This is a genomic window from Aquimarina sp. U1-2 (assembly GCF_017897595.1).
Lineage (GTDB): Bacteria > Bacteroidota > Bacteroidia > Flavobacteriales > Flavobacteriaceae > Aquimarina.
In genome coordinates, this window is the sequence record NZ_JAGKIK010000005.1 from 173015 (window position 1) to 230685 (window position 57671).

The window sequence follows — 57671 nt, forward strand, 5'->3', positions numbered from 1 at the left end:
AAATATTAGGACAAGGTAGTCCCATATAGCTTAATTGAGATCCATCGGTACCCCCACGAATAGGTTTAATTTTTAGAGTGATACCAAGAGATTTCATAGCTTCTTCTGCTATATCTACAATATGCATTACCGGCTCTATTTTTTCTTGCATATTATAATATTGATCGTGAATTTTGATTGTAGTTACCTCATTTTTATGTTTTTTATTTATGGTCGTTGATACTTTTTTAATGACCTCTTTTCGCGCTTCAAACTGCTCTTTATCGTGATCTCTTATTATGTAATGTAGTTCGGTTTTCTCAACTCCTCCATGCATAGTGTGTAAATGAAAAAAACCTTCTCGACCGCTTGTATGCTCAGGTGTTTCTGTTTTAGGTAACGAATTGATAAAATCTTGCGCTATATAGATGCTATTGATCATTTTTCCCTTGGCATATCCTGGATGAACTATTTTTCCCTTTACGGTAACAATTGCTTCGGCAGCGTTAAAATTTTCATATTCCAATTCACCGATCTCACTACCATCCATAGTGTATGCCCAATCTGCTCCAAATTTTTCAACATCAAATTTATGAGCACCTCTTCCGATTTCTTCGTCTGGTGTAAATCCAATACGTATTTTTCCGTGTTTGATTTCAGGGTGTTGTATCAAATACTCCATAGCCGTAATGATTTCGGTAATCCCAGCTTTATCATCAGCGCCCAATAGTGTAGTACCATCGGTAGTAATAAGCGTCTGGCCTACATACTGTTTAAGGTCGTTAAAATAATCTGGCGACAGTACAATATTCTCTTCTTTATTTAAAATAATGTCCTTGCCATCGTACGTGTCTATAATTTGAGGTTGTATTCCTTTTCCGGTAAAATCTGGACTCGTATCAAAATGGGAAATAAATCCGATGGTAGGTGTTTCTTTATTGATGTTTGAAGGTAGTGTTGCCATGATGTAGGCATTTTTATCAATAGTTACATCGTGAAGACCTATGTTTTTTAATTCTTGTACTAGTAGATTGGCAAGATCCCACTGTTTGGCTGTACTTGGGGTAGTAGTACTTGTGGGATCACTTTCGGTATCGATGACTACGTAGCTTAAGAATCTTTTGATGATGTTTTTTTTAGAAATCATGGTGATAATATGTTTACTATTCTGAAGAAATCAAAATTACGCTTTTATTAGAAGCCTTTATAACTTATTTTTACCCGAGTAAATCCCAGTTCATGTATAGACTTTTGATTCGCCCGCTACTATTTCAGTTTGATCCCGAAAAAGTACATCACTTTACCTTTAAAATGATCAAAATCCTTTTTAAAATCCCGCTTGTTCCTTCTGTATTTAAAAAGATATACAGGACTAACGACCCTAGGTTGCAAAGAGAAGTTTTTGGACTCACATTTAAAAACCCTGTAGGGCTTGCTGCCGGTTTTGATAAAGATGCCAAATTATATAATGAATTGGATGATTTTGGATTTGGTTTTATTGAGATAGGAACAGTAACTCCAAAAGCTCAGGATGGAAATTCTAAAAAACGGTTATTTCGGCTTAAAAAAGATAAAGCGATTATCAATCGAATGGGATTTAATAATGAAGGTGTAGGCAGCGCGGTGAAGCGATTAAAAAGGAATAAAGGAGTTTTAATTGGTGGTAATATCGGAAAAAACAAAGTGACATCAAACGAGAATGCGGTCGATGATTACAAAATATGTTTTGCAGCGCTCTTTGATTATGTGGATTATTTTGTAGTAAATGTTAGTTCACCCAATACTCCTAATTTGCGAGAGCTTCAGGATAAAGAACCGCTGACCGAGCTTTTAAACACATTACAATCAGAAAATAAGAAGAAATCCTCTAAAAAACCTATTTTACTAAAAATTGCTCCCGACTTAACCAACGATCAACTTCTGGACATTATTGATATCGTAAAGGATACCCAGATTTCTGGAGTTATTGCCACAAACACCACGATCTCACGCAAAGGATTAAGATCAAATATAACGCTGGCAAATGAAAAGGGAGGACTTAGTGGTAAGCCTTTGACAAAAAGATCAACCGAGGTTATTCGGTTTTTATCAGAAAAAAGTAACCAAGCTTTTCCAATTATTGGTGTGGGTGGTATTCATTCTGCCGAGGATGCACTTGAAAAATTAGCAGCAGGAGCAAGTCTGGTACAGTTATATACTGGTTTTATTTATGAAGGCCCCCAATTAATCAAAGATATCAATAAGGCGCTTCTACAAAATTAAATATAATGGATATAGATTACGGAACGTTATATGCCTTTGCCATATCTTCTACAATACTTGCTATTTCCCCTGGTCCTGATAATATTTACGTGCTTACTCAAAGCATAGTTCACGGAAAAAAATATGGTTTGGCTGTAGTAGCTGGTTTAATGACCGGATGCTTTTTCCATACTACATTAGTGGCATTTGGAGTATCAGCCATTATAAAACAGAGTGACACATTATTTTTTGCAATTAAACTTTTTGGAGCCCTATATGTTTTGTATTTGGCCTACAAAGTGCTTAAAAGTGATCATAGATTGCAATTAAGTGAGACTAGTACTCAAAAAAAGAGTTTAGGGCAATTGTATAAGCAAGGCTTGCTTATGAATGTATTAAACCCAAAAGTTTCGATCTTCTTTTTAGCTTTTTTTCCTGGATTTTTATTTAGTCAAACCTTAACAAATGTTGTTCAGTTTTATATTCTGGGTTTATTATTTGTGATCACAGGAGTTATGGTGTTTGGATCTATTGCTATTGCCGCCGGAACGATATCTAACTATTTGAAAAGAAATATGAAAGCTGGTTATTTCCTAAAATGGTTACAAATAGTTGTGTTTGTTGGAATTTCGATAGTCATTCTATTTTCAGATAGATAGCGATAGTAACGTGAATTTGAGAGCTATCAGGTGTAACTTAGGATTACACGATATTTCATTCTCAAAATGTTAAACGATAAGCTAGAACATGTTCTGATGGGTGTATACTTCTTTTAACTTACGTACATTCAAATATATTATTATGCTGTTTTATTATCATCTTTTACGTAGTTAATTTTTTTCTTCAGTCTCATATTTAGAAACTCAATAAACAAAGAAAAAGCAATGGCAAAATATAAATATCCTTTGGGGATAGCGCCAATCTCTTGCCCAAATATAACGGTGTGAGAAAGATGCGCTGCTTCTGTAATCAACATAAAGCCGATAAGTATTAAAAAAGATAATGCTAATAATTGCATCGAGGGGTGTTTGTTGATAAATTCGCGAATAGCATTTGCAAAGATCAGCATGATTAAAATGGATATTACGACTGCGATGATCATAATAATCAGAGCATCGTTTGGTTTTTCGCCTAAACCATTAGTCATTCCAATAGCGGTAAGAATCGAATCGATAGAGAAAATGAAATCAATCAGCAAAATTTGAAGTAGTGCTTTTGAAAATGAGGTAATTTTTTTTTGGCTCAGTTTTGTTTCACCATGTTTAGGAATGTCTACTTTTTCATGAATTTCTGAGGTGCTTTTATACAGCAAGAACAAACCGCCAAAAAATAAAATTAAACTTTGCCAACTTAACCCTACGGTAATCCAGGAGTTGTCGATTGTATAAAAAGGTTCTTGCAGTGCAATTAAATACGAAACCCCTATTAATAACAAGATCCTTTGAATCATGGCAAGAGCAAGACCCCAGTTTGTAGCTTTTTTCTGGTCTTTAGCAGGTAGTTTACTTGCGGCAATAGAAATAAAGACAATATTATCTATCCCTAATACTATTTCTAGAAAAGTAAGTGTGATTAAAGCTACCCAGGCATCTGTACTGGCAAATATTTCAAACATAATGGTGTCTTTACGATAAGTTCATTTACAAAAATATGAAAGTTGCCAAATCTTATATAGAACTGGTTTAAACTTTTTTAATGAGTAATTTTAAAGCGAAAGAGGTAATATACTTAGGTAACGTAATTTTTATATGTATAACGGTACTATGGAAGTCAAAAAAAATAGTAACTAAAAAAAGAAGCATCAAAAGAGAATTTATGATATTCCTTTTAATGCTTCATAACGGAGATTTATAAAAGTACTCTGTTATAATTTTTCTATTTCTTTCTTTAGCTCTTCTTTTGTTTTTCCCGTTTTTTCTTGAAGTCTACCCAGCATTTCGTCGAATTTACCTTCAGTGTACGAGGTGTCATCATCGGTTACTTTTCCGTATTTTTGCTTAAATTGACCTTTTACTTGTTTCCATTTTCCTTCTAATTGATCATTATTCATACCGAGTTTTTTTTGATTTATATAAATTTACCTTAAAGTGCAGTTTTATAGTAACGCATATCAATAAAATCTTTCTTCATTCAGAAAAGTTCTGGGTCAAAAAGAAGTTAATGAACGTTATGCATTCTAAAAAATAATTTTACATTTATACATTAAATTCAATTTTGACCTGAAACTTTACTATCAAGGTAAGAGTTTGTAAGGTCTAGTTGATTTTCTGAATGAAATTAGGTTTGCCCTTTGTCTTCTTGTTTGATGAATTAAAATGACTAACGAAGTAAAAATTATTGAATGTCCAAGGGATGCCATGCAGGGTATTAAAGCGTTTATTCCTACTCGAGAAAAAGTGCAATACATTCAATCCTTATTACGGTGTGGTTTCGATACCATTGATTTTGGAAGCTTTGTCTCTCCAAAGGCCATACCGCAAATGGTAGATACTGCAGAAGTATTGGCACAATTAGACCTGAGTCAGACTCAAAGTAAATTGCTAGCGATTATTGCCAATGTACGTGGTGCCCAAGATGCAACTCAACATGAGGTGATTGATTATTTGGGATATCCTTTCTCAATTTCAGAAAACTTTCAAATGCGTAATACGCATAAAACCATACAAGAGTCGGTAGAAATATTAGAAGAAATTCTAAATATTGCAGATAAGGCCAATAAAAAAGTAGTGGCGTATCTATCTATGGGATTTGGTAATCCCTATGGTGATCCCTGGGATGTTAGCATTGTAGGTAAATGGACAGAGAAATTAAGTAAATTAGGTGTTAAAATTCTTTCGCTCTCTGATACTGTTGGTACTTCGACCCCCCAGATCATCGATTATCTATTTTCAAATCTTATCCCAAACTATCCTGAAATAGAGTTTGGAGCACATTTACATACAACTCCTACGACCTGGCACGAAAAAGTAGACGCCGCTTATAAAGCAGGTTGTAGAAGATTTGACGGAGCCATTCAAGGGTTTGGTGGTTGCCCGATGGCAAAAGATGAGTTGACTGGAAATATGCCCACAGAACGTATGATTTCTTATTTTACAACGGCAAAAGCAGAAACGAATATACGAACGTTAAGTTTTGAATCTTCATATAACGAGGCTAGTAAAATTTTTGATAAGTATCATTAAATTTAGAAACGATACAAGCCGAATATTTTAAACTCGTTTATTGTCATATCTATTTCGATTTAACATGTTCTACCAAAAATAATCTTGTTTTTTACTTCTTAATTTAACTATGAAATGGCTAGATTGTAGTTAGGGATATGATTTATTTAGATCTATTAAAAATAAATTGGTCAAATTCATTTTGATCAATATATTTGCAGCGCTAATTAATTAAAATAAGTCTAAATAAAAAAAGCTATGAAAATCAGTAAGTTATTTACATTAGTTTGTTTGCTGGGAATACTAATTTTTGGGTCATGTTCTGACGATGATGACGGATCACAAAACTCAGGATCAAATGTTCCCGCTATTACCGAAATCATAACCGGAGATGATTTCTCTAGAGCTGATAATGGAGATTACAATAATAGTTATATCACTAATTATACCACTTTATTTACCAGAGATGGTAACGCTACGGTAAGTTTTAGTGGGCAAACCACTCGTTTACAGCAAGCAGTAGAAATAGGAGGTAATTTAAAATCTCAGGTTGCTGTTGCTGATATTCAATTAAAATTTGAAGGTCAGGATGGAGAAAGTGCTGGATTTACTGATGCTAGTTTAAATGGAACGACCAAGGTTTTACGACCTAAAACATCTTCTTCAGTCGGTTTATTTGGTGGGTCTAATAATTCTGGTCAGGCAAAAACTAATGTTGAAGCTTTTGATGCTTACATTTCAGGACATCAAAATGTATTGGATAATTGGGCAACAACAGCAACTTCTGGTCAAGCAGGTACTTTCGAAGACAGCGATGGTGCTACCAGATATGTAGATGCCAAAGGGCGTGAGTTAGATCAATTATTTACTAAATCTTTAGCAGGTGCTTTAGCATACGATCAAGCGGTAAATCATTATTTTAACCGTTTAGATAACGAAAACGGTGACGACGCCAATGGTACCAAAGATTACCGTGCATTAAACGATGCAGGCACCGTAGCAGAAGGAAAAAGTTATACTACAATGGAGCACCATTGGGATGAAGCCTTTGGCTATATTTATGGCAATACAGCTAGCCAGAACTTAATCTATAAGTATATTGATAACGTAGATGGTTTATCCAAATTCGCAGGTACCGAAAAAGAAATCTTCGAAGCTTTTGTGACAGGAAGAATTGCAATAACAGAGAAAGATTATGCAGTAAGAGATGCTCAAATCAGGATTTTACGAGAAAAGTTAGGATTAATCATTGCAGTGCGCGCTGTTCACTATCTAAGTGGTGGAGCAAAAATTCTTGATGATGTTGCTCAACCAGGTAGTACTGGAAAAAGAGAAGACGCTTTTCATGATTTATGCGAAGGATATGGTTTCATAAATAGTTTACGTTATGTAGTAAATGCAACTGGTACGAGATACTTTACTGATGTTGATGTTGATGGTTTCTTAGCGATTCTAGATGCGGGGAATGGATTATGGGATGTAACTTCAAGTCAATTACGAGATATGGCCGATGCTATTGCTTCAAAAAGCGTTGGGAGATTGTCCTGGACACTAGATGATGTAAATCCGTAAACATAACTTAAAAAAATGTATGAAATGAGTCTGTCATACATATAACAAGTATAATAGGCAAGAGGGATATCAAAAGCGTTATCCCCTTGCTTATTTAGCTCAAAAAATTTAACAAAAAAGAATAGCTATGAAAAAGATAGGATACTTACTTTCTATGGTAACTGTTTTGTATGTTGTTTCTTGTTCGAGTGATGATTCATCATCATCGGGTGGAGGAGAAGATAGTGACAGTTTTAATAGAGTTAGTTTAACAACAAGCTGGGTGAATAATTTGTTACTACCAGCCACCAACGACTTTAAAAGTAAACTAGAAACATTAAATAGTTCGGTAGTCTCTTTTACCGATGCACCTGATGTTTCTAAACTAAATAAAGTTAGAACAGATGTATTCGAGGCCTACAAAGTATGGCAACATGTAGAAATGTTTTTCTATAAAACAGGATATTCATTAGATATGAATACGTATCCTACTGATGTTACCGGAATAACAAATAACATAAATAGTACTAGTCCAGTAGATTTAAATAGAACAACATTAAACCCAACACAGGGATTGCCGGCTATGGATTATTTGGTAAATGGCTTGGCGCCAACTGATGATGATATCGTTGCCAGATATGCAGAAGCCAATTACAAAGATTATCTGAAGCTGTTATCAGAAAGAATGGTTACTTTAACTACAACTGCTTTAAATGAATTCGAAGCTACAAAAGACACCAAAATAAACCGGGTAGACAATACCCTTAGTTCTTATTTCAGCATACAGGTAAACGATTTTGTACAATATACTGAAAAATCTTTTAGAGAAGCAAAAATTGCTACACCTTCTGGTACAAGAAATAGAGATATATTCCCGACGATTTCTGTATCTCCAAGTCCTACTTTTGTAGAATCTGTATATAGTCCAGAAAATTCGAAGATTTTATATTTAGAAGCGTATGATGCTATTCAGGATTTTTATTATGGGCGAAGTTATTCAAATAACAGTAACACTGTAGGGTTACAAGAATATCTGCAAACTTTGGGAGCTACTATATTAATCGATGGTAACGAAATCCTTTTAGATGAGTATATCGTTGATTTACTCGCTAATATTGATGCTGCTAATGCTAACATAACAGATAATTTTTATCTACAAACACAAGATTACAATCCTGATTTTGATGCCGTATTCGACGCCATTCAAGAATTTGTAGTTGCTGTTAAATCAAACGCTATTAACGCATTTAATCTTACCATTGATTTTGTAGATAGTGATGGAGATTAAGCAGGCTATTACTACATATCTAAATAGAACATCAAGAGCGGCTACACTAGCCGCTTTTCGTATTTTATTTGGAGTACTAATGCTAATTAGCCTAATTAGATTTTTAATGAAAGGTTGGGTGTATAAATTTTACATCGAACCAAAATTTCATTTTAAATATTATGGATTTTCATGGGTAGAGACCTGGGGAGAATATACGTATATTTTATTTTTTATAGCAATTTTAGCATGTATAGGGATTATTCTCGGATATAAATATAGGCTGGCTATAATTTTATTTTTCTTATCGTTTACATACATAGAATTAATCGATAAAACGACGTATTTAAACCACTATTATTTCATCAGCATTTTAAGTTTTTTACTATGCTTTTTACCGCTTAATGCCACCTTTTCTCTTGATGCATATTATAAAAATAGAACATATAACTATGTTCCCAGATGGACGGTAGATGCTATTAAAGTTTTAATTGGAGTTGTTTATTTTTACGCAGGTTTGGCTAAATTAAATTCAGATTGGTTATTGCGAGCGCAACCGTTAAAGATTTGGCTTTCTTCTAAAATCGATTTTCCCGTTATCGGAAAGTTTATGAATGATGCCTGGTTTCATTATGTAATGAGTTGGGGTGGAGCAGTTTATGATCTTACTATTCCTTTTTTACTAGTATTTCGAAAAACGAGACCTTTTGCTTTTATTTTAGTCGTGATTTTTCATGTATGTACAAGAGTGCTTTTTCCTATAGGCGTGTTCCCTTACGTAATGATTTGCGTTACTCTCGTTTTCTTTAGTGGAGAATGGCATGAGAAATTCTTATCCAAAATAAAAAATATACTAAAGCTTACGTCGCGAATTAATACTACAAGAGATGTATATTTGCCAAAATTTCCTAGAAAAATTTTCCTTGTGGTTTGTATATTCTTAGGAATTCAACTAGTAATGCCTTTTCGCTATTTGCTATATCCCGGAGAGTTGTTTTGGACAGAAGAAGGATATCGTTTCTCTTGGAGGGTTATGCTAATAGAAAAAGCGGGGTACACCACATTCAGAATTCTGAAATATGATACAGGACATAGTTTTACAGTTGATAATACACATTTTTTGAATGCTTTTCAAAGTAAACAAATGTCTACGCAACCCGATTTTATAGTTGAGTATGCACATTTTTTAGGGGATCATTATAAAAAAGAATTAAAAAACGAAAATATAGGGGTTTTTGTAGAAGGATATATTTCTTTAAACGGAAGAATAAGTAAAGCATACATAGACCCAAGGATTGATTTGTTAAAAGTTAAAGACGGATTCGAGCATAAAACATGGATCCTACCATTTGAAGATGAAATTAAAGGGTTATAGTTTTCTTATATTTTTTTTAGTGTCGATATGTGCACATGCTTTTCAAAGTACTAGTGTAATAGTTCTAGATGCAGATACGAAGCAACCGATTCAAGGTGTACAAGTGTATACCAAATCAGGGAAGTTAGTTGGAGAAACCAATCAAAGAGGAAGTTTGAGTTTGTCAACTTTAAATCAAGATACAAATCATTCATTAGTGTTTTTTGATTATAATTATAAAACATATGAAATAGACATTAATCTCAAAGACACTAGTAATTTTACTGTTGAAATGTCGCCACTTAGCAATGTATTATCAGAGGTTGTATTAAACTACAAGAAAAAACAAGCTTTTGGGTTACAAACATTAAAACCAGTAGAAGGAACACATATTTATGCAGGAAAGAAATCTGAAGTCATATTGTTAGATCAGGATTTAACCAACAAAGCCACCAATAATGCACGACAAATATATGCAAAGGTGGCAGGATTAAATATTTATGATAATGGTGACGGAGGTTTACAATTAAATATTGGAGGGCGGGGATTGGATCCGAACCGTACGGCAAATTTCAATACACGTCAAAATGATTATGATATTAGCGCTGATGTTTTAGGATATCCAGAAAGCTACTATACCCCACCTGCAGAGGGTTTAGAACAAATTCAGGTGATACGTGGTGCCGCATCGTTACAATATGGAACGCAATTTGGAGGTTTGATCAATTTTGTAATTAAGAAACCAAATGCGAATAAGCCTCTCGAAATTATTTCCAGAAGCTCATTAGGAAGTTTCGATTTATTTACAAATTTCACAAGTATTGGTGGTACTTCAAACAAGTTAAGTTATTACGCATACCACAACTACAAAAAAGGAGATAGTTTTAGACCTAACTCTGGTTTTGAATCAGAAAATGCATATGCACATGTAGGGTATGAATTTAATGAGCAAACCAAAATCGAAGCCGAGATAACACATTTAAACTATTTAGCACAACAAGCAGGAGGATTATCAGACGTTCAATTTTTACAAGATCCCTATCAAAGTAACCGAACAAGAAACTGGTTTGCTGTAGATTGGAATTTATTTAGTTTGAAGTTAAATCATAAATTTTCAGAAAATGTGAACGGTACATTAAACCTTTTTGCCCTTGATGCCTCAAGAAAAGCTATTGGTTTTAGAGGAACTGAATCAACAGTAACTGGTGATGGAAATGTAAATATTATTGAAGAACCAGATGTATTTGGCCCTGATGAAATAGATGAATTTGGAAATTTTGATTTTGAAAGAGATTTGTTAATCGGAACGTTTAAAAATTTTGGTGCAGAAGCTAGAGTTATTACAGAGTACACTATTAAAAATCAATCATCAGTACTACTTCTCGGTGCAAAATTTTATAAAGCTGATAATACTTCTCAACAAGGTGCAGGAAGTAAGGGAACCGATGCTGATTTTACCTTTAGAACAGAGGATTTCCCTTTTTATCCTAACCAAAATAGCTTTAAATACCCTAACGTAAACGTAGCTGTATTCGGTGAAAACATTTTCAACCTAACAGATCATTTTTCGGTAACGCCAGGTTTCAGGTTCGAATATATAAGAACAGAGTCTGTAGGAGAGTTTTTGGTTAGACAAAATTTACAAGGAAGTAATCCTGCTATAATTTTTACTCCTGATAATGAGGTGAGAGAACGAAATTTGCTATTATTTGGTGTAGGGTTAAGTTATAAACCGAAATCCTATTTTGAATCTTATTTTAACTTTTCTCAAAATTATCGATCTGTTACATTTTCAGATATTAGAACAGTAAACCCTTCATTTTCTATTGATAGAGATATTGGAGATGAAACAGGATATTCCATAGATTTAGGGGTAAGGGGAAGTTTTAAACAAATGATTTCTTATGATGTAAACGTATTTTCATTACTTTATGATAATAGAATAGGACAGGCCTATAGAAGTGAACCTCCATTCAGAGGGCAATGGGTTAGAGGTAATATAGGAAAGGCCACAATTATAGGTTTAGAATCATTAATACAATGGAATCTTAAAGAAACATTTTTTAAGGCAAATGATAACTTGAAATTAGACGTCTTTTCTAATCTTGCCCTGACAACGTCTGAATACACAAGTGGTATAGGTGAAAGCATTGACGGGAATGAGGTAGAGTTTATTCCAGAGGTGAATTTTAAAGCAGGAATGTCTTTTGGGTATAAGAATTTTTTGACCGCTGTACAATATACGTATTTATCAGAACAATTTACTGATGCAACAAATTCTCCATATGATCCTGAAAATGCAGATAGAGTAGACGGCGCTATTCCATCTTATGATATATTAGATGTATCGGCCTCGTATACATTTTCAAAACATATAAAGCTTGAAGTTGGAGTTAACAACGTGTTAGATAAAAATTACTTTACCAGAAGGGCTACGGGTTATCCGGGGCCCGGGATCATTCCTTCTGCTCCTAGAAATTGGTATACTACACTTCAATTTAAATTATAAAAGCAAAAAATTAACCTTTGTTTAATCGAAGAATTAACTTTTGTTCAATGGCGAGTGCAGGTTAAATTCAATAATTTTGTTAAAAATTTGCATTATGAAAGACTTCAATGGATATGATGAAATGATGGCAACCTATTATAATGGTATGTCGAGCTATGCATTACCGCTTTTATCATGGGAATTTTATGGGGAACATCACACGGCGCTAGAAGTCTACAAAGAAGATATTAGTACACTTAAGAAATTAACGCAAAACTGGGAATTTCAAAAAGATTGTTATAAAGAGTTGATAGAAGAACAATCGGTAATTGTAATTACAAATCCAAATCTCACTATTGTCTATGCTTCTAAGAATATAGAAAAGTTAAATGGATATACACCTGATGAGGTTATAGGTAATTCTCCAAAAATGTTTCAAGGGGCGCATACTTGTAGCAAAACTTCTGCGCAAGTTAGATCGGCTATCAATAACGGAGTTCCTTTTGAAGTTTCCATTTTAAATTATAGAAAAGATGATACTCCCTACACTTGCAGTATCAAAGGATTTCCTGTTCACGACAAAAAGGGAAAGCTAGTAAATTATATTGCTTTCGAGAAAGCAGCTTAATTTTTTGAATACAGTACATTATTTTTAATTGCTTACCTGTAGTTTTTTAAATTACTCTTAAATAGTTGTGTTTACTTCTATAGAACCTTAGAAATTCCTTACTTTAGATATCGAAACGGGTGCACATTTTTTTGCAAATTAAAAAATGCAATCATCTTCAAGAGTTAATAAAAATAATATGATATCAGAAATCGAAAAATTACTTAATGATCAAGTACAATACGAGGCAAAAGCCTCAACACAGTATCTCTCTATGGCCAGTTGGGCAGATATTAGAGGATATAGCGGAGTAGCAGATTTTTTTTACACACAGTCTGAAGAAGAGCGTGTACATATGATGAAGTTAGTCAAGTTCATAAATGAGCGTAACGGCGTTGCAGTAATTCCTGCTATAGAAAAACCAAGAGATGATTTTGAGTCGTTAATGGAGCTTTTTAAAACATTTTTAGAAAGTGAAGAATTTGTGACTGCAAAAATAAATAATATCATATACGAGTGTTTGCAATTCAAGGACTATAACGTTCATAATTTTATGCAATGGTATGTGGCAGAACAACTTGAAGAAGAGGCGATTGCAAGAACTTTATTAGATAAGTTAAAAATTATCGGAGACGATAAATCAGGTCACTATTTATTTGATCGGGATATTAATAGCCTTTCATCTACTGAAGGCGATAACTAACAATATTTCTAATTTTATAAAAAGATCTACAAGGTTGATGTCGAAAGATTTTTTGTATTTTTACACTTTATTTAGATTTAATAAAAATTGAAAATGTGCAAAATTTAAATACTACCACGCTATATCACTCTTGTATAACCGCTACTTGTGAACTTTTCTGCGGCAATAAGAAGAAGAAATGTTGCAAAAAATACAAGAAAAAAGGTAAATCCAATTGCAAACGCTGTCCGAAACTTTAATCTGTAGAGGTTTGTAGATAAATACGTAGGGGTTTCAATTATAAAATATTGTTTTCAACGAATGCCTCGTAGGCATGCCACGAGGGAGTTTACTTCAGCATATAAATCAACCTACCATCCATATGATCTGCCCGTCGCCCATAAGCAATCATAGATGCACCTATTGTCCATTTTTTTGCTATGCGATACCAAAAGGAATAACGTTGGTAAAGCCAATTGGGTTGTATGGTTTTTGGGCGCGTAAGATAAACACCAAACTGCTGTAAAAAATAAAAATCACCTACCAAAAAGTGATGCCCAATCGTCACAGCAGATGAAAACGAAGATTCGTCTAACGATTGTTGTTGTACTTGTTTTTGGTCAGACCAATCATACCATAGTTCTGCTCCCAGATTGAATCCATTAATAGCAGAAAGAGGTTTTAGTCCGCCACCAAACACTCCTATTAAAGGATGATTGGTAGATTCGGCTTCTCGATCGGCAGATCGAAGGCTTGCAAATGAACCCAGATAATAACTCCAATCTCGACTATATTGTTTTAACTCTTGTGGCTTGGGTTTTAAAGGTGTGTAGTCTATTATCTTGTCAAAACCAATAGATACCATAGGGAAATTCATTCCTTTATTGGGTTGTTTCTGACCACCGTTAGAAATGTGATTATAATTTGCCGATAGATTGATAGCATACCTATCATTAATATGATAATTAAGGTTCAATGATAGACCTAGTAAAAAACTTAAATTTGTACTAAATAAAACGTTATCCGGATTAGTTTCCTGATCAAAAACAGTGTCTAAATATGAAGCCCCAATGGTGCCTCGTAACGAAAGTTTTAAAGGTCCTTTATAGGTAAAATAGGGTTCTACAAAATAAGACAAGTTATATGCGTTTCCTAGAATATCAGGATTGGCAAAATTAAAATAGGAAAGGGCAAAACCCGATCTACCATAACAAAAACAAGTTTTCCAGGCCTTATCGCTGGTTTTTAATTTGCTTATTTCAATTTGAAATCCATAAGGGTTGGTTTGGGATATAGGTTTTAGATCGGGAGTATGTGCAATAATAAAACCATAGTAAGATTTAATGCCGTAGTATTTGGCAGCGGTTTGACTGTGCGCTACATAGCAAACATTTAAGAATATAAAAAATCCTATGATTTGGAATATTGAACTCATTTGAGATGGTTATCTGGAGGCAAAAAAATTGACTCCTGTGAATGAAAAAAACTATGTATCAATACCACAGTTTTAGCTGTAAAATTTAAAAATGAAAGCATTAGGGTGCAAAATGCACTTTTGTAGTTCAGAACAAAAACTTCAAACGAGTTCATAGGGCATAGATTAAACTTACGTTTTAAATATATTGAAAATAAGCACGCGCGATAGTGGAAAAAAGGAATTTAACAACATCAAATAGACGCTGTTTGTGATATTTAATATGAGAAAAGTCTTTAGCTTATATTCAGATACCTTCACATGAAGTGTAGGTTTTGTTATAGCGTTAAAAAAGGAACACAACAAACCTATTGGCCAACCTTTATAATAAGTCTTTACCTATACTTTATTTGCCTAACTCGACTGATTATATTCATTAAAAAAAGAAAAGGCATCCACTAATATTCTTTAAAAAGACGTATATTTGCACGCAATTAAATTTTAATTGCTATGACTGCACATGAATCCAAAATCGTAGGAGAAGGTCTTACCTATGACGATGTTCTTTTAGTTCCTGCATTTTCTGAGGTGCTACCAAGAGAAGTAAATATACAAACAAAATTCACAAAAAATATTACGCTCAATGTTCCTATTGTTTCGGCTGCGATGGACACTGTTACCGAAAGCCGAATGGCTATTGCTATGGCGCAGGAAGGCGGCATTGGTGTGCTGCATAAAAATATGACCATAGAAGAGCAGGCTATTAAAGTTCGTAAGGTGAAACGTGCAGAAAGCGGAATGATTATCGACCCTGTAACATTGCCAAAGGATGCCAAAGTTATTGATGCTAAGAACAATATGCGGGAGCATAGCATTGGTGGAATTCCCATAGTCGATGATCATCATAAATTAATTGGTATTGTCACAAACCGTGACTTACGTTTTGAAAAAAATGATGAGCGTGCCATCTCAGAGGTGATGACTAGTGAAAATTTAGTAACTGTTGGTGAGGGCACATCATTACAACAGGCAGAAGTCATCTTACAAAATAATAAAATTGAAAAACTACCTGTTGTCGACAAAGAAAATACCCTGGTTGGCTTAATTACATTTAGAGATATTACCAAGCTTACGTTAAAACCTATGGCAAACAAAGACAAATTAGGTAGGTTGAGAGTAGCTGCTGCCATTGGGGTAACAGGTGATGCTGTAGAACGAGCTGAAGCCCTTGTAAAATCAGGTGTAGATGCAGTCGTTATTGACACCGCCCACGGTCATACCAAAGGAGTGGTAACAGTTTTAAAAGAAGTGAAATCAAAGTTTCCTGATCTCGAAGTGATAGTAGGTAATATCGCTACAGGCGCCGCTGCACAATATTTGGTAGAAGCCGGTGCCGATGCCGTAAAAGTAGGAATTGGTCCCGGGTCTATTTGTACTACTAGAGTAGTTGCGGGCGTAGGATTTCCACAGTTTTCTGCCGTTTTAGAAGTGGCGAATGCAATAAAAGGATCGGGAGTTCCTGTTATAGCCGATGGGGGTATTCGATATACAGGTGATATACCCAAAGCAATCGCTGCGGGAGCTGATACGGTCATGTTAGGATCGCTTCTTGCCGGTACCAAAGAGTCTCCGGGAGAAACCGTAATATATGAAGGAAGAAAATATAAAACCTATCGCGGGATGGGCTCTGTTGAAGCTATGAAAAAAGGTTCTAAAGATCGATATTTTCAGGATGTAGAAGATGATATCAAAAAATTAGTTCCCGAAGGTATTGTGGGTCGAGTAGCCTATAAAGGGGATTTGATTGAAAGTATACATCAATTTATCGGGGGGTTACGTGCCGGTATGGGGTACTGCGGAGCGAAAGATGTGCAAACACTTAAAGAAACAGGTCGTTTTGTAAAAATAACAGCGAGTGGGATTCATGAAAGTCATCCTCACGATGTCACCATTACCAAAGAAGCGCCCAATTATAGTAGAAGATAATATAGCGATCATAATTTATGCTGCTTCCACTAGGGGTGATATTCCGTAGCCCGGCAAGTGGTAAACAACTAGTAAGCAAAGACCAAAAAAAGCGTGTTCTGACCAGAACACGCTTTTATATTTTGATGCAAATACCGGCTTATTTTTCTTCCTTCAGCGTAATCCCTAATTTAGCAATTACCTTTCTGGTTAGATCATATTGTGGATCGATATAGGCTAATCCACTAGTAGTTATTGTAAAAACCTGGGTATACTTTTCAGCTTTGGCTATTTCTTCTAAGGCATCCCCAATTTTATCATACAGCGGTTGTAGCAGTTTATTTTGTTCTAATTGCACCAATTGTGACCCATTCTGGCGAAATTTTGCAATGTCATTTTCCAGCGTTATGATTTCTTCTTGCTTCGTTTTTTTCATAGGCTCTGTAAATGACGCTACTTTTTCTTGATACTCTTTTACTTTGGCTTGGTACTCGTCTACTTTAACTTTTAGGTCTGCCTCCATTTTACTGTTATAGGCCTTAAGATCTTCTTGTACTTTGGTTAACTCTGGCATTTTAGAGAGCACAAAATCTGTATCTATCGTTCCTGTTTTAGATTGTGCCTGTACTTGGAAACTCGTTACACATGCCAAGAGTAGTATTACTAACTTTTTCATCGAAATTTGTTTACTATTTTTAATTTCTGCAAATATATAGAACTGGTTTAAACTTTTTACGTTTAAGTGAAATTACCTACTCTTCAAACAATTGACCGCGATGTGGTTTTAATGCATCTCTTACAGATTTCATTTCAGATTCTAGTACAACCAGATACGCTGTGCTATGCATTTCATTATAATCTTTGCAACCTGTAATCTTGCAAGATAAATGTTTGGTCATTATGTATTCTTTGAGGTGAATTTCATGATGCCGTGCTGTTTTTTGAGCAACAGGACCTCTAAAATCCCATATAAGTTTTAGTTTTCGTTCCATAACATATTGTAGTTATATGAGTTTTGATGTAAGAAAATTTACGTTAGTCAAAATGATTTTTGACAAAACTTGTATTAGAAAAAGTAAATTTTTAAGCAAAAGCCTAATTTCGATACAATTTTTCTCCGCTTTACTATGAAAAATCACGCAATCTGACGGCTTTTAGAACTAAATATTTGAACTGGTTTAAACTTTTTTGATTTAAGCAGGACCGACCGATAGGGAGGTGCCAGATGGTGCGATTGCGAAAGGTTTTGTGCTTGTATGAAGTAATTTTTTACTTGCATAGCAGCGCTACGAAAGTCAAAAATTATAAAATAGAAGTGCAAAACAGCATTTTTTTAGCAAATTGAAAAAAGTTTAAATCAGTTCTTTATATTGGATTCACAGTAATCCACAAAACTCGTGTTTTTAAACCACTTCGTTACTAAATATTTAAAAAAAGTTTGGGGGTCATACTAAGAAAAGCGTTTATATCGTTACCCTTATAGCTTGCAAAGCATCGTAATATTATTATTTTTGTCTGGTTTAAGACTTCATCACAAACACATTATGCATAAAAGATCAGTACTACTTTTTTTAGGAAGTATTTTATTTGGATTATCTCTAGCACAAGAAAAAAAAGAAATTTTACTTTCTATAGACGGGGATCCTGTATACGTTTCAGAATTTAATAGAATTTATCGTAAAAATATCGATTTGGTTAAAGATGATGCTCAAAAAGATGTAGATGAATACCTCAATTTGTTCATCAACTACAAATTAAAATTAAAAGAAGCCGAAGCGCTGGGGCTCGATCAAAAAGAAACATATATTCGTGAATTACAAGGATATCAAAAGCAATTGGCGTCAAATTATCTTACCGATACCAAAACATCTGAGGCTTTGATTAAAGAGGCTTATGAACGATCTCTAGAAAGAGTAAAAGCAAGTCATGTATTGATAATGGTAAAACCTAACGCCTCGGCCAAAGACACGATGAGGGCCTATCAAAAGATTTTGGCCATAAAAGATGAATTAGCGTCTGGTCAAAAGTTCGAAGAGGTTGCAAAAAAGTATAGCGAAGATCCTTCTGTGGTTAAAAATGAAGGTAATTTAGGATGGTTTTCGGTGTTTAGAATGGTATATCCATTTGAAAATACAGCATATCAAACAAAAGTTGGCGAAATCAGTACTCCTTTCAGAACTCAGTTTGGATATCATATTCTTCAAGTTCAGGATCGAGAAAAAAAACTGGGAGAGGTTACTGTCGCTCATATTATGGTTGCTATTAATGATAACAGAACTTCAGAAGAGGCCAAAATCAGGCTTCAACAAATTAAACAACAAATAGCACAAGGCGCTTCGTTTTCATCATTGGCCAAAACCTACAGCGATGACCCCAGTACCGCTATCGAAGGAGGAAAAATTAGGCGATTCGCACAAGGTGCACTTAATTCTGAAAAGTTTGAAAAAGCCGCTTTTGCCCTTCAACAAAAAGGAGAACTCTCACCGCTAGTTAAAACCAGGTACGGTTGGCATATTATTAAATTGATAGAAAGGCATCCTGTTAAAACCTATCAAGAACTAAAGAATGATCTAACAACTAAAGTTAAGAGAGATAGTCGTTCAAAACTGGTAACTCGGTCGTTTATCCATATGCTTAAAGACAAATACGGGATTGCAAAAAACGAAGAAGCTATTGCGTACTTTAAGAATATACTTCCGGATTCCATTTTTTATAAACCCTGGAAAATTCCGGCAGATAAACAATTAGAAAAAGAACTGTTTACCATTAAAAAGGAGGTGGTTCTATATAGGGATTTTGCAGAATTCATCCTTCAAAAGAAAATTCGAGAAGCTACACCGCAAGACATATCCATATTTGTCGAAGATATGTATCAACAGTTTGAATCTTCTACTTTACTTTCATATTACGAATCACATCTTGAAGAAGACAATGCCGATTTTGCCAATATTATTAACGAATATCGCGAAGGGTTGTTACTTTTTGATCTTATGGAGTCCAAAATATGGAATGCTGCTACTACAGATTCGTTGGCACTTCAAAAGTTTTATGAAGAAAACAAAGATAATTATAAGCAAAAAGAAAGGTACACGGTCTTAAAAGCTTCTTCGTCTAAGCCTGAGGTTATTGATACTGTTCGACAATTATTAGAAAATAATACACCGCTAGAAGAGATCAAGAAGAAAGTAAATAAGGGTGACGGGGTATTGGTTATTTTTTCTGAAGATAGTTTAGAAAAAGGAGCGAATGGCTTACCTAAAGGGTTTTCTGACCAAAATTCGAATATGATGATTACCGAAGAAGATAATCTTATTACTTTGATTATGATAAAAGAAACAGTACCTTCCCGAACTAAAACTTTCAAAGAAACCAAAGGGGAAGTGATCAATGATTTTCAAGAAAGTATAGAAAATCGTTGGCTTGATCAGCTTAGAGTAAAGTATGCTGTAAAAATCAATAATAAGGTTTTAAAAAAGGTAAAAAAAGAGTTGGTTCATTAGATGAGGTATAGTGTAATTATAGCATTAGCTATCGCGATCGTATCCTGTAAAAAATTTGGGGATCAATTAAAAAAGGAAAGGATTGCAAGAGTAAATCAGTCCTATTTATATAAGGAAGATATTCAGGATTTGGTACCAGATGCTATGTCTGCTGAAGACAGTATTACTATAGTTCAAAATTATATCAATACCTGGGCCACAAGGCAATTATTTATAGATCAGGCAAAAAGAAACCTTTCTGAAGAAGAGCTCAGGGAATTTGATGAGTTGGTAGAAAAATATCAAAGTACGCTGTATATCAATGCTTATCAAAATGCTGTGATCAACAAATCTATAGATATGGAGATTACGCAAGAAGATTTGGAATCGTATTATACTCAAAATATTGAAAATTTTAATCTCAATGAAGAATTAGTACAATTACGTTACTTACATTTGCCACCAAATTATAGCAATATTGTTGCAACACAGCGACGATTGAATCGTTTTAATGAAGAAGATATCGACGAGCTTACTTTAAAACAGGAAGCGTATAGGGCATATTCATTTAATGACTCTACCTGGGTCAAGCTGGATCAGGTGTTGCGTAAAATTCCGATCTTGAGAAAACAAGATAGGTCAAAGCTTTTAAAAAGTGGGAAATATATGCAACTTAGAGATTCAACCGGGGTATTTATGGTGAAAATCAAGGATGTCCTGAAACGTAAAGAGCAAGCACCTTTAGCCTACATAAAACCAACGATTAGGCAAATTATTTTAAATAAACGAAAGTTAGAACTGATAAAAAAAATTGAAAAAGATATTACCAAGGATGCAGTTGAGAACAAACAATTTGAAGTTTATGATTAGAACGAGCCTATATATCATCATATTGGGATTAGGTGAAATGGCAGGACTTTCGGCTCAAGAAATTATAGCAGAAGCCGAACCAGATTCGCTTGTGACGAATGATACCATTGCTGTACGTAAAGATTCGCTTTCTGTTTTCGAAGAACCTGTTACAACACAGTTTCAGCGTAAAAAAATTGACGGAGTCGCCGCAGTTATAGGCGAAAATGTCATATTAGACAGTGATATCGACATCGCATACAGGCAACTCATTAGTGAAGGGGTTTCAGCTTCAGATGTAAGTCGTTGCGAACTCGCAGGTAGTTTATTTGAGAATAAGTTATATGCCCATCATGCCGTACAAGATAGTATCGTAGTACGGGATGCAGAGGTAAATTCGATGGTAGATCAGCAATTAAACTACATGACTCAAGAAATCGGCACCATCGATAAAGTATTGCGATTTTACAAGAAAGATAATATTGAAGATTTTAAAAAGGAATTGTTTGAAATCAATAAATCAAATAGATTGTCTGAACAAATGAGAACCAAAATTATCGAAGGGATAGAAATCACTCCAGAAGAAGTTCGAGAGTTTTTTAATGATATTCCAGAAGATGAACGGCCTTTGTTTGGTACCGAGATTGAATTGGCGCAAATTGTGATAGAACCAGAAATTACTAAAGAGGAAGAACAAAAAGTAATCGATAGGTTAAATGGATTTAGAGAGGATATTGTAGAACGCGGAAGTAGCTTTGCCACAAAGGCTGTATTGTACTCACAAGATCCTGGATCAAAATCGACAGGAGGTAAGTATACCTTGGATCGACAAACGAATTTTGCAAAAGAATTTAAAGATGTAGCTTTTAGTTTAGAAGAAGGGGAGGTAAGTGAACCTTTTCAAACTGATTTTGGCTGGCATATTGTTAAAGTGGATAAAATTCGAGGTGAAGAAATTGATGTGCGTCATATTTTGCTTACTCCGCAAGAAACCAGATCCAGTATAGAAAAAGCAAAGAAACTCATAGATTCTTTGCGAACAAGTATTGTATCGGGTAGTATTAAATTTACCGAAGCTGCAAGAAAGTTTAGTGACGAAAAAGAAACCCGCGAAGACGGGGGGCAATTATTAAATCCTACTACTGGTGATACTCATTTTGAACTTACCAAAATTGATCCTATATTGTATGATCAAGTATCAAAATTAAAAACCAACGAGGTGTCACTAGTTATACCAGATCAGGATCGCCAGGGTAAAAAGAAGTTTAAATTGATTACGGTTCTTAACAGGTATGATGAACATATCGCAGATTATGCAAAGGATTATCTGAAAATTCAAGAGCTTGCTCTTCGAAAAAAGCAAATTGATGCGATTCGAGAATGGCAGAATGAAAAAATAGCAGATACCTATGTAAAAATTAATGGGGATTATCGAGATTGTGAGTATAGTGGCAATTGGTTAAAAAAAGAAAAATAAGATGTCAGACGACGTAGCAGCTGTAGAAAAACTAGTTAAGAAACACGCTGAACTCAAAAAAGAAATTTCCAAAGTTATTATTGGTCAAGAAAAGGTTATTGATCAAATTCTTATTGCTATTTTTTCTGGTGGGCATGCGCTACTTATTGGAGTTCCCGGGCTAGCAAAAACGTTAATGGTAAATACCATTTCGCAGGCCTTAGGATTAGATTTTAAACGTATTCAGTTTACTCCCGATTTAATGCCCAGTGATGTTTTAGGTAGTGAAATATTAGATGAAACCAGACATTTTAAATTTATCAAAGGTCCTGTATTCTCAAACATTATTCTTGCAGATGAGATTAACCGTACTCCGCCTAAAACCCAGGCGGCTTTGCTAGAGGCTATGCAGGAAAGGGCGGTCACAGTTGCAGGTCATCATTATAAGTTAGAGTTGCCTTATTTTGTACTGGCTACTCAAAATCCTATAGAACAAGAGGGTACATATCCTTTACCTGAAGCGCAGTTAGATAGATTTATGTTTGCTATCGAACTACAATATCCAAGTTTTCAAGAAGAAGTAGAAGTAGTTAAAAGTACTACCGGAGATACCTCGAACCAAGTACATCCTTTATTTACTGCCCAAGACATTGTAGATTTTCAACATGTAATACGTCGTATTCCTGTAGCAGACAATGTTATAGAGTACGCTGTGAAGATCGTTGGAAAAACCAGACCAAATAGTAGTGCGGCCACAGATTTGGTAAAAAATTACATTGACTGGGGAGCCGGTCCAAGAGCTTCACAAAATTTGATTCTTGCAGCAAAAGCCAATGCCGCTATACAAGGCAAATTCTCACCTGATATAGAAGATGTACAGGCCGTAGCTATCGGTATCCTTAGGCATCGAATGATTAAGAATTATAAAGCAGAAGCCGAGGGAATAAGCATAGAGCAAATTATTAGCAACCTTTTTTAGTCAGTATCCATTAAAAGTACATAACCCTCTATAAAATATTTATAATTAAAAGTTCACGAAGTTTCCTAAAGATTGTTCGTCAAGCTGAATACTGAAATGAGTTCAACACAGGCTTGTTTTCAGCTTCGCATCCGTCATTTTGTATGAATTTGGCTTCATGAATTTCTAACTTGTTTTAAACTTTTTCTATTTTTTCTAGTCCAATAGCTGTAAAAAGAAGTTTATTAATAACACTCATGTATACTTACATTACTATTATTAGGAAGTATACAAACGAGGGAAAAAAATGTATGAAATTATGAAAACAGTAATGACAATTATGATTTTACTTTCGTTCACTTTCTCTGTTACGGCACAAAGCACTATGAATCGTAAAGCACAAAAGGAAATTAGGAAAGAATTTTATCAAAATCTTTCAGAAGATCAGAAAAGTTTGTTGAATGATCGAAAACAGACTGCTAAAGAGCTTAAATCAAAAATGGAAACTACGTTTACAAAAGAGCAACAAAAAATTAAAAACGACGAAACGCTTTCAAAAAAAGAAAAAAGGAAAGCATTAGCTGCAACATTCACATCAGAGCAGAAGCAACTTCGAGAGGATCATAAGAAAATTATGAAAACAAAAATGAATGAATTTAAATCTTCATTGAGTGAATCACAATTAGAAATCTTTGAAAGCCTCAAGAAAGAGCGAAGAAATCGTATGAAATAAGCCATAATAATGAGGATAATACCCACCGATATGATTAAATGGCGATTCCATCTGACAATTAGAAAACAAAAACTATACACAGATGAAACAACGTACAAAAACATAGTTCGTTAGTTTTTTCTAACACTAAGCATATATGCAGTATCTAAAAGTGAAGGCAACGTCTTCACTTTTTTATTTATGGGCACCGCCAAAGGATATAGTGCATAAAGCAGGTTAAATATTTCATAAATTTTTATAAATACTATAACGTTTTCATGACCTGAAATACCAAGGTGTTATTTTCTTGCTTATTTTTTTATTGATTCCATAGTATTGCCAAATGTAAATTATGAATTTCTTGAAACGTACACTTTAATTTTTTTAAAAATGCAAAAAGATAGGATTAAGACTAATCATTTAATAAAATCCTTTAAAATTTGTATTTTCGCAAGACTTTTCAAACATTAAAATTACAGAAATATGGCATTCGATATCGATATGATAAAAAAGGTCTACAGTCAGGTGGCAGAGCGTGTAAATGCTGCACGCGAAGTTACTGGTAAACCTTTAACCCTGGCAGAAAAAATATTATACGCTCATCTTTGGGACGGTAAACCAACAAAAGCATTTGTGAAGGGAAAAGATTATGTCGATTTTGCACCAGATCGCATTGCTTGCCAGGATGCTACAGCTCAAATGGCATTGCTTCAATTTATGCAGGCAGGTAAGGATAAAGTGGCTGTGCCTACTACTGTGCATTGTGACCACTTGATCCAGGCTAAAGTAGGTGCCGACAAAGATCTACAGTCAGCATTGAATACAAGTAGCGAAGTTTTCAATTTTTTAGAATCTGTATCAAATAAATACGGTATAGGGTTTTGGAAACCCGGAGCAGGAATTATACATCAGGTAGTACTAGAAAATTATGCTTTTCCTGGCGGAATGATGATTGGTACTGATTCTCATACTGTAAATGCTGGTGGCTTAGGTATGGTGGCTATAGGAGTTGGAGGAGCAGATGCTGTAGACGTTATGGCCGGAATGCCGTGGGAACTTAAATTTCCTAAACTAATTGGTGTAAAACTTACAGGAAAGCTATCGGGCTGGACAGCGCCTAAGGATGTAATTTTAAAAGTTGCCGAAATTTTAACCGTAAAGGGGGGGACAGGAGCTATTGTCGAGTATTTTGGTCCTGGAGCCAAAGCTATGTCTTGTACGGGTAAAGGTACTATTTGTAATATGGGTGCAGAAATTGGAGCGACTACCTCTACGTTTGGTTATGATGAATCTATGGAGCGTTACCTTCGAGCTACAGATCGCGAAGATGTTGCCAATGCTGCCAACGAAGTTAAAGAACACTTAACAGGAGACCCTGAAGTATATGCCCATCCAGAACAGTATTTTGATCAGGTGATCGAGATTAATTTATCTGAGCTTGGACCATTATTAAACGGACCTTTTACTCCGGATCTCTCTACAGAGGTTGGTGATTCTATGACTGAAAAGGCAACCGCAAACGACTGGCCAATACAAGTAGAATGGGGGTTAATTGGATCATGTACCAATTCTTCTTATGAAGATTTGTCGAGAGCATCCTCTATCGCCCAACAAGCGATCGATAAAGGATTAAAAATGAAAGCTGAATTAGGGATCAATCCAGGTTCAGAACAGGTACGTTACACTGCCGAAAGAGATGGGCTTCTCGATATTTTTGAAAAATTAGATGCAAAAATATTCACGAATGCTTGTGGACCCTGTATAGGTCAATGGGCACGATATAGCGACCCTAAAAATGCACCAAAAAATAGTATCGTGCATTCATTTAATAGAAACTTTGCGAAACGAGCAGATGGTAATCCTAATACTCACGCATTTGTTGCCTCTCCAGAATTAACAGCTGCGATAGCTGTCGCTGGTCGCTTAGATTTTAATCCTATCGAAGACAAACTAATTAATGAAGATGGTCAGGAAGTGATGTTTGATGAACCTACCGGATGGGAGTTACCACCAAAAGGTTTCGAAGTCGAAGATGCAGGCTATCTTGCTCCTGTTGAAGACGGATCGAGCGTAGAGGTCGTAGTAGCCCCAGATTCTGAACGTTTGCAACTACTAACGCCTTTTGAACCGTGGGACGGAAAAAATATTACCGGTGCCAAGTTGTTAATAAAGGCGTATGGTAAATGTACAACCGATCATATTTCTATGGCCGGACCCTGGTTACGATATAGAGGACATCTTGATAATATTTCTAATAATTGTTTGATAGGCGCAGAAAATGCTTTTAATAAGAAAACCAACTTTGTAAAAAATCAATTAACAGGTGAGTATGATGGTGTTCCTAATGTGCAAAGAGCTTATAAAGCTGCAGGAATACCCACAATAGTAGTAGGAGATCATAATTATGGCGAAGGGTCCTCGAGAGAGCATGCTGCCATGGAGCCCAGACACCTTGGCGTAAGAGCTGTTATCGTTAAATCATTTGCAAGAATCCATGAAACCAATCTTAAAAAACAAGGAATGCTTGGACTAACTTTCGATAATGAAAGTGATTATGATTTAATACAGGAGGATGATACGTTTAATTTTTTAGATCTTGATCAATTCGCACCAGATAAACAACTTACCTTAGAGATTGTACATGCAGATGGGTCTAAAGATACAATTACATTAAATCATACCTATAATGCTCCTCAAATTGAATGGTTTAAAGAGGGGTCAGCTTTGAATTTAATAAAGAAACAGAATGCTTAAATTCTAAGATATATACACTGTATTCATTAATTTACTATAAAACTCCTCAGCAAATCTTCTGAGGAGTTTTTTTGTTTGATGACCAGATGTTCGAATACGCTTGTACCAAAATGAATACAAAAACAGGTTAACATGTGAGATTCCAGATGTTGCGTTTAGCTCATAATGTAAGGGATATGCGATACAAGCGACCAAATGAGGACTAACAGTAATCACGATCATCATGAGCAATATCTGGTTCTTCGAGGATGCCAATCTTTTCAACGTATTGTGTCCTCATAAATTCAAAAACTATAAAAAAAATCATGCATTTGACGCCTATCGAAAACACGATTATATTTACTTTGAAGAGGATTCTGCAAATAAAGTGTATCTCATAGAAAAGGGTAAGGTAAAAATAGGATATTATGCAGAGGATGGTCATGAAGTAGTAAAGGCTATTCTTACCCGTGGAGAGATTTTTGGAGAAAAGGCCATCCTAGGTATTCAGAAAAGAACTGAATTTGCACAATCGGTAGATAATACAACTTCTATCTGCCCTATTGGAGTAGAAACTATGCATGGATTAATGCGGGATGATCAGTCATTTAGCCTTAAAATTTATAAGTTTATTGGGTTCAGATTTAGGCGGTTAGAAAGAAGATTGCAGTTGCTTCTATTTAAAGATACAAAAACACGCCTGGTAGAGTTTCTAAATGAACTTAAAGAAGATTATGGTCACTGTTGCCCAGATACTGGGGATATGGTCATAGAGCATCCCTATACTCAAAAAGATATTGCGAATCTTATCGGAACCTCTAGACCTACATTAAATATTATTCTTAATGAATTAAAAGAATCTAATGTCATAGATTTTAATCGAAAAGAAATTCGTTTAAAAAATGTTGCCTGATGTTAGCTAGCTAACATTTTACTACTCTGCTTGTCTATACTTTTATGATCTAATAATCATAAAAACAAAAGCAATGTTTAAAAAATTAATTATTGGGGCTTTCACAATCGGATGTATTGCAGCCTCTTGTAGTGATGATGATGACAATACACTAGCAGTAAATGCTGGCGAAATATCTGGGGGACCTTTTGAATTTGATGTAGATGGTGAAGCCGATTTCGTTACAGGAATTTCATTAGATGCCTCGAACGCAGTAGGTACAAACCGTACATGGGTAATTACTGATGAAGCAGGGAACATTTTAGGAAGGCCAGGAACTCTTGAAATGGTAGAAGGTGTAAATTTTGACGATGCTGGTCCAGGCAGCTGTTTTATTTGGTATGCAAGATTTGAAGATGATTCTAACATCACAACAGCCGCTACTGTAAATGAAATTACAGGAACTTTCGACCTGTCCAATTCAATAGAGGTGGTGCGCAATCAGGTGGTTAATGCAGGGGTAGTATCTGGTGGGCCTTTCACATTTACAGTAGGTGACGGTGTTCCGGATAGGGTATCAGGTATTACTTTGGATGCCACCAATGCATTTGGAGAAAATCGAACTTGGATTATAACCAACGATCAGGGCCTTATTCTTGGTTTGCCAGGTACGCTAGAGATGGTAGAAGGAAATGATTTCGATGGCGCCGGTGATGGAGTATGTCTAATCTGGTATGCGCGCTACAATGGTACAGTTACTGGTTTAGAAGTAGGGATGAATGCTAATACTATTGAAGGAGATTTTGATCTTTCAAACGCAATTACTGTAAATAGAAATCAAGTAGCCAATGCGGGAGAGATTTCTGGTGGCCCTTTTACTTTTACCGCAGGAGATGGAATACCAGATAGGGTATCAGGTATTACTTTGGATACCACTAATGCATTTGGAGAGAATGGTACCTGGATTATTACCGATGATCAGGGTATAATTCTAGGTTTGCCAGGTACACTAGAGATGGTTGAAGCAAATGATTTTGATGGTGCTGGTACAGGTACGTGCCTTATTTGGTATGCGCGTTATAACGGAACTGTTACCGGTTTGCAAGCAGGTATGAATGCGAATACTGTTGAGGGAGATTTTGATCTATCTAATGCTATCGAGGTGGTTAGAAATTAATTTCAAAAACAATACGCACAAACGCAACGATTACTCCTCTGTAGAGAACTTGTAACTTAGTTTGTTGTTTTTTGTTAGTTTTTAAAGCGCAACGCTATGTTGCGCTTTATTAATTCATAGATTTGTCAAAATTTTAAAGTAGAACTGTACAACCCGGTTTATATATTAGAATTTCGTTATAGGGTTTGAAAATGCACGTCAAAGCATCGCTTTTGGCGAGATGTAGCGTAGGAAGAGTGTTTTCTAAGTTTCAGCATAGCACTGCTGCGGTTATTGTAAATAACATAGCGAAGCGAACGTGTTTAAAGCCATTAAAAGGCGTAATACCTGCCTTTTTCTAAATAAAATGACAGGCGTGGATTTTCTAATGTATCAACGGGTTTAATTCAATCTTAATTAATTCATAGTGTGAAATTTGATAAAAAGAAAATATCAAACTTAGTATTCGTAGCGATACTCGTATTGTTTTTTATCCCGAATACTCGAGGAATGATGCAAATATTCTTAACCAGAATTTTTTCATTTAGTCCAGAACTGGTGGATAAAGAAAATGTAGAGCAAGTTGGTTCTTACGACTGGAAATTGCACGGAGTGAATGTTGCATCTATGAACTTTAGTACTGCCAAAGGGAAAGTAGTTTTGCTAAATTACTGGGCTACCTGGTGTCCGCCATGTATTGCCGAAATGCCATCGCTTCAAAAGCTATATAATGAATATAAAGATAAGGTAGTATTTGTATTTTTAACTGAAGATGATGATCCAGAGTTAGAAAAATTTATGAATAGTAAGAATTACAACTTTCCTATATACAGATCGCTGTCGCCACATCCAAATCCTTTCGAACATAAGCCTATGCCTGGAACCTATTTGTTAGATAAAAAAGGAAATATCGTTATTCATAAAAGAGGTGCAGCTGATTGGGATACTAAAAAAGTAAAGAATACCATCAATAAATTGATCAGCGAAAATTAGTAATGAAACAGGTCACGACAATTACATTTTTTAGATACACCTCTCTATGGTCAAAAATTTGGGCTTTCCATATGATGCTATTCATGCCTTCAAAGCTAAATAAACTGAACGGTCAGACTTTTTTTAAACTCATGGGTAGTGGTCATAATGGGTTTGATCCATTACCAGATTGGAATGTTTATGCGCTTCTTCAGGTTTGGGAGAACGAAGCAGCTGCAGATCATTTTTTTGCGACATCAACTATTATGAGTCAATTTAGAAACAAGGCTTCAGAAGTATGGACGGTATATATGAAAAATATAAATTCAAAAGGGTTCTGGACAGGTAGTCAACCATTCGTTAAAGGTAATATTACACATGATGATAGCCATATTGTAGCCGTAATTACCAGAGCTACTATAAAAATTAATAAATTACTACCTTTCTGGCGCTATGTTCCTAGATCAAGAGCACCATTAGGGAATCAAAAAGGATTGCTATTTACAAAAGGAATAGGTGCCAAACCTTTTGTGCAAATGGCAACATTCAGCGTATGGAAAGATAAGCAGGCGCTATTTGATTATGCATATAAAAGTGCTGAACATCAAGAAGCAATCAAAAAAACAAAAACGGTAAAATGGTACAGTGAGGAACTTTTTGCACGTTTTCAGCCCTATAAAACCATCGGGAGTTGGGAGGGTAGAACTACTATTTTTTAAAGTATTTAAAAGGAACAACTAACATCCCAAAACATTCTCCTTTTTCTTTGTGGATATTCTTGTGATGTATTTTATGTGCTCTTCGCACTCCTTTGGCATACCAATTATTCGCATTTCTAAATAGTTTAAAACGTTGATGTATAAAAATATCATGCACAACAAAATAAGCAATCCCATAGGCTAATATTCCAAAACCTATAGGCATTCCTATCCAGAATGTCTGCGAATCATGAAAAACGATACACGACATGCTTACTACAGCATAGAATATAAAGAAAAAATCATTTCGTTCCCACCAGCTATTATGATCTTTATGATGATGATCTTTGTGTAATGCCCATAAAAAACCATGCATCACATATTTATGAGTAAACCATGCCATAAATTCCATCACCGAAAATGCGACTAAAAAAATGAGTATTTGAATAAAAAGTTTCACAGATATTTTTTGTAAAAATACGTCTAAATCAGGTTTAATCGGTAATCAACATAAGATTTTGCTAACAGTCCAAATTTTTGATAATTAGGAACGCGAATACGTGTGTTTTTAATTTCTAAGGAAGGCGTTTTTTTAAGTTTAGTCAATAGTTTTTTGTAATAAATGTAGGCTGTATACACCCCAAACTTGGCTTCTACAGGTAGTTTTAAAATTCCTACCAATCCTTTGTCAAAGTCTTCTTCGATTTCTTTGATGATTCTTAACTTTGAGGCTTCGTCTAATTTTCTAAGATCCGTATTCGGAAAGTACGTTCGATCCAAATCTTCATAATCTGCCTTCAAATCTCGTAAAAAATTAACTTTCTGAAAAGCAGATCCAAGATGCATAGCGCTGTCTTTTAGTTCATTATACTTTTCTTCGTCTCCTTTTACAAATACCTTTAAACACATTAATCCTACCACGTCTGCAGAGCCATAGATATATTCTTTGTATTCCTGGTCTGTCAAGTAATCTTTTTTATGAAGATCCAGGCGCATACTCTTCATAAAAGCTTCATACAATTCTGACGGTATATTATATTGGTGTACAGTTTGCTGAAAAGAATTAAGAATAGGGTTTAAGCTAATTTTTTGATCAATAGCCCTGTACATTTCCGTTTCAAAAGTGTTGAAAAGCTCTTCTTTATCATAATCGTGAAAAGTATCTACAATCTCATCTGCAAAGCGAACAAAACCATAAATATTGTAAATATCTTGTCGTATGGCATCTGAAAGCATTTTTGAAGCCAACGAAAAAGAGGTACTATACGAATTGGTAACAATTTTACTACAAGTAAATGATACAGAGTCAAAGATAGCCTTCATAAGTGCGGTTTTTCTGTTAAGTTGTTCGATTTTAAGAGGTAATCGGTTTTAAAATAGTTGCTTTATTTCTAAATTCTTTTTCAATCAGACCGGCTACAAGCTTTCCCGAAATTAATGAGGGTGGTACCCCAGGTCCGGGAACTGTAAGCTGACCGGTAAAAAATAGATTATTTACTTTTTTACTTTTCAACTTAGGCCTTAAGAATGCTGTTTGAAGTAGCGTATTTGCCATTCCGTAAGCATTTCCTTTGTATGAATTGTATTCTTTAACAAAGTCATTCACACAAAAGGACTCTTTAAAGATAATATTATTTTTAACATTTTGATCTGTTAGAGTTTCAAAACGATGTATAATCTTGTCGAAATAGTGCTCCCTAAGTTCGTTAGTATCTTCTAGACCAGGTGCGAGTGGAATCAAAAAGAAGCCATTTTCGCAACCTTCGGGAGCAGAACCCGAATCAGTCAAAGAGGTGAAATTTGCATAAAACAGAGGTTCTTTTGGCCATTTTGGGGAGTCGTATATGTCTTTTGCATGCGCGTCAAAATCTGTGTCAAAAAATAGGTTGTGATGGTCAACATTTTTCAGCTTTTTGTTGAAACCTACATAAAAAAGAAGAGAAGAGGGGGCAAAAGTCTTATTTTCCCAATACTTTTCTGAATATTGCCTGTATGGCGCATCGAGTAAGGATTCACCATGATGGTAATCTGCACCACAAAGCACAATGTCTGCATTTATCTGTTCGGCTCCTATTTGTAAACCTTTAGCACTCCCGTTGTGCACTATAATTTTTTCTACAGCAGCATTAGTTTGAATGGTAACACCTAATGATTTTGCTAATTTTTCCATTCCCAAAATCACTTGGTACATGCCACCTTTTGGATGCCATGTGCCCAACCCGAAATCAGCGTAATTCATAAAACTATAAAAGGCCGGGGTATCACTAGGTTTTGCTCCTAAAAAGAGCACCGGAAATTCGAGTATCTGAATTAACTTTTTGTTTTTAAAATCTTTTCGAACTTCTCTAGAAATAGTGCTAAAAAATTGCCCGATACGTTGTATTGTTTCTTTGGTAACCAATTCCATTGGCGAAACCCCTGGTCGATATACTAAATTTTTAATAGCAATCTCATAATTATTGCGCGCAACCTCTATGAACTTTTCTAATTTGCGGGCACTTCCTTTCTCTTCTGCTTCAAATGCATGATATATTTTTTCTAGTGTGTCCTCGATACTAATACTTTCGTTATTTTCAAAAAAGACCTTATACGCAGGATTTAATTTGTCTAGCGTATAAAAATCTGAGGTGGTTGTATCGAAATCATTAAAAAAACTCTCAAAAACATCAGGCATCCAATACCAGGAGGGGCCAATGTCAAAAGTAAACCCTTCTTTTTTCAGTTGTCTTGCTCTACCACCGATCGTACTGTTTTTTTCATAAATAGTCACGTCGTAACCTAATTTCGCTAAATAACACGAAGAAGATAGCGATGAGAATCCAGAACCTATGATTGCAATTTTTTGAGACATATATAAAGAATGAGGTTTGTTAAAGGTCAGAAATTAGCGCACTAATAGAATCATAATACTTATGATTGGCCGCCGTACTTTGAGAAACATGCATAATTTGCTTACCCAACATCCAGAATTCACTTTCTCTATCAGCACATACGATTGTATTGAAATCTTCTACGTATTTTGAAATATTATCTTTTTCAGGTTTTATAGTGAAATAAGAAACAAAAACTGTGTTATCGTGAAATGCCAACATAGATGATAAACTATCCAAAGGAATACTCGGTCCTAGATAAATAGCACGATACCCATGTAATAAAATTTCATAATTGATGTAAAGTAAGCCTAATTCGTGAATTTCATTTTCGGGTAGAAATAAAATAAAAGCACGATCTGTCTTTGTTGGTTTTGAATATTGAAGCTTCTCTATGTTTAATAGTAATTTCTGTTTGATAAGGTTGGTTACAAAATGTTCATGAGCAGGGTTGATGGTATCTGTTTGCCATAATAAACCTATTTCTTTAAGAAACGGAATAAAAACGTCGGTAAAAATTTGTCTAAAATTTCTTTTTTGTTCTAATTGTTCATAAGTGCCTAAAAATAACTCGAGATCGTAATTTAGCATTGCAATTTTTAACGAATTGATTGCTTGGCTTTTTGTACTATTATCGGTTACAATACTTCTGACGTATTCATTTATTTCCTGTTCATTTAATTTGGATATTCTTGAGATTTTGTAGCCGCTATTCACCAGATAGGTTACGTTTAATAACTTTTGAAGACTTTTCAAATTGTATGTTCGAATGTTCGTGTCTGTACGATTTGGAGAAAGTAAATTATATCTTTTTTCCCAAATTCTAATGGTGTGGGCCTTCACACCGCAAAGATTCTCTAAATCTTTAATACTAAAAGTTTGCTTAACGTTGTTCACCTTTTATCAAAAATTGTTAAACAAACTTAGTTAAAAGAATTTAGATTCTTTTTCAGAATTTGTTAAAATAATGAATACAATTGTTAAAAGCTTCTTTTTCTTGATCATTTCCCTTTTCAAACTTACTCATTAATACGTTGATATACTGCATCTTATTAAAGAACTGGTTTAAACTTTTTTAAAATTAAACTCACCTGAATACTATGATCCGAATGTAACGTAGAAAAGTCGACTTGAATGCTTTAGATTATTAACAAAGTATAACTCTGTTCATCAGATTACTATATTTTGTATATTTAACTTATGTGATGGATTTAAAATGGGTTAAAAAGGGAAATAGTTATAAGTATATTTAAAAAAGAATTTATGGAATAAGTCATAACCATGAGGATGATACCCATCAATATGATTAAATGGCGACTTCACCTGAGCGCTAACCAACAAAAATATAAGCAGATAAAATGACTAACTATAAAATTTTTAATGTGAAAGCGTAGCGGTTGCCTACGTTCTCCATTTTATAATTAATTTATTACCAAATAATTACTAAAATTAAGCGTATGAAACGAACATTGATAAATTTTAAAAATCACTTCACTAAAGGGAATGTTTAAAATTCTTAATGTGAGAGCGTAGCGGTTACGTACGTTCTCAATTTTTTAATTAAATCGTTTTCAAACAATTAAAAACATTTAAGCGTATGAAAAAAGGAATTGTAATTTTAATGAGTTTGATTTTTTTGGTTTCCTGTAAATCCAGAGAAAATTCAAATGACAATAACGACACGGGAAAAAGCTCTGGGCAGCTCGAAAATTTAAAAGTAATAGAAGGAAAAGTAGTAGATCCAAAGAGAAAACCTATCGCCTATGTAGCTATAAAATTATATCTGGATGATAATGACTGTATGAATGCATATACCTCAAAAGAAGGTACGTTTCAGTTTAAATTAGATGAATTTAGAATTAAAGAGCAAAGCCATTTTGAAATTGTATATAAAGGATATACTATCCATTATGTTTCCCTTCGAAATTTTCAAAACGGAAAATCAATTATTCTTAATAAAAAAGGAGAGGTCGTTCCTGCAGCAGAATACCATGTTTTTTATGAATCTATAAAAAGCTGTGGAAGAAAGTCATAAATTGTTCATCAAATTCATGATCTAAACTATAAAAGTGCCCAGAGCGGGAGTCGAACCCGCACGCCCTAATGGACACATGGCCCTCAACCATGCCTGTCTACCAGTTCCAGCACCTGGGCAAAAAATAGTGTTGCGTTCAATCTAATTTATCTGTCAAGGAACGTGTTTAACACTATGTACTGTTCAATGCGATGTTTTATAACGCGTTTTCAAGCTTCTTAAAGAAGTTTTAAGGCAATATTTGATTAAACTAAAAAAGTACCACAACATTGCGATACTTTTTTTGTGACCGGGCTGGGGCTCGAACCCAGGACCCTCTCCTTAAAAGGGAGATGCTCTACCAACTGAGCTACCAGGTCGTAAATTAAATTCAATATTTCAGTGAAATGAACGCTTTTAAAGTTATTGTTTAAGACTTAAAAGCTATTCAGCCAAGGTTTTCTTTACTTCAGTTATACCAAAAAAAGAAACTCTGTACGAGAAGCCTATTTATTTCAAAAATCAGAATTCTGAATTAAACGTTCCGAATTCTAAAAGTTACCGGGCTGGGGCTTCCCTCGACTCATACTTCGCTCGGGATAAACTTCTCGCCCTTTAATTAATTACCTCAAAAATCAGAACTCTATAATTAAAATTCGCCATTCTCTTGTGACCGGGCTGGGGCTCGAACCCAGGACCCTCTCCTTAAAAGGGAGATGCTCTACCAACTGAGCTACCAGGTCATGCATTTTTCTCTTAATGCGGGTGCAAATATACTATCAATAATTTATTTTTCAAGAAGAAATTCATATAAATTTGTGTTTTGCTTAGAATGATGTTTTTTTGGTAGCGCCAAAAGGCATAATTCCAACAGCTTGTCTCAAATTAAAAATTTGTTTCTAACAAATATTTAATAGGCTTGCTAGTTCATTTATAAAAAAACCTCCATTCAAATTAATGATTATGAATATTGTGTTAATGGGATACATGGGTAGCGGAAAATCTTTATTAGGTAAGGAGCTTGCTAAACATTTAAAAAGAGAATATCTAGATCTTGATCAATTTATTGAATCAAAAGAAGAAAAGCTGATCAAAGAAATTTTTGAACTCAAAGGGGAAGTATATTTTAGAAAAAAAGAAACGCAATATCTTAAAGAAGTTCTCTCGACCGATAAAAATGCAGTTATTTCTTTGGGGGGTGGTACCCCATGTTTTTCAGGGAATCTAGAAATCATTAAGCAAAACAGTACTAGTGTATATCTGCAAACCTCGTTAGATGAGTTGACCCAAAGATTATATCATGAAAGGAATAAAAGACCACTTTTGTCGCATCTTTCGAACAGAGACGCTTTACAAGATTTTATTAGAAAACATCTTTTCGAAAGATCTTTTTACTATAATCAAGCAGACCATAAGATAGTTACAGATAACAAAGATAAAAGTCAAATAGTTACCGAAATTACTGCGCTGCTATTGTAAAATTGCTGAATCTTCAGTGCCAAATTTGACGACTACGTGTTCATTTAGCGAAGTAGATAGTGAAATTCCTTTAAAATCAGCTTTTATAGGGTATTTTTTATGGTTCCTATTTACTAAAACTGCTGTTTTAAATCGTTTTAGCGGTACATCTAAAAAATGTTTCACCCCATAGATAAGAGCGGTACCCGAGTTGAGTACATCATCTGCTAAAACTATGGATTTATTTTGGTAGACCTTAGGATCTATCGAAGTTATAATGGTATCTCGTGGAGATTTCTTGTTCATAGACACTTCACAAAGTATAACAGAAATATCAGATATGTTTTCTAGAATTGTCTTCAGTCGTTTTGCAAAAACATAGCCATTTTCAGTAATTCCCGCAATAATAATCTCTTTTTCGTCTACATTGGTTTCATAAATCTGGTAGGCTATGCGTTTAATTTTATGCTGAATTTGTTCGTGCGTTAATATGATATGATCTGTAGTTGTTTGCATAATGATGACGTTTTACCAGAGGTATCTGTTATACTCAATGTATAGTTTATTTCTTTTCAAATATAAAAAAGAGTTCAGTATTCTGTCGTGGTTCTATAGAATTATAACAATTCGCTAAGGTGTTAATTTTGAAGAAATTCGTAAAAAGAGATTGATATTCTTTAATATTTCCGCCAAATGGTGGTCCGGGATGTTCAAAATCACGCTCAAATAAAACTCCTACTAATTTACCGCCGGGAGCCAGGAGATTTTCCATTTTCTCACAATACTGTTCACGTTTGTGCGGGGATAGCGCACAGAAAAATGTTTGTTCGACAATTAGATCGAATTGACCTTTTAGAGTAAATAAATCATTGATTATCAAGTTTTTAGAAGGGAATTGAGGTACACGTTTCTGAAAATTTGCCAATACGCTCGCCACCATATCTACTACATATACATTTTTAAATCCTAGATTGAAAAGATACTCGGCTTCATAGGCATTACCACAGCCAGGTATTAAAATGGTAGTAGTAGGATCCTGTAGTTGATCAAAATAGTGAGTAAGTGGAGGAGATGCAAAGCCAATATCCCAGCCTGTCTGTTTATCGCGATAACGTTGCTGCCAATATGCTGTATCAAATTTCATTCTTCACTATCATTTTCGGTATACCAATCATCAATATCCCTACGGTCTTTTTTGGTAGGTCTCCCGGTTCCTTTTTTTCGATAATAATCTTTAGAATATTTCAATAGATCCAGTTTTTGTAACGATTCTTTGGGAGTAATGTCTTTGCGATAGATGTCAACAAGTTTAGCGCCCACACGATTATCGGGGGTGTCTAGTACCAAAAGCTCATAGTTTACTTGATTTTTACGAACTGTTATTTTATCGGTAGGATAGATTTCTCTCGAAGGTTTTATAAGATCACCATTTACTCTTACTTTACCTTCTTTACAAGCTTTGGTGGCTATGCTTCTGGTTTTGAAGTATCTGATACACCATAAATATTTATCTACTCGCATAAAAAATGGTTAAAATACATGTTATATTACATTAATTCTTAACAAAAGTACAAGAAAATCGTATCTTGCGCCCTCAAAAAAAGTAATGATATGAACATAATACGACATAGAATAGCCCTAGGTTTTATTTTGACTATTATTTTTGGGTGTTCTAATGATGATGATAGGGGTTCTGGTGTCACGCCACCTCGAGACCGAGCTACACAGCAAATCGAAGACGATGAAATTTTACAGGAGTATTTGAAAACCCATTTTTATAGATTTGAAGATGTTTTTACTAATTCAGATACAATTCCTGAGCATCGAGAAGTAGTGTTTGATAGTATAGATGAGAATAATAGTGATAAGCAATCTATTATAGAAAGTGGTCTAGTAACTACCAAGAAGGTTAATTTTGCAGGAATCGAGTATACGTACTACGTTTTAACACTTGATGAAGGTGGGGGTAACACAGCTCGGGTTTCAGACTCTGTTTTAGTGACTTATCGGGGTGAACTACCCTACAGTACTGGCGATAAAGTTTTTGATGAGAGCATTTCACCGGTATCTTTTGATTTAGCTGGTAATGTTTTTGGATTTGCGCTTGGATTAGATGGAATCAAAGCGGCTACCAGTATCTCTGATAATGGAGATGGAACTATAACTCCTTCTGAAGATTATGGTCATGTAGTAGTGTTTATGCCTTCTGGCTTAGGTTATTTTAATCAACCTCCCAGTGGCAGTGGTATTCCTCCGTTTTCTCCTTTAATTTTTAACATACAATTGTATGTCGTGAATCAAGCAGATCACGATCGTGATGGTATACCCTCTTATTTAGAAGATTTAAATAATGATGGTAATGTTTCTGGAATTGAAGATAACACAGATCAGGATAATGCTTCGAATTTTGCAGATCAAGACGATGATAATGATGGTACATTAACTAGAGATGAAATTACTTCTATAGATTTAAATGAAGATGGTATAATTGATCCAGATCCTGCTATGGGAGAATTGATTTTTTACGATGACGATGGTGATGGCACTTTTAACCATCTGGATCCTGATGATTCAGAACCCAAAAACGAACAATAAAGATGTTGTCTAAAGCATCTTTCTTAAGAAAAGTAATCTGTTGAAATCATTTACCTTTCAACAGATTACCTCCTAAGTAGTTTTGAAAAATCAAAGATCAAGAGCCAATCCTAAAATGATTTGATTAGGTCTTGAGTCTACTCTAATGCCTTCGTCAATAGATGCTGCACGATTGCTACTTAGACCTCTTTCATATCGAATATCAGCATTAAGTCGACCTAATTGCAAACCAGCTCCAAATTGTAAGCCTACCGTAAATTCATTTTTAACATCCCCAAGCCGCACATCGTCCAGGTCATTTTCTACCATATATTGAAGTGAAGGGCCTCCAAAAACATGGATAGGGCCTAAAACAGAAACACCTAAAAGAATGGGCAAATCCAGTTTTTGAATATTGTAGTCTAAATCACCACCGGTGGCACTATCATAGGTACTATTATTTACAGTATACTGGAGTTCGGGTTTGATGTAGACATTTTCGGTTAAGTTACCTCTTAAAAAAACACCTAAATGATATCCAATACGGTCATCGGCTCTTCTTGTAAAAATGTTATTTCCTGCGTTGGCCACATCTTGTATTTCTATTTTTCCATTGTCCCCATAATTAAGACCTGCTTTTATACCAAAGGTTAATCTTTTTTCTTGAGCAAATAAGGCGAATGAACTAAATACTACTAAAAAAACAAATACTTTTTTCATTGTAAAAATTATTTTGATGAATAAATTAAGATGATTTTGGTGTATTGGTTACTTATTACGAAATCGTTATTTATCGAATACAAAAAACTTGCCAAAAGCAGTTCATACCACTTATCAAAGTTTGAAGAAATTCTATAAAAAAAGCCTTTTGATGCTGCGCAAAAGGCTTTTAAAGTCATAAAAAATGGTATTTTCTTATTTTCTTTTTATAACGGCGGTCGCTGCATTTTTGATCGCAGTAGCATTGAGACCATATTTTTCCATAAGCTGATCAGGAGTACCGCTTTCTCCGAACGTATCCTGGGTAGCGACAAATTCTTGTGGAGCTGGGTAATTTTTCACCAATACCCGTGAAACACTTTCACCCAAACCACCTAGATAGTTGTGCTCTTCAGCGGTAACAATACATCTTGTTTTTTTAACCGAATTTAGAATAGCTTCATCGTCTAAAGGCTTTATGGTGTGAATATTGATAACTTCGGCACGAATACCTTCTTCAGCCAGGGTTTCTGCAGCTTGTAAAGCTTCCCATACCAAATGGCCTGTGGCTACAATAGTCACATCGGTACCTTCTTGTAGCAAAATAGCCTTACCAATTTCAAATTTCTGGTTTTCAGGAGTAAAATTAGCGACTTTTGGTCTCCCAAAGCGAAGGTATACAGGACCTTGATGTTCTGCTATGGCTATAGTAGCGGCTTTGGTTTGATTATAATCGCAAGTGTTAATTACAGTCATCCCAGGTAACATTTTCATGAGCCCGATATCTTCTAATATTTGATGTGTAGCCCCATCCTCTCCCAAAGTTAACCCCGCATGTGAGGCACAAATCTTTACATTTTTACCGCTATAGGCTATAGATTGGCGAATTTGATCATACACTCGACCGGTAGAGAAATTGGCAAATGTACCCGTAAAAGGAATTTTACCACCTATAGTTAATCCTGCAGCGATACCCATCATATTTGCTTCGGCGATTCCAACCTGAAAGAAACGTTCGGGATGGTTGGCTATAAACGCATCCATTTTTAAAGAGCCTATTAAATCGGCACATAATGCGACTACATTTTTGTTTGTTTTACCTAATTCTTCTAAACCGGCTCCAAAACCAGAACGCGTATCCTTTTTTCCAGTATCTATATATTTTTTCATAGGTCTCCCTAACCCTCACAAAGAGAGGTTTTCTTGGGTTGTATTTAAAGGTTATCTTTTCATTAAATATTAAAATCCCTCCTTTTTAGGAAGGTTAGAAGGGCTTTAGTAATCACCTAGGGTTTCAGGGTTTTGAGATAATCCTATTTCTAATTGCTCATCATTAGGTGCTTTGCCGTGCCATGCGTGTGTATGCATCATAAAATCAACTCCATTTCCCATAACGGTATGTAAAAGTATACAAACCGGTTTACCCTTACCAGTTTTGGCTTTAGCTTCTTGCAATCCCTCGATAACTGCAGTAATATTGTTTCCTTCTTTAATTTCTAACACGTCCCAACCAAAAGCTTCAAATTTCGCTTGTAAACTACCCATGGGTAATACATCATCTGTTGATCCATCAATTTGTTGACCGTTTAAGTCTATAGTGGCAATCAGGTTATCTACTTTATTGGCAGCCGCATACATGATCGCTTCCCAGTTTTGTCCCTCTTGCAATTCACCATCCCCATGTAGACTGTAGATCAAATGATCATCATTATTTAATTTTTTGGCCTGTGCTGCTCCTATAGCAACAGACATCCCCTGACCTAAAGATCCTGAAGCAATACGAACACCTGGGAGCCCTTCATGTGTGGTTGGGTGACCTTGTAATCGACTATTGATTAATCTAAAGGTATTAAGCTCTTCCACAGGAAAATATCCACTTCGTGCCAACACACTATAATAAACAGGGGAAATATGACCATTAGAAAGGAAAAATAGATCTTCTCCTATTCCATCCATATCAAAATCGTCTTTTCTTTCCATCACCTCCTGGTATAAGGCAACAAAATATTCTGTACAGCCCAAAGAACCGCCGGGATGCCCTGAATTAACTTTATGCACCTGACGTAAAATATCCCTACGTACCTGTGTTGCAAAATCTTCTAATTGTTTTGTTTTTGGCATTATAATGCTGATTTCTTGATAATAAAGCCCCAAAAGTAAAGGTTTTGTATGCGGCGGCAAAATCTATATCCTGCTTTTAATTAAGAATATGTTGTTAATAACAAAACCTTTTCAAAAACCAAAGAGAAGTCATATGCTATTTGTTACCTATCTTTGCCCCCAATCAAGAAATAGTTATGCAGTTTGATCTTTTGTCTCAAGACCCAGAAAGCAAAGCCAGGGCAGGAAAAATAACCACAGATCACGGTGTTATCGAAACTCCGATTTTTATGCCTGTAGGCACCGTAGCTACAGTAAAAGGAGTACATCAAAGGGAGTTGAAAAATGATATTAACCCTGACATAATTTTAGGTAATACCTATCATTTATACCTTCGGCCACAAACCCCCATACTTCAAAAAGCAGGTGGTTTACATAAATTTATGAATTGGGATAGAAATATTCTTACCGACAGTGGGGGCTATCAGGTCTATTCGTTATCAGCCAATCGTAAGATCAAAGAAGAAGGTGTGAAATTTAAGTCTCATATCGATGGGTCGTATCACGTGTTTACCCCAGAGAACGTAATGGAAATCCAGCGTACCATTGGGGCAGATATTATTATGGCTTTTGATGAATGCACTCCGTACCCCTGTGATTACCAGTATGCCAAACGTAGTATGCATATGACACATCGGTGGCTGGATCGTTGTATGCAACATTTAGACAAAATTCCGGTTACATATGGATACGATCAGGCATTTTTTCCGATAGTGCAAGGGAGTACATATAAAGATTTGAGAAAACAGTCGGCAGAATATATTGCTAATGCCGGAGCCGTAGGTAATGCTATTGGTGGGTTATCAGTAGGAGAGCCTGCAGAAGAGATGTATGAAATGACAGAAGTCGTAACCGCTATTTTGCCCGAGGATAAACCCAGATATTTAATGGGAGTGGGTACTCCTATCAACATTTTAGAGAATATTGCATTGGGTGTAGATATGTTTGACTGTGTAATGCCCACTCGTAATGGTCGTAACGGAATGTTATTTACTGCTCATGGTACCATAAATATTAAAAACAAAAAATGGGAAGACGATTTTTCTCCAATTGATGATATGGGTATAACCTATGTAGATATTGAATATTCTAAAGCCTATCTTAAACACCTATTTTCGGTGAATGAAATGCTTGGCAGGCAAATAGCTTCTATTCATAATCTAGGTTTTTATCTATGGTTGGTTAGAGAAGCCAGAAAACATATTTTAGCAGGAGATTTTAATTCGTGGAAGAATAAAATGGTTAAACAAATGGATAAACGATTATAGAAGAATGATGATGCAGATATCCTTCAACTCAAATACACTCGGTTTTTAGTCAACATATAAAAGTTTGAAATTAGTAGAATAGACAATGAAGATATTAGACTGGTACATATTAAAGCGCTATTTAGGTACATTTTTTACGATGATTTTACTCTTTATTCCTATCGGAATTATAGTAGATCTTTCAGAAAAAATAGACAATATGCTAGAACACAAAGTTCCTATTGAGGCTGTAATAGGGTACTATCTGGATTTTACCATATATTTTGCCAATTTATTATTTCCTTTGTTTGTTTTTCTTTCAGTAATTTGGTTTACTTCAAAATTGGCGAATAAAACTGAAATTATTGCTTTTTTAAGTTCGGGTGTGTCTTTTTGGCGGTTTTTACGACCTTACATGATAGGAGCTGTTATTATTTGCCTGGGGGCTTTGGTAATGGGACTTTTTTTGGCGCCCAAAGCTAGTCAGGGATTTAATGAGTTTAAATATTCCTATCTTAAAAAAGGACGAAAAGTACAGGAAACCAAAAACGTATATCGACAGCTCAATGATAGTATGTTTTTGTATGCAAATAACTTTAAGCCTTTAGAAAAATCGGCAACCAACTTTACAATAGAGTATTTTGATGGGAATACCTTGGATATAAAAATATCGGCTAGAAAAATTACTTTTAAAGATAGTATCTACGAGCTTAAAGATTTTGTAAAGCGTAGAGTTTTAGAAAATGAAGATATTATTGAAAAAGCCAATACCAAAGATACCATCCTTCCTTTTAATATAGACGAATTTACCCCGGTCACCTATGTCGCCGAAACCCTAAACTATACCGAGCTTAGCAAGTTTATAGAAAAAGAAAGTAATCGAGGTTCTTCTGATATCAACCGCTATAAAGTTGTAGCGTATAAACGATGGAGTATACCGGTTTCAGCTTTTATATTGACAATAATCGGTGTTGCAGTATCATCCATGAAACGAAGAGGAGGTATGGGTGTAAATCTCGCAGTCGGGATATCGCTGGCATTCGTATTTATTTTCTTTGATAAGGTTTTAGGAACCTTAGCCAATCAATCCGATTTTCCTCCTGTGGTTGCTGTTTGGTTTCCTAATGTATCTTTCGGAATTTTAGCTATATATCTTTTGTACAATGCAAAACGCTAAACTTAAAAATTACTTACACCTACATTTTATCGTTTTTATTTGGGGATTTACCGCCATACTCGGTGAATTAATTTCTATTGAAGCTTTACCTTTGGTATGGTACCGAATGTTTCTTGCATCGGTATTCATATATAGTTATATTGTCTATAGAAAAATTTCATTAGTAGTCTCCAGATCACTTTTTTTTACATTACTACTTGCCGGGGTTATCATTGCAGCGCATTGGATTACTTTTTTTGCAGCTATCAAAATATCAAATGTTTCGATTACTTTGGCAATGCTTTCGACCGGAGCCTTTTTTACATCGATTCTCGAGCCTATTTTTTATAAGAGGAAGCTCATCTGGTATGAAGTTATTTTTGGGATGCTCGTAATTATAGGACTATATATTATTTTTGAAGTAGAAGGAGATTATTTGTATGGTATTATCTACGCACTTATTTCTGCCTTTCTATCGTCGATATTTTCATTAATTAACGGTAAAATCGCACAACGCTATCATGCCGCTACAATTTCTTTTTACGAATTGTTAAGCGGTGCAGGAATTATTACTTTGTATTTGGCGGTGGTACCATTTTTTGGAACACATACTGAAGGATTTAGCATATCGTTCTTTCAACTCTCAGGTTCAGATTGGACATATATTGCTATTTTGGCATCAGTTTGTACAGCCTATGCTTTTATTGGTTCTGTGCAGGTAATGAAGTATTTAAGCCCGTATACCGTAATGCTTACCATTAATCTGGAACCTGTGTATGGTATTTTGTTAGCTGTTCTTATTTTTGGTGAATCTGAAAAGATGAGTCCGCAGTTTTATTACGGAGCTTTAATTATCATTGCAACTGTACTGTTGAATGGGATTTTTAAAAATGTGAAAAAAAGAAAAAGTAGCGCAACTTTCTCTAACATTACGAAGTAAAGTTTTTATATTTGTCTGCTAACTTTAGTTAATTAAATTATATTCTTCATATGGAATATTTAGAATTTGAACTCCCCATTAAAGAACTCGAAGAACAGTTCGAAAAAGCTTGCGCGATTGGTCAGGAAAGTGAAGTAGATGTAACAGATACCTGCAAGCAAATTGAAAAAAAACTTGCAGAAACTAAAAAAGATATCTATAAAAATCTCACTCCTTGGCAACGTGTACAATTATCACGACACCCATCGAGACCTTATACCTTGGATTATGTAGATGCCATTTGTGGAGAATCCTTTTTAGAACTTCATGGTGATCGTAATGTAAAGGATGACAAAGCAATGATTGGCGGTTTGGGTAAAATAGGAGATCAAAGTTACATGTTTGTGGGGCAACAGAAGGGGTACAATACCAAAACCAGGCAGTATCGCAATTTTGGTATGGCGAATCCCGAAGGATACCGAAAAGCACTTCGATTGATGAAGAGTGCAGAAAAATTTAATATCCCGGTAGTTTGCTTTGTAGATACACCAGGAGCTTATCCCGGACTTGAAGCAGAAGAACGCGGACAAGGAGAAGCCATTGCCAGAAATATTCTTGAAATGACCCGACTTAAGGTGCCGATTATCGTCGTGATAATCGGAGAAGGTGCCAGTGGAGGAGCATTAGGTATCGGAGTAGGGGATAAAGTATTAATGTTAGAAAATACCTGGTATTCTGTAATATCTCCAGAATCCTGTTCTTCGATTTTATGGCGTAGTTGGGAGTTTAAAGAACAAGCGGCAGAAGCTTTAAAGCTAACAGCTTCTGATATGAAAAAGCAAAAGATTATTGATGAAATAGTCAAAGAACCTCTAGGTGGTGCACACAGCGATAGAGAGAAAATCTTCAAAACCGTTAGAGATAAAATTTCTTCATCATTTAACGAATTTAAAAACTTATCACCAGAAGAATTGGTAGAAAAACGAATGGAGAAATATGCAAATATGGGAGTCTTTAAAGGGTAGCCCTTAAAAACTCACTTAATACCTAAATCTGAAGTCTTGCGCTTCAGATTTTTTTATGCTTATTAACAATAATAATTACTTATCAACAGTTCATTTGTTAAAGACTGGTGAACATTCGTATCTTTACAAGTAGGGCTATCTCTTTACAATTTTTTTACATTCGTAGTCATGGAAAAAGTACAGCAAGCACAGCAAATTAATTACGGTCGGGGGAACGTAATACCGCTGGAAAAAGGAAAAATACCTCCTCAAGCAGTTGATTTAGAGGAGGTTGTGCTTGGGGCAATGATGATAGATAAAAAGGGAGTTGACGAAATTATTGATATTTTAAACCCCGATGTTTTTTATCGGGAGGCGCATCAATACATCTTCGAAGCGATATATAAACTCTTCGAAAACTCTGAACCTATCGACTTATTAACGGTTTCGAGCCAGCTTAAAAAAGATTCGAGGCTAGAATTAGCAGGAGGGGATTATTATTTAATCCAGCTTACCCAAAAGGTAGCCTCTTCGGCACATATTGAATTTCATGCACGTATCATTCTTCAAAAATATATTCAACGTAGTTTGATCAAAATATCGAATGAAATTATAGAAGAATCATACGACGAAACTACAGACGTTTTTGATTTGCTCGATATGGCAGAATCAAGATTGTATGAAGTTACGCAAGGGAACATTAAAAGATCGACTGAAACTGCTCAGAGTTTAGTCATCCAGGCAAAAAAGAAAATACAGGAGATATCAAACAAAGAAGGTTTAAGTGGAATCCCGTCTGGCTTCGATAAGCTAGACAAACTAACTTCGGGTTGGCAGCCAAGTGACTTGATTATTGTGGCTGCCCGTCCGGGTATGGGTAAAACCGCTTTAACGCTATCTATGGCTAGAAATATGGCCGTTGGTCAAAATATCCCTGTAGCTTTCTTTTCTCTCGAAATGTCTTCGGTACAGCTGATTACCAGATTGATTTCTTCTGAAACAGGATTGTCTTCGGAAAAATTGCGTACAGGAAAATTAGAAAAACACGAATGGGAACAGCTTAATGTTAAGGTAAAAGATCTAGAAAAGGCACCCTTGTTTATTGACGATACGCCTTCATTATCTATTTTTGATCTTCGTGCCAAAGCGCGTCGATTATCTTCTCAACACGGTATCAAAATGATTGTGATCGATTATTTGCAATTAATGACTGCCGGTGGTACAGGTAAAAACGGAAATCGTGAACAGGAAATCTCAACCATTTCGCGAAACTTAAAGGCACTCGCCAAAGAACTTAACGTTCCTGTTATTGCACTTTCCCAGCTTTCTCGTGCCGTAGAAACTCGTGGAGGGAGTAAACGTCCCTTGCTAAGTGACCTTCGGGAATCTGGAGCGATAGAACAAGATGCAGATATTGTTTCATTCATTTATCGACCAGAATATTATAAGATTGACGAGTGGGATGATGAAGAAAGGTCACCCACACAGGGCCAGGGAGAATTTATTGTGGCCAAACACCGTAACGGAGGACTTGAGAATATTAGGTTAAAATTTATTGGTCACTTAGGTAAATTTGATAACTTAGATGATTTTAGTACCCCATTTGAGTTTCACTCAAAAATGAATGAAGATGAGCAGGAAGAACCTTTTAATACAGGTCATCTACCTAGCGCCGATGAAGCTTTTGGGAGTAGTATAAATGACTCTAATGATGATGACGAAGTTCCTTTCTAACCTATTCTTATGGATAACCGATATTAGGTTTCATAACCGGTTTAAATTTTTGGTATGTAGTATTTTCCTTGTCGGAAGTATGATCCCATCTTATGCATCTTATATTCTGATTCCGATGGATGCAGAAGAACAACAAAATCATTTAAAAGCATACGGTATTACCTATTGGACGTTGAGTAACGATCTTAAAGTGAAGTGGTTATTGAATTATAGAGGAGGATCATTTCTATTACCAGATACCGAAAATATTCGTAATGAGTGCACCATTCGCGGAGTCACATATGAAACCATTAGTGATGCAAAAACTGCCCAGATTTTAGGAGAAATTAGTAGTCCTTCTCAAAATATGGAAGCTGTAATTCTTGAAAAAGCTCCCAAAATAGCGGTATATTCTCCCAAAGGGAATCAGCCTTGGGATGATGCAGTGACTATGGTATTGACCTTTGCTGAAATTCCTTATGAAACTGTATATGATAAAGAGGTATTAGAAGATAATCTTATTTTATATGACTGGTTGCACCTACATCATGAGGATTTTACAGGGCAGTATGGTAAGTTTTATGCTTCATATCGTGCTGCTCCCTGGTATATTCGAGAAAAAGCCGCTGCAGAAAAACAAGCCACCGATCTTGGTTATTCTAAAGTATCTCAGCAAAAACTGGCTGTAGCCTTAAAAATAAGGGATTATGTAGTGGGTGGTGGATTTATGTTTGCCATGTGTAGTGCTACCGATAGTTTTGAGATTGCTCTTTCTGCAGAGGGTGTAGATATTTGCGAACCTATGTTTGATGGTGATCCCAGCGAGCCAGGATATCAATCTAAAATAGATTATAACAAGACGTTTGCGTTTAAAAACTTTACCTTAGAGCGTAGTCCTAACGTGTATGAGTTTTCATCCATAGATATGACGCGAACACGACGCATTCCTAAAACAACGGATTATTTTACGTTAATGGATTTTTCTGCAAAATGGGATCCTGTTCCCACGATGCTCTGTCAAAATCATACTGCTTTGGTCAAAGGATTCATGGGGCAGACAACGGCATACAATCCTAATGAAATTAAATCTAATATTCTTATCCTGGGCGAAAATAAAACGAATGGAGAGGCTCGATATATTCACGGAATTAAAGGTAAGGGTTTCTTTACGTTTTATGGAGGGCACGATCCTGAAGATTATACCCATAGAGTTGGAGACCCTAAAACCGAATTGGAGTTGCACCCTAATTCTCCCGGGTACCGTTTGATTCTTAATAATGTTCTCTTTCCGGCAGCGAAAAAGAAAAAACAAAAAACTTGAAGTATTGGTGTAAGGAGTAATCCGTTTGTTATTCAATATTTAAATTTAGCTATAGTCGAAAAATAACTTTCAATATGTACAATGAACTCAAAACGAGCAATAGAATTTTAATGGGTCCTGGACCTTCTGATGCTCATCCAAGAGTACTAAAAGCCATGGCGACACCCCTGATAGGTCATCTCGATCCAGAGTTTGTGACGATTATGGATGAGGTGAAAATGATGGTTCAGCAAACATTTCTGACCAAAAATCATTTGACTTTTGTGGTTTCGGCACCGGGAAGCGCCGGAATGGAAACATGTTTGGTAAATTTGATAGAGCCTGGTGATGAGGTAATTATTTGTATTAACGGTGTTTTTGGAGGGAGAATGGTCGACATTGCCGAAAGATGTGGTGCTATTGTACATAAAATAGAAAAGAAATGGGGTGCTGTAGTTACTACAGAAGATGTTAAAAAAGCCTTAGATCATTGCCCTAAACCTAAGATGTTGGCTTTGGTACATGCAGAGACTTCTACAGGAGCGCTACAGCCTTTAGAAGATATTAGCAATATGATACATAATGCCGGTGGTTTGTTCATGGTGGATGCGGTTACATCATACTGCGGAGTACCACTAAAAGTAGATGAATGGGGAATAGATGCGATATATACAGGAACGCAAAAGTGTTTAAGTGCACCCCCGGGTCTGTCACCAGTAAGTTTTTCTGATAGGGCAGTTAAAGCGTTAGAAAACAGAAAAACAAAAGTACAAAGTTGGTTCCTGGATCTTACCTTAGTTAAAAATTATTGGGGAGGTGCAAAACGTGCATACCATCATACTGCACCCGTATCTTCAGTCTTTGCGTTACGAGAATCATTGCGAATCGTTCTGGAAGAAGGTTTAGAAAATCGATGGAAACGACATCAAGATGTACATCAAGTTTTAAAAGAGAAATTAGAAAACTTAGGTTTTACCTATTTAGTAGATGAGCAATATAGATTACCAAACTTGAATTCGGTGTTTTTACCAGAGGAAAATGATGAAGCTTTGATACGAAATAAGTTGTTAAAAGATTATAATATTGAAGTAGGCGGTGGGTTAGGCGCCTTTGCTGGTAAAATCTGGCGAATTGGAATTATGGGAGAAAGCTGTACTTTAAATCATGTAAATTTACTTGTTAGTGCTCTCGAGGATATAAAAGAGTTTAAACGGTAATTGAATATCCGCTATACATCATAAAATTAACTTTAATGTCTGGTCGCAGTCGAGACCTGATTTAGCCCGGTTTATGCATTAGAATTTCGTTATGAGGGTTGAAAATGCCATAAAACCAAGTGTTTTCTAAGTTTCAGCATAGCACCGCTACGGTGACACTTAAAAATATAACGTAGTGCTTGGTTTTGCAGCAGTTTAAAGCCGTAATAGATTTTCTAATGCATAAAGCGGGTTTAGAGCTCGTTGGGTTTACTAACCTCTTGACTGCGTTCGAGGAGACAGTGCGATATGATGGATTACGGATGTTCATAAACGGTTATACCGCTATAATATCTTCTCTATTAATGCACTAGGGTTAACTGTTAATTAGTATTTTTTTAACAATTTGTTATGGATAAGTTTTATAACATTGAACTTATCAAAATTAATATACAAATGAGTTTTAATACGTACATCAAATTCTTTTTTCTTTTATCATTTTTAATTAGCGCTACAAGTCATAGTCAAACTACTGAAGATGATGAGATTAACAGAGCTCAAAACATAGGACTTAATGATAACGACCAATTTATAATGCTTACTGGTTTTGTTCGCCCTATTTCTAAAAAGGTGAATGAAAATAAAATTAAGGGGAGTAAGTATTATGAGGAAGATTATAAAATAGCTGCTATTTATGATAACGATAAAATGTTGCATAGATCTGTGGTGAAATTCAATGCATTTAATGATGAAATTGAGGTAAAATCAGACAACGATTCTTATGCTTTATTGAAAAAAAATACTATTAAAGTAGTGTTGGATAATTATCAATATGAATTCTTAGAAAACGAGGGATATTTTCTGGTTTTTAATAAGGATAAGAAAACCTCTTTACTACTAAAAGCAAAGAAGAAGATTAGAGAGGGAGAAGAGGCAGCATCAACCTATGGACAATCTACACCAACTGCATTTGTCAACGATTATGAATATTACATTAGAACCAAAGACGGAAAACTCAGCAAGATCAAATTAAAAAAGAAAGATATTGTTAACGTACTGAAAGATAAAAAGGATAAACTAGAAGAGTTTGCTTCAGAAAAAAAGCTAAACTTTAAAAAAGAAAAAGATGTAGTTAAAATTATTAATTATTATAACACTTTATAATTTTTACTCTTATAATAATTAACAATAAGTGCTACAACATAGCTATAAGTTTCCATTCCGTCAGGTTGGTTATTAGCTTTTAAGTAACTATCATATGTACTTTTAAAAACTGGTTCTAAAGGGTTCTTGTAAGATTTCCAAAATTCATTTACCTCATAATAATTTTTTCGTATTCCCGGTCGAAGTTCTTCTATAGCACATATGGCTTTTTCTTGATTACGAAGATAAAGATCATTTAGACAAAATTTTAAAGCAAAAGTCACACCACTGTAATTGAAGTAGATATCATCGAAGTGAATGGTAGTTAGCGCTGCAAGAAAATTGGCTTCATTTTCTTTAGCAAAACCTAGTTGATGTGCTATTTCGTGACAACTAGTAGATGGAGCCTTGTAATTTAAGATCAAGTCATTTACCTGAGCTTCATTAGTGATAGGATTCAGATATCCACTAAAACCCATGTATGTAAGCGGAATACTAAATAGAGAAGTTTTTATACTTTTAGGATTGTATTTTAATGTAGGAAGAATGCTATCTAGATGATCATAGGCAGGTATAGTTTTAGAAAATACTTCTCGTTTTGAGTATGGAATACGAACAGGTAAAGAATCATTTATTTCTAATCGGGCATGTAAATGATTGGCCTCGCTAATTAACACTTCAGTAATGCAAATCAGTTCTTCTTCAGTGTACTCATCATCTACATTTAAAATTTCGTGCATAGGGAGCCTATAATAATTTATACCCCAAAGCAAGTGAAAACAGGCATAAATAACCGATAAGGTTGCTACAATATCCAACATTATGTCTTTCCATGAGGTCTCTTTTTTGATTACTTTTTTCAATACAAATCGAACAAACATGATGATAAGCACGAAATACATAACGTCACCAAAAGAAAATGGAATCCATCCAAAAACAAAACGTAGTGCTTTTGATATGTAGACATACATACCATTGCTATAAAAAGATTCTATAAATTCTGGGAATAGGGACAGGATTTTAACTAATACTACCTGTATAGGTAATAGTAGCGCAAGCATTAGTTTTGTATTTTGACGCATTAAAAAGGTATTATTTCTGATAGATAAAACTACAACTTTAATGGTTTATTTGATTTAAGATTATCTTAATATAGTACCTTTGCAAAAATTATGACGCTTACTATGAACTCAGAAATACGTAATCTCTCGCCAAAAACACTTTGGAATAAATTTGCAGACCTTAATGCAGTTCCCAGACCTTCGAAAAAAGAAGAGCGGGTCATTAAATTTATAACAGATTTTGGAAATTCATTAGGCCTTCAAACTCAAATCGACAAGGTGGGTAATGTATTGATTAAAAAGCCAGCAACTCCAGGAATGACAGATCGTAAAACTATTGTTATGCAATCACATTTAGACATGGTTCATCAAAAGAATGCAAATACCAATTTTGACTTTGACTCTCAAGGGATCGCTATGTTTGTGGATGGAGATTGGGTAAAAGCCAAAGGAACTACTTTGGGAGCCGATAATGGGTTAGGAGTAGCCACCATAATGGCAATTTTGGAGTCAGATGATATTGTACACCCCGCTATAGAAGCACTTTTTACCATCGACGAAGAAACCGGCATGACAGGTGCTATGGGGTTAGAAAAAGGATGGTTACAAGGAGAGATATTGTTAAATCTTGATACTGAAGAAGATGATGAAATAGGAGTTGGATGTGCAGGAGGCATAGATGTTACTGCTAAATGTTCTTATCAATCAGAAAGCGTTCGTGAAGGTAAAACGGCATATACTATCTCGGTTACAGGACTAAATGGTGGACATTCGGGAATGGATATTCACAAGGGACTAGGAAATGCAAATAAATTAATGAATCGCTTGTTGTTTGGAGGTTATGAAAAATTTGGTCTTCGAATACATCATTTAAAAGGAGGAAGTCTAAGAAATGCTATTCCACGGGAGAGCTTTGCAACTGTTGTGGTAGACAGTAATCGTTCTGAAGCATTTTCCGAAGAAATGAGAACCTTGTTTACAACTATTAAGACCGAATTTTCTATAGTGGAACCCGATCTAAGCATAGAACTCCAATCTACAGAACTTCCAGATGTGGTGATGGAGGCAGATGTACAGGAGCAAGTTATAAAAGCCTTGTATGCTGCACACAATGGAGTATACACTATGAGTGCATCTATTCCTGATTTGGTAGAAACTTCAAACAATATCGCCAAAGTAACTATCAGTGACGGCGAAGTAGTCGTAGCATGCCTTACTCGAAGTAGCGTAGCGTCATCGAAACAAGATATGGTGAATCAACTACGCGCTACATTCGAACTTATTGGCTGTGAAGTGACAACTAGCGGTGAATATCCGGGTTGGGCTCCTAATATGAGTTCTCCAATTTTAAAGGTGCTCGATCGCATATATCAAAAATTGAACGGACAAAAAGCACATATTGCAGCTTGCCACGCCGGCCTGGAATGCGGAATTTTAGGACAGCATTATCCCGATATGGATATGATTTCTTTTGGACCTACCATTTTGGGTGCCCATTCGCCAGATGAACGGGCAAGTATCTCTTCGGTTCAAAAGTACTGGAAGTTTGTAAAAGAGATTTTAAAAGAAATCCCGAAAAAATAATACCATATCTACTATAAAATAATACAAATTTTCTTGTTTATTTTCCCTGCTACTTCATTGAAAAATAATTCTGTAGCTATGGCTATGCAATAATTTTACGGCTTCGAAGGAGAGAAAAGCAACTTCGCATCTTTTATGTCATTTTATAGCAGATTTGGTATAATACCAAAATCAAGATAGTCCAATCTGCTTATTTATATTTTCTGAATGTGACTAATGAATCAAAAAAAAGCATCTCTGGATGGAGATGCTTTCTGTAAGATAGTTTATATATTTCTAGTGACTGTGACCATCATCTTTTGAATGTCATTGAGAATCACTAGTAGCACTAGTAGCACCTTGGATATCCATTATTTCTAATTCAAAAATTAGATCTGAATTGGGAGAAATTGGTCCTGCGCCTCGCTCACCATACCCTAAATGAGAAGGAATAAATAAAATAGCTCTGTCACCCACATTTTTCATTTCCAAAACTCCTTCTCTAAAACCAGGGATCATTTGAGCATCAGGTGAGTAAGGCATAGGAATTGGCGCGTAAGGTCTTCTAGGATTTAGAATATCAAACGCTTTCGCTTTGTCTTCATAACTCGTATCGAACATCGTACCATCTCCCAGGTAGCCTTCATAATTTATTAGAATATTATCTCCTACTTTAAGTTTTTCACCGTTACCTTTTGTGATAAAATGAATCTGAAGTCCGCTATCTAGCTTGGTCGCTTTTTCTTTCAACTCAGCATATTTAGCAGCTATTTTTTCATTTCTCTCTTTAGCCAAACGTTCTTTTTCGGCTTTTTCGGCTTCTACAATTTTAAGTTTTTCTGTGAATTCTTTTTCGGTATCAAAAGATTTGGCATCAGATCCTTTACGAATAATATTTACCTCTGTCATTTTAATTTCGCTTTCTGGCTTATCGCGTTCTCCTGTTTTTGTAGTACCTATACTATCAATAACATCTTGACCTTTAACGATTTCTCCAAAAACAGTATGTTTTCCATCTAACCAAGGCGTTTCTTTCAGTGTAATAAAAAACTGACTACCATTAGTTCCTGGTCCAGAGTTGGCCATAGAAAGAATTCCTTTTGATTTATGCGTTAAGGAGTCTACAATCTCATCTGGGAATTTGTACCCAGGGTCACCTGTACCTGTTCCCATAGGGTCTCCGGTTTGAATCATAAAATCTTTGATCACCCTATGAAAGATAATACCGTCGTAGTATTTTTTTCCTAGATATGAACTATCGACCATCGTATTTGTGCCTTCAGCAAGAGAAACAAAGTTAGCTACCGTCATTGGTGTTTCTTTATAAAATAGTTCTGCTATAGCGACTCCTTTGTTCGTTTTAATTTCGGCATACATACCGTCTTCAAGCTCAGGATATTTTTCGTTACAGCTAGCGATTACAAGTGTGATAAAGGCTAAGAATAAAAGATTTAGTTTTTTCATTTGTACTATTAATTAATTTTCTGTTGTTGATTCTTTTGTAATGGTATTAAGTGTTACTTTTGTTTTTAACGGAATATTTGTTCCAATCTTATGATCATCTCCATAATATCCATAAGCTTGATACGATGGAAATAAAAAAGTTACGGTCTCTCCGGCCTTCATCAATTTTAATCCTTCTCTGAGTCCTAGGAACAGTTCTTCCTTATCAATATAATAGGTAACAGTATCTAATTCTTTTTTGGTGTAAATTACGTTATTGTTCAGATCTTGCACGGTATAATTAAACGTCACAATATCACCAAATTTTGGTGTTCTTGTAGCCAGTGTGTCTTGCACGTTGTAGAAATACCAAAATCCCCCTTTGGAAGTTATATACGAATTTGTGGAATCTTGTTCTATAATTTTTTGAATTCTAGCTTCCTCTTTTGCAGCAAGTTGCTTATTTCTATGAATTGATTCATCAATAAAAGATCCGGATTTTACACCCACAGGTCTTCTTGCTTCAGGAGTTTTGCAAGATATCGATAACAGTAATGAACAGCATATAGCAAGAAATATTCTCATTGATTTAAGAGCTTTTTATACGAAGGTAAGATACTAATAAATTTATCAACAGTATCGGGTAATGAAAGATTACTTCTTCCGCCGGCTGCATTGTGATGTCCTCCACCTTCAAAATGATTTCTGGAAAACTCATTAACAGAGAAGTCACCTTTTGACCGTAATGATATTTTAATAATTTTTTCTTTCTTATTTTCAATGAAGATTGCAGCAAACTTTATCCCCTGAATAGATAGTCCTATATTTACAAAACCTTCTGTATCGCCTTTCTTAAATTTATAGTGATCCAATTCTTTTTGCGACATAGTAATATACGCAGTATGATATTCAGGAAGCACCTTTAAGTTGTTAAGAGCAACACCTTTTAACTGAAGCCTTGATAATGTATTTGTATCGTATACATTCTCATGGATTTTCGTATTATCGGCGCCCAGATCAATAAGATGGGCAAGAACCTGATGCGTTTTACTAGTGGTCGATCGAAACCTAAACGACCCTGTATCTGTCATGATCCCCACATAAATACAGGTTGCAATTTGTGGGGTGACTTTTTGTAAATGGTTTAACTGTTCGATAAAATGATACACCATTTGACAAGTCGAACTCATACCAACGTCACTATAGGTATATTTGGCATAGTCATCGGGTTGTTGATGATGATCTATCATGATAAATGTTGCATTAGCTTTATTCAATTTATCTTCCATATCCCCACTACGTGATAGATGATTAAAATCGAGTGTAAAAATTAACTCAGCCTTATCTATCGCAGCTATCGCATTTTTATGATCGGTATTGTATTTTAATACCAAATCTTCTCCTGGTATCCATTTCAAAAAGTCTGGATATTCGTTTGGCGTTACCACTACAGCATCATGACCAAGTGCAACTAGATAATGATATAATGCTAAAGAAGACCCTATAGCATCTCCATCTGGGTTCTTGTGTGTGGTGA

52 protein-coding genes and 3 tRNA genes (2 of these 55 running past the window's edge) are annotated in these 57671 nt (G+C 35.2%); 32 read left to right on the forward strand and 23 right to left on the reverse strand.

Annotation, left to right across the window (positions count from 1 at the left end; translation table 11 throughout):
- Nucleotides 1-1126, reverse strand: the 5' portion of a protein-coding gene (pepT, locus tag J8281_RS08820; protein WP_210197248.1) for a peptidase T. The gene continues 134 nt to the left of window position 1, outside the view; the window shows 1126 of its 1260 coding nt (coding positions 1-1126); its start codon is at nucleotides 1124-1126; the stop codon falls past the left edge of the window.
- Nucleotides 1127-1218: 92 nt separating this feature from the next.
- On the opposite strand from pepT, the gene J8281_RS08825 reads away from it, so the two are divergent.
- Together J8281_RS08825 and J8281_RS08830 are read left to right on the forward strand one after the other, a co-directional pair.
- Nucleotides 1219-2241, forward strand: coding sequence for a quinone-dependent dihydroorotate dehydrogenase (locus J8281_RS08825; RefSeq protein ID WP_210197249.1), 1023 nt, complete (start codon nucleotides 1219-1221; stop codon nucleotides 2239-2241).
- 5 nt (nucleotides 2242-2246) lie between these two features.
- Nucleotides 2247-2879, forward strand: coding sequence for a LysE family translocator (locus tag J8281_RS08830; RefSeq protein ID WP_210197250.1), 633 nt, complete (start codon nucleotides 2247-2249; stop codon nucleotides 2877-2879).
- Nucleotides 2880-3019: 140 nt separating this feature from the next.
- Here the strand turns inward: J8281_RS08830 and J8281_RS08835 are convergent, their stop codons facing one another.
- Nucleotides 3020-3835, reverse strand: a complete 816-nt coding sequence (locus J8281_RS08835; protein ID WP_210197251.1) for a TerC family protein — start codon at nucleotides 3833-3835, stop codon at nucleotides 3020-3022.
- A gap of 249 nt (nucleotides 3836-4084) precedes the next feature.
- The gene (locus J8281_RS08840; RefSeq protein WP_210197252.1) at nucleotides 4085-4270 is read right to left on the reverse strand and encodes a CsbD family protein; all 186 of its coding nucleotides are present in this window, start codon (nucleotides 4268-4270) and stop codon (nucleotides 4085-4087) included.
- Between the two features lie 265 nt (nucleotides 4271-4535).
- Here J8281_RS08840 and J8281_RS08845 point away from each other — a divergent pair, with 265 nt between their 5' ends.
- From J8281_RS08845 to J8281_RS08875, 7 genes are all read left to right on the forward strand, one after another.
- Entirely contained in the window at nucleotides 4536-5402 is an 867-nt protein-coding gene (locus J8281_RS08845) for a hydroxymethylglutaryl-CoA lyase (RefSeq protein WP_210197253.1), read from the forward strand.
- 237 nt (nucleotides 5403-5639) lie between these two features.
- Nucleotides 5640-6953, forward strand: a complete 1314-nt coding sequence (locus J8281_RS08850) for a DUF4856 domain-containing protein (protein WP_210197254.1) — start codon at nucleotides 5640-5642, stop codon at nucleotides 6951-6953.
- A 127-nt stretch (nucleotides 6954-7080) separates the two neighbouring features.
- Nucleotides 7081-8220: an imelysin family protein gene (locus J8281_RS08855; protein ID WP_210197255.1), complete on the forward strand. Its 1140-nt coding sequence runs from the start codon at nucleotides 7081-7083 to the stop codon at nucleotides 8218-8220.
- Nucleotides 8210-9574: an HTTM domain-containing protein gene (locus J8281_RS08860; protein ID WP_210197256.1), complete on the forward strand. Its 1365-nt coding sequence runs from the start codon at nucleotides 8210-8212 to the stop codon at nucleotides 9572-9574. The genes J8281_RS08855 and J8281_RS08860 overlap by 11 nt, the downstream gene beginning before the upstream one ends.
- Nucleotides 9555-12062 (forward strand): TonB-dependent receptor domain-containing protein, encoded by a 2508-nt coding sequence (locus J8281_RS08865; protein WP_210197257.1) that lies wholly within the window; start codon nucleotides 9555-9557, stop codon nucleotides 12060-12062. Before J8281_RS08860 ends, J8281_RS08865 begins: the two co-directional genes overlap by 20 nt.
- Nucleotides 12063-12156: 94 nt before the next feature.
- Nucleotides 12157-12669, forward strand: a complete 513-nt coding sequence (locus tag J8281_RS08870; protein ID WP_246849045.1) for a PAS domain-containing protein — start codon at nucleotides 12157-12159, stop codon at nucleotides 12667-12669.
- A gap of 145 nt (nucleotides 12670-12814) precedes the next feature.
- Complete coding sequence (locus J8281_RS08875; RefSeq protein ID WP_371812597.1) at nucleotides 12815-13351, forward strand: ferritin; 537 nt, start codon at nucleotides 12815-12817, stop codon at nucleotides 13349-13351.
- Between the two features lie 328 nt (nucleotides 13352-13679).
- Here the strand turns inward: J8281_RS08875 and J8281_RS08880 are convergent, their stop codons facing one another.
- Complete coding sequence (locus J8281_RS08880) at nucleotides 13680-14765, reverse strand: acyloxyacyl hydrolase (protein WP_210197258.1); 1086 nt, start codon at nucleotides 14763-14765, stop codon at nucleotides 13680-13682.
- A 489-nt stretch (nucleotides 14766-15254) separates the two neighbouring features.
- Here J8281_RS08880 and guaB point away from each other — a divergent pair, with 489 nt between their 5' ends.
- A complete protein-coding gene (gene guaB, locus J8281_RS08885; RefSeq protein WP_210197259.1) occupies nucleotides 15255-16730 on the forward strand; it encodes an IMP dehydrogenase in 1476 nt (491 codons plus the stop codon).
- A gap of 139 nt (nucleotides 16731-16869) precedes the next feature.
- Here guaB and J8281_RS08890 read toward each other — a convergent pair whose 3' ends face one another.
- Together J8281_RS08890 and J8281_RS08895 are read right to left on the reverse strand one after the other, a co-directional pair.
- Nucleotides 16870-17385 carry an OmpH family outer membrane protein gene (locus J8281_RS08890; protein WP_210197260.1) on the reverse strand — a complete coding sequence of 172 codons (516 nt, stop codon included), beginning with the start codon at nucleotides 17383-17385 and terminating at the stop codon, nucleotides 16870-16872.
- 76 nt (nucleotides 17386-17461) lie between these two features.
- On the reverse strand, nucleotides 17462-17701 hold the full coding sequence (locus J8281_RS08895; protein ID WP_210197261.1) for a hypothetical protein: 240 nt from the start codon (nucleotides 17699-17701) through the stop codon (nucleotides 17462-17464).
- A gap of 552 nt (nucleotides 17702-18253) precedes the next feature.
- Here J8281_RS08895 and J8281_RS08900 point away from each other — a divergent pair.
- The 10 genes from J8281_RS08900 (at nucleotide 18254) to J8281_RS08945 (ending at nucleotide 30635) form a co-directional block, all read left to right on the forward strand.
- Entirely contained in the window at nucleotides 18254-20209 is a 1956-nt protein-coding gene (locus J8281_RS08900) for a peptidylprolyl isomerase (RefSeq protein WP_210197262.1), read from the forward strand.
- Entirely contained in the window at nucleotides 20210-21058 is an 849-nt protein-coding gene (locus tag J8281_RS08905) for a peptidyl-prolyl cis-trans isomerase (RefSeq protein WP_210197263.1), read from the forward strand.
- Nucleotides 21051-22514 carry a peptidylprolyl isomerase gene (locus J8281_RS08910; RefSeq protein ID WP_246849046.1) on the forward strand — a complete coding sequence of 488 codons (1464 nt, stop codon included), beginning with the start codon at nucleotides 21051-21053 and terminating at the stop codon, nucleotides 22512-22514. Before J8281_RS08905 ends, J8281_RS08910 begins: the two co-directional genes overlap by 8 nt.
- Nucleotide 22515: 1 nt before the next feature.
- A complete protein-coding gene (locus J8281_RS08915; protein WP_210197264.1) occupies nucleotides 22516-23472 on the forward strand; it encodes a MoxR family ATPase in 957 nt (318 codons plus the stop codon).
- Between the two features lie 298 nt (nucleotides 23473-23770).
- Entirely contained in the window at nucleotides 23771-24184 is a 414-nt protein-coding gene (locus J8281_RS08920) for a hypothetical protein (RefSeq protein ID WP_210197265.1), read from the forward strand.
- Between the two features lie 462 nt (nucleotides 24185-24646).
- Complete coding sequence (locus J8281_RS08925) at nucleotides 24647-26917, forward strand: aconitate hydratase (protein ID WP_210197266.1); 2271 nt, start codon at nucleotides 24647-24649, stop codon at nucleotides 26915-26917.
- A gap of 223 nt (nucleotides 26918-27140) precedes the next feature.
- Complete coding sequence (locus tag J8281_RS08930; RefSeq protein WP_210197267.1) at nucleotides 27141-27809, forward strand: Crp/Fnr family transcriptional regulator; 669 nt, start codon at nucleotides 27141-27143, stop codon at nucleotides 27807-27809.
- Nucleotides 27810-27882: 73 nt separating this feature from the next.
- A complete protein-coding gene (locus tag J8281_RS08935; RefSeq protein WP_210197268.1) occupies nucleotides 27883-28965 on the forward strand; it encodes a hypothetical protein in 1083 nt (360 codons plus the stop codon).
- 408 nt (nucleotides 28966-29373) lie between these two features.
- Nucleotides 29374-29937 carry a TlpA disulfide reductase family protein gene (locus tag J8281_RS19660; protein ID WP_210197269.1) on the forward strand — a complete coding sequence of 188 codons (564 nt, stop codon included), beginning with the start codon at nucleotides 29374-29376 and terminating at the stop codon, nucleotides 29935-29937.
- Between the two features lie 71 nt (nucleotides 29938-30008).
- Complete coding sequence (locus J8281_RS08945) at nucleotides 30009-30635, forward strand: DUF3291 domain-containing protein (RefSeq protein ID WP_246849047.1); 627 nt, start codon at nucleotides 30009-30011, stop codon at nucleotides 30633-30635.
- Here the strand turns inward: J8281_RS08945 and J8281_RS08950 are convergent.
- The 4 genes from J8281_RS08950 to J8281_RS08965 are packed head-to-tail and all read right to left on the reverse strand — an operon-like array spanning nucleotide 30625 to nucleotide 34381.
- The gene (locus J8281_RS08950; RefSeq protein ID WP_210197271.1) at nucleotides 30625-31074 is read right to left on the reverse strand and encodes a sterol desaturase family protein; all 450 of its coding nucleotides are present in this window, start codon (nucleotides 31072-31074) and stop codon (nucleotides 30625-30627) included. The two genes, J8281_RS08945 and J8281_RS08950, sit on opposite strands and share 11 nt — an antisense overlap.
- Before the next feature lie 23 nt (nucleotides 31075-31097).
- A complete protein-coding gene (locus tag J8281_RS08955) occupies nucleotides 31098-31937 on the reverse strand; it encodes a phytoene/squalene synthase family protein (protein ID WP_210197272.1) in 840 nt (279 codons plus the stop codon).
- A gap of 31 nt (nucleotides 31938-31968) precedes the next feature.
- Nucleotides 31969-33465 carry an NAD(P)/FAD-dependent oxidoreductase gene (locus tag J8281_RS08960; RefSeq protein ID WP_210197273.1) on the reverse strand — a complete coding sequence of 499 codons (1497 nt, stop codon included), beginning with the start codon at nucleotides 33463-33465 and terminating at the stop codon, nucleotides 31969-31971.
- A 19-nt stretch (nucleotides 33466-33484) separates the two neighbouring features.
- Nucleotides 33485-34381, reverse strand: coding sequence for a MerR family transcriptional regulator (locus J8281_RS08965; protein WP_210197274.1), 897 nt, complete (start codon nucleotides 34379-34381; stop codon nucleotides 33485-33487).
- 700 nt (nucleotides 34382-35081) lie between these two features.
- On the opposite strand from J8281_RS08965, the gene J8281_RS08970 reads away from it, so the two are divergent.
- Nucleotides 35082-35519: a hypothetical protein gene (locus J8281_RS08970; RefSeq protein ID WP_210197275.1), complete on the forward strand. Its 438-nt coding sequence runs from the start codon at nucleotides 35082-35084 to the stop codon at nucleotides 35517-35519.
- A 35-nt stretch (nucleotides 35520-35554) separates the two neighbouring features.
- Here the strand turns inward: J8281_RS08970 and J8281_RS08975 are convergent.
- The 3 genes from J8281_RS08975 to J8281_RS08985 form a co-directional block, all read right to left on the reverse strand.
- Nucleotides 35555-35638: transfer RNA gene (locus J8281_RS08975), tRNA-Leu, on the reverse strand.
- A gap of 167 nt (nucleotides 35639-35805) precedes the next feature.
- Nucleotides 35806-35878 (reverse strand) — tRNA-Lys (locus J8281_RS08980).
- A gap of 290 nt (nucleotides 35879-36168) precedes the next feature.
- A tRNA-Lys gene (locus tag J8281_RS08985) sits at nucleotides 36169-36241 on the reverse strand.
- Nucleotides 36242-36461: 220 nt separating this feature from the next.
- Here J8281_RS08985 and J8281_RS08990 point away from each other — a divergent pair.
- Entirely contained in the window at nucleotides 36462-36977 is a 516-nt protein-coding gene (locus J8281_RS08990) for a shikimate kinase (RefSeq protein ID WP_210197276.1), read from the forward strand.
- Here J8281_RS08990 and J8281_RS08995 read toward each other — a convergent pair.
- The 3 genes from J8281_RS08995 to J8281_RS09005 are packed head-to-tail and all read right to left on the reverse strand — an operon-like array spanning nucleotide 36969 to nucleotide 38477.
- The gene (locus J8281_RS08995; protein WP_210197277.1) at nucleotides 36969-37472 is read right to left on the reverse strand and encodes a phosphoribosyltransferase family protein; all 504 of its coding nucleotides are present in this window, start codon (nucleotides 37470-37472) and stop codon (nucleotides 36969-36971) included. The genes J8281_RS08990 and J8281_RS08995 overlap by 9 nt on opposite strands.
- A 46-nt stretch (nucleotides 37473-37518) precedes the next feature.
- Nucleotides 37519-38100: a methyltransferase domain-containing protein gene (locus J8281_RS09000; RefSeq protein ID WP_210197278.1), complete on the reverse strand. Its 582-nt coding sequence runs from the start codon at nucleotides 38098-38100 to the stop codon at nucleotides 37519-37521.
- Complete coding sequence (locus tag J8281_RS09005; protein WP_210197279.1) at nucleotides 38097-38477, reverse strand: RNA-binding S4 domain-containing protein; 381 nt, start codon at nucleotides 38475-38477, stop codon at nucleotides 38097-38099. Before J8281_RS09005 ends, J8281_RS09000 begins: the two co-directional genes overlap by 4 nt.
- Before the next feature lie 90 nt (nucleotides 38478-38567).
- On the opposite strand from J8281_RS09005, the gene J8281_RS09010 reads away from it, so the two are divergent.
- Nucleotides 38568-39551 (forward strand): FKBP-type peptidyl-prolyl cis-trans isomerase, encoded by a 984-nt coding sequence (locus tag J8281_RS09010; RefSeq protein WP_210197280.1) that lies wholly within the window; start codon nucleotides 38568-38570, stop codon nucleotides 39549-39551.
- Nucleotides 39552-39641: 90 nt separating this feature from the next.
- Here J8281_RS09010 and J8281_RS09015 read toward each other — a convergent pair whose 3' ends face one another.
- From J8281_RS09015 to J8281_RS09025, 3 genes are all read right to left on the reverse strand, one after another.
- Entirely contained in the window at nucleotides 39642-40250 is a 609-nt protein-coding gene (locus J8281_RS09015; protein WP_210197281.1) for a porin family protein, read from the reverse strand.
- 195 nt (nucleotides 40251-40445) lie between these two features.
- Complete coding sequence (locus J8281_RS09020) at nucleotides 40446-41399, reverse strand: transketolase family protein (RefSeq protein ID WP_210197282.1); 954 nt, start codon at nucleotides 41397-41399, stop codon at nucleotides 40446-40448.
- 105 nt (nucleotides 41400-41504) lie between these two features.
- Entirely contained in the window at nucleotides 41505-42350 is an 846-nt protein-coding gene (locus tag J8281_RS09025) for a transketolase (protein WP_210197283.1), read from the reverse strand.
- A gap of 176 nt (nucleotides 42351-42526) precedes the next feature.
- Between J8281_RS09025 and tgt the strand changes: the two genes are divergently transcribed.
- The 8 genes from tgt to J8281_RS09065 all read left to right on the forward strand — a co-directional run bounded on the left by tgt (nucleotide 42527) and on the right by J8281_RS09065 (nucleotide 52088).
- Nucleotides 42527-43657 carry a tRNA guanosine(34) transglycosylase Tgt gene (tgt, locus tag J8281_RS09030; RefSeq protein ID WP_210197284.1) on the forward strand — a complete coding sequence of 377 codons (1131 nt, stop codon included), beginning with the start codon at nucleotides 42527-42529 and terminating at the stop codon, nucleotides 43655-43657.
- 85 nt (nucleotides 43658-43742) lie between these two features.
- A complete protein-coding gene (locus J8281_RS09035) occupies nucleotides 43743-44813 on the forward strand; it encodes an LptF/LptG family permease (RefSeq protein WP_210197285.1) in 1071 nt (356 codons plus the stop codon).
- The gene (locus J8281_RS09040; RefSeq protein ID WP_210197286.1) at nucleotides 44800-45732 is read left to right on the forward strand and encodes a DMT family transporter; all 933 of its coding nucleotides are present in this window, start codon (nucleotides 44800-44802) and stop codon (nucleotides 45730-45732) included. The genes J8281_RS09035 and J8281_RS09040 overlap by 14 nt, the downstream gene beginning before the upstream one ends.
- A gap of 50 nt (nucleotides 45733-45782) precedes the next feature.
- Nucleotides 45783-46736 (forward strand): acetyl-CoA carboxylase carboxyltransferase subunit alpha, encoded by a 954-nt coding sequence (locus tag J8281_RS09045; RefSeq protein WP_210197287.1) that lies wholly within the window; start codon nucleotides 45783-45785, stop codon nucleotides 46734-46736.
- 168 nt (nucleotides 46737-46904) lie between these two features.
- The gene (gene dnaB, locus J8281_RS09050; protein ID WP_210197288.1) at nucleotides 46905-48449 is read left to right on the forward strand and encodes a replicative DNA helicase; all 1545 of its coding nucleotides are present in this window, start codon (nucleotides 46905-46907) and stop codon (nucleotides 48447-48449) included.
- A gap of 115 nt (nucleotides 48450-48564) precedes the next feature.
- On the forward strand, nucleotides 48565-49749 hold the full coding sequence (locus J8281_RS09055) for an asparagine synthetase B (protein WP_210197365.1): 1185 nt from the start codon (nucleotides 48565-48567) through the stop codon (nucleotides 49747-49749).
- Nucleotides 49750-49823: 74 nt separating this feature from the next.
- Nucleotides 49824-50945, forward strand: a complete 1122-nt coding sequence (locus J8281_RS09060; RefSeq protein ID WP_210197289.1) for an alanine--glyoxylate aminotransferase family protein — start codon at nucleotides 49824-49826, stop codon at nucleotides 50943-50945.
- A 390-nt stretch (nucleotides 50946-51335) separates the two neighbouring features.
- Nucleotides 51336-52088 (forward strand): hypothetical protein, encoded by a 753-nt coding sequence (locus J8281_RS09065; protein ID WP_210197290.1) that lies wholly within the window; start codon nucleotides 51336-51338, stop codon nucleotides 52086-52088.
- Here J8281_RS09065 and J8281_RS09070 read toward each other — a convergent pair.
- Entirely contained in the window at nucleotides 52073-53128 is a 1056-nt protein-coding gene (locus tag J8281_RS09070; protein WP_246849048.1) for a DUF3810 domain-containing protein, read from the reverse strand. The two genes, J8281_RS09065 and J8281_RS09070, sit on opposite strands and share 16 nt — an antisense overlap.
- A gap of 123 nt (nucleotides 53129-53251) precedes the next feature.
- Here J8281_RS09070 and J8281_RS09075 point away from each other — a divergent pair, with 123 nt between their 5' ends.
- Complete coding sequence (locus J8281_RS09075) at nucleotides 53252-54712, forward strand: aminoacyl-histidine dipeptidase (RefSeq protein ID WP_210197292.1); 1461 nt, start codon at nucleotides 53252-53254, stop codon at nucleotides 54710-54712.
- A gap of 306 nt (nucleotides 54713-55018) precedes the next feature.
- Here the strand turns inward: J8281_RS09075 and J8281_RS09080 are convergent, their stop codons facing one another.
- The 3 genes in view from J8281_RS09080 to J8281_RS09090 are tightly spaced (at most 12 nt apart) and all read right to left on the reverse strand, a layout consistent with a single transcriptional unit that may run on beyond the window.
- Complete coding sequence (locus J8281_RS09080) at nucleotides 55019-56155, reverse strand: peptidylprolyl isomerase (protein WP_210197293.1); 1137 nt, start codon at nucleotides 56153-56155, stop codon at nucleotides 55019-55021.
- Between the two features lie 12 nt (nucleotides 56156-56167).
- A complete protein-coding gene (gene gldI, locus J8281_RS09085) occupies nucleotides 56168-56719 on the reverse strand; it encodes a gliding motility-associated peptidyl-prolyl isomerase GldI (protein ID WP_210197294.1) in 552 nt (183 codons plus the stop codon).
- Nucleotides 56716-57671, reverse strand: partial view of a bifunctional oligoribonuclease/PAP phosphatase NrnA gene (locus tag J8281_RS09090; RefSeq protein WP_210197295.1) — the 3' portion only. Its footprint extends 52 nt past the window's final position; 956 of the gene's 1008 nt are visible here — the last part of the coding sequence; its start codon lies beyond the right edge, outside the window — the gene reads right to left on this strand; it ends in the stop codon at nucleotides 56716-56718. Before J8281_RS09090 ends, gldI begins: the two co-directional genes overlap by 4 nt.

Excerpts from the sequence above, each read along its gene's own strand:
- J8281_RS08835 (WP_210197251.1), bottom strand. The coding sequence starts at position 3,835 with ATGTTTGAAATATTTGCCAGTACAGATGCCTGGGTAGCTTTAATCACA.
- J8281_RS08990 (WP_210197276.1), top strand. The coding sequence starts at position 36,462 with ATGAATATTGTGTTAATGGGATACATGGGTAGCGGAAAATCTTTATTA.
- J8281_RS09000 (WP_210197278.1), bottom strand. The coding sequence starts at position 38,100 with ATGAAATTTGATACAGCATATTGGCAGCAACGTTATCGCGATAAACAG.
- J8281_RS09080 (WP_210197293.1), bottom strand. The coding sequence starts at position 56,155 with ATGAAAAAACTAAATCTTTTATTCTTAGCCTTTATCACACTTGTAATC.
- J8281_RS08945 (WP_246849047.1), top strand. The coding sequence starts at position 30,009 with ATGATGCTATTCATGCCTTCAAAGCTAAATAAACTGAACGGTCAGACT.
- tgt (WP_210197284.1), top strand. The coding sequence starts at position 42,527 with ATGCAGTTTGATCTTTTGTCTCAAGACCCAGAAAGCAAAGCCAGGGCA.
- J8281_RS08875 (WP_371812597.1), top strand. The coding sequence starts at position 12,815 with ATGCAATCATCTTCAAGAGTTAATAAAAATAATATGATATCAGAAATC.
- J8281_RS09055 (WP_210197365.1), top strand. The coding sequence starts at position 48,565 with ATGGATGCAGAAGAACAACAAAATCATTTAAAAGCATACGGTATTACC.
- J8281_RS08905 (WP_210197263.1), top strand. The coding sequence starts at position 20,210 with ATGAGGTATAGTGTAATTATAGCATTAGCTATCGCGATCGTATCCTGT.
- J8281_RS08935 (WP_210197268.1), top strand. The coding sequence starts at position 27,883 with ATGTTTAAAAAATTAATTATTGGGGCTTTCACAATCGGATGTATTGCA.
- J8281_RS08840 (WP_210197252.1), bottom strand. The coding sequence starts at position 4,270 with ATGAATAATGATCAATTAGAAGGAAAATGGAAACAAGTAAAAGGTCAA.
- J8281_RS08900 (WP_210197262.1), top strand. The coding sequence starts at position 18,254 with ATGCATAAAAGATCAGTACTACTTTTTTTAGGAAGTATTTTATTTGGA.
- J8281_RS09070 (WP_246849048.1), bottom strand. The coding sequence starts at position 53,128 with ATGCTTGCGCTACTATTACCTATACAGGTAGTATTAGTTAAAATCCTG.
- J8281_RS09015 (WP_210197281.1), bottom strand. The coding sequence starts at position 40,250 with ATGAAAAAAGTATTTGTTTTTTTAGTAGTATTTAGTTCATTCGCCTTA.
- dnaB (WP_210197288.1), top strand. The coding sequence starts at position 46,905 with ATGGAAAAAGTACAGCAAGCACAGCAAATTAATTACGGTCGGGGGAAC.
- J8281_RS08955 (WP_210197272.1), bottom strand. The coding sequence starts at position 31,937 with ATGAAGGCTATCTTTGACTCTGTATCATTTACTTGTAGTAAAATTGTT.
- J8281_RS09005 (WP_210197279.1), bottom strand. The coding sequence starts at position 38,477 with ATGCGAGTAGATAAATATTTATGGTGTATCAGATACTTCAAAACCAGA.
- J8281_RS08890 (WP_210197260.1), bottom strand. The coding sequence starts at position 17,385 with ATGAAAAAGTTAGTAATACTACTCTTGGCATGTGTAACGAGTTTCCAA.
- J8281_RS08970 (WP_210197275.1), top strand. The coding sequence starts at position 35,082 with ATGAAAAAAGGAATTGTAATTTTAATGAGTTTGATTTTTTTGGTTTCC.
- J8281_RS08920 (WP_210197265.1), top strand. The coding sequence starts at position 23,771 with ATGAAAACAGTAATGACAATTATGATTTTACTTTCGTTCACTTTCTCT.
- J8281_RS08880 (WP_210197258.1), bottom strand. The coding sequence starts at position 14,765 with ATGAGTTCAATATTCCAAATCATAGGATTTTTTATATTCTTAAATGTT.
- J8281_RS08995 (WP_210197277.1), bottom strand. The coding sequence starts at position 37,472 with ATGCAAACAACTACAGATCATATCATATTAACGCACGAACAAATTCAG.
- J8281_RS09025 (WP_210197283.1), bottom strand. The coding sequence starts at position 42,350 with ATGCCAAAAACAAAACAATTAGAAGATTTTGCAACACAGGTACGTAGG.
- J8281_RS09060 (WP_210197289.1), top strand. The coding sequence starts at position 49,824 with ATGTACAATGAACTCAAAACGAGCAATAGAATTTTAATGGGTCCTGGA.
- J8281_RS08910 (WP_246849046.1), top strand. The coding sequence starts at position 21,051 with ATGATTAGAACGAGCCTATATATCATCATATTGGGATTAGGTGAAATG.
- J8281_RS08960 (WP_210197273.1), bottom strand. The coding sequence starts at position 33,465 with ATGTCTCAAAAAATTGCAATCATAGGTTCTGGATTCTCATCGCTATCT.
- J8281_RS08925 (WP_210197266.1), top strand. The coding sequence starts at position 24,647 with ATGGCATTCGATATCGATATGATAAAAAAGGTCTACAGTCAGGTGGCA.
- J8281_RS08915 (WP_210197264.1), top strand. The coding sequence starts at position 22,516 with ATGTCAGACGACGTAGCAGCTGTAGAAAAACTAGTTAAGAAACACGCT.
- J8281_RS09065 (WP_210197290.1), top strand. The coding sequence starts at position 51,336 with ATGGATAAGTTTTATAACATTGAACTTATCAAAATTAATATACAAATG.
- J8281_RS08845 (WP_210197253.1), top strand. The coding sequence starts at position 4,536 with ATGACTAACGAAGTAAAAATTATTGAATGTCCAAGGGATGCCATGCAG.
- J8281_RS08855 (WP_210197255.1), top strand. The coding sequence starts at position 7,081 with ATGAAAAAGATAGGATACTTACTTTCTATGGTAACTGTTTTGTATGTT.
- J8281_RS09045 (WP_210197287.1), top strand. The coding sequence starts at position 45,783 with ATGGAATATTTAGAATTTGAACTCCCCATTAAAGAACTCGAAGAACAG.
- J8281_RS08870 (WP_246849045.1), top strand. The coding sequence starts at position 12,157 with ATGAAAGACTTCAATGGATATGATGAAATGATGGCAACCTATTATAAT.
- J8281_RS09040 (WP_210197286.1), top strand. The coding sequence starts at position 44,800 with ATGCAAAACGCTAAACTTAAAAATTACTTACACCTACATTTTATCGTT.
- J8281_RS09010 (WP_210197280.1), top strand. The coding sequence starts at position 38,568 with ATGAACATAATACGACATAGAATAGCCCTAGGTTTTATTTTGACTATT.
- J8281_RS09035 (WP_210197285.1), top strand. The coding sequence starts at position 43,743 with ATGAAGATATTAGACTGGTACATATTAAAGCGCTATTTAGGTACATTT.
- guaB (WP_210197259.1), top strand. The coding sequence starts at position 15,255 with ATGACTGCACATGAATCCAAAATCGTAGGAGAAGGTCTTACCTATGAC.
- J8281_RS09075 (WP_210197292.1), top strand. The coding sequence starts at position 53,252 with ATGAACTCAGAAATACGTAATCTCTCGCCAAAAACACTTTGGAATAAA.
- gldI (WP_210197294.1), bottom strand. The coding sequence starts at position 56,719 with ATGAGAATATTTCTTGCTATATGCTGTTCATTACTGTTATCGATATCT.
- J8281_RS08850 (WP_210197254.1), top strand. The coding sequence starts at position 5,640 with ATGAAAATCAGTAAGTTATTTACATTAGTTTGTTTGCTGGGAATACTA.
- J8281_RS08930 (WP_210197267.1), top strand. The coding sequence starts at position 27,141 with ATGAGCAATATCTGGTTCTTCGAGGATGCCAATCTTTTCAACGTATTG.
- J8281_RS08895 (WP_210197261.1), bottom strand. The coding sequence starts at position 17,701 with ATGGAACGAAAACTAAAACTTATATGGGATTTTAGAGGTCCTGTTGCT.
- J8281_RS08865 (WP_210197257.1), top strand. The coding sequence starts at position 9,555 with ATGAAATTAAAGGGTTATAGTTTTCTTATATTTTTTTTAGTGTCGATA.
- J8281_RS09020 (WP_210197282.1), bottom strand. The coding sequence starts at position 41,399 with ATGAAAAAATATATAGATACTGGAAAAAAGGATACGCGTTCTGGTTTT.
- J8281_RS08825 (WP_210197249.1), top strand. The coding sequence starts at position 1,219 with ATGTATAGACTTTTGATTCGCCCGCTACTATTTCAGTTTGATCCCGAA.
- J8281_RS08860 (WP_210197256.1), top strand. The coding sequence starts at position 8,210 with ATGGAGATTAAGCAGGCTATTACTACATATCTAAATAGAACATCAAGA.
- J8281_RS08830 (WP_210197250.1), top strand. The coding sequence starts at position 2,247 with ATGGATATAGATTACGGAACGTTATATGCCTTTGCCATATCTTCTACA.